Annotated in this window: 40 protein-coding genes and 1 pseudogene; 27 read left to right on the top strand and 14 right to left on the bottom strand. The window is 69.9% G+C overall.

Annotated features, from left to right (window positions below):
* Together LQ327_RS33395 and LQ327_RS33390 are read right to left on the bottom strand one after the other, a co-directional pair.
* Positions 1-1,232, bottom strand: a 1,232-nt coding sequence (locus LQ327_RS33395) for a YdhT family protein (protein ID WP_230741079.1), incomplete at its 3' end; no start/stop codon positions are given.
* 817 nt (positions 1,233-2,049) lie between these two features.
* Complete coding sequence (locus tag LQ327_RS33390) at positions 2,050-2,748, bottom strand: FadR/GntR family transcriptional regulator (RefSeq protein ID WP_230741077.1); 699 nt, start codon at positions 2,746-2,748, stop codon at positions 2,050-2,052.
* 126 nt (positions 2,749-2,874) lie between these two features.
* On the opposite strand from LQ327_RS33390, the gene LQ327_RS33385 reads away from it, so the two are divergent.
* The 6 genes from LQ327_RS33385 (at position 2,875) to LQ327_RS33360 (ending at position 9,876) form a co-directional block, all read left to right on the top strand.
* On the top strand, positions 2,875-4,671 hold the full coding sequence (locus LQ327_RS33385) for an FAD-dependent monooxygenase (RefSeq protein WP_230741075.1): 1,797 nt from the start codon (positions 2,875-2,877) through the stop codon (positions 4,669-4,671).
* 12 nt (positions 4,672-4,683) lie between these two features.
* Positions 4,684-5,523 carry a fumarylacetoacetate hydrolase family protein gene (locus tag LQ327_RS33380; RefSeq protein ID WP_230741073.1) on the top strand — a complete coding sequence of 280 codons (840 nt, stop codon included), beginning with the start codon at positions 4,684-4,686 and terminating at the stop codon, positions 5,521-5,523.
* Between the two features lie 13 nt (positions 5,524-5,536).
* Entirely contained in the window at positions 5,537-6,508 is a 972-nt protein-coding gene (locus LQ327_RS33375) for a VOC family protein (RefSeq protein WP_230741071.1), read from the top strand.
* A complete protein-coding gene (locus LQ327_RS33370; RefSeq protein WP_230741069.1) occupies positions 6,501-8,468 on the top strand; it encodes an acetoacetate--CoA ligase in 1,968 nt (655 codons plus the stop codon). Before LQ327_RS33375 ends, LQ327_RS33370 begins: the two co-directional genes overlap by 8 nt.
* A gap of 79 nt (positions 8,469-8,547) precedes the next feature.
* Positions 8,548-9,510, top strand: coding sequence for an amidohydrolase family protein (locus LQ327_RS33365; RefSeq protein WP_230741067.1), 963 nt, complete (start codon positions 8,548-8,550; stop codon positions 9,508-9,510).
* A gap of 126 nt (positions 9,511-9,636) precedes the next feature.
* A complete protein-coding gene (locus LQ327_RS33360; protein WP_230741065.1) occupies positions 9,637-9,876 on the top strand; it encodes a MoaD/ThiS family protein in 240 nt (79 codons plus the stop codon).
* Positions 9,877-10,230: 354 nt separating this feature from the next.
* Here LQ327_RS33360 and LQ327_RS33355 read toward each other — a convergent pair whose 3' ends face one another.
* Complete coding sequence (locus LQ327_RS33355) at positions 10,231-10,422, bottom strand: hypothetical protein (RefSeq protein ID WP_230741063.1); 192 nt, start codon at positions 10,420-10,422, stop codon at positions 10,231-10,233.
* A gap of 394 nt (positions 10,423-10,816) precedes the next feature.
* On the opposite strand from LQ327_RS33355, the gene LQ327_RS33350 reads away from it, so the two are divergent.
* From LQ327_RS33350 to LQ327_RS33340, 3 genes are all read left to right on the top strand, one after another.
* A complete protein-coding gene (locus tag LQ327_RS33350; RefSeq protein ID WP_230741061.1) occupies positions 10,817-11,080 on the top strand; it encodes a hypothetical protein in 264 nt (87 codons plus the stop codon).
* 146 nt (positions 11,081-11,226) lie between these two features.
* Positions 11,227-11,526 carry a hypothetical protein gene (locus LQ327_RS33345; protein ID WP_230741059.1) on the top strand — a complete coding sequence of 100 codons (300 nt, stop codon included), beginning with the start codon at positions 11,227-11,229 and terminating at the stop codon, positions 11,524-11,526.
* 40 nt (positions 11,527-11,566) lie between these two features.
* The gene (locus tag LQ327_RS33340) at positions 11,567-12,217 is read left to right on the top strand and encodes a hypothetical protein (RefSeq protein WP_230741057.1); all 651 of its coding nucleotides are present in this window, start codon (positions 11,567-11,569) and stop codon (positions 12,215-12,217) included.
* Positions 12,218-15,816: 3,599 nt separating this feature from the next.
* Here the strand turns inward: LQ327_RS33340 and LQ327_RS33335 are convergent.
* From LQ327_RS33335 to LQ327_RS33325, 3 genes are all read right to left on the bottom strand, one after another.
* Positions 15,817-16,068 (bottom strand): DUF6166 domain-containing protein, encoded by a 252-nt coding sequence (locus LQ327_RS33335; protein ID WP_230741054.1) that lies wholly within the window; start codon positions 16,066-16,068, stop codon positions 15,817-15,819.
* A 540-nt stretch (positions 16,069-16,608) separates the two neighbouring features.
* Positions 16,609-16,911: a nuclear transport factor 2-like protein gene (locus tag LQ327_RS33330; protein WP_230741052.1), complete on the bottom strand. Its 303-nt coding sequence runs from the start codon at positions 16,909-16,911 to the stop codon at positions 16,609-16,611.
* Positions 16,912-16,972: 61 nt separating this feature from the next.
* Positions 16,973-17,647, bottom strand: a complete 675-nt coding sequence (locus tag LQ327_RS33325; protein ID WP_230741050.1) for an MmpS family transport accessory protein — start codon at positions 17,645-17,647, stop codon at positions 16,973-16,975.
* A 693-nt stretch (positions 17,648-18,340) separates the two neighbouring features.
* On the opposite strand from LQ327_RS33325, the gene LQ327_RS33320 reads away from it, so the two are divergent.
* Positions 18,341-18,637, top strand: a complete 297-nt coding sequence (locus tag LQ327_RS33320; protein WP_230741048.1) for a hypothetical protein — start codon at positions 18,341-18,343, stop codon at positions 18,635-18,637.
* Positions 18,638-18,973: 336 nt separating this feature from the next.
* Here LQ327_RS33320 and LQ327_RS33315 read toward each other — a convergent pair whose 3' ends face one another.
* The 4 genes from LQ327_RS33315 to LQ327_RS33300 all read right to left on the bottom strand — a co-directional run bounded on the left by LQ327_RS33315 (position 18,974) and on the right by LQ327_RS33300 (position 23,067).
* Complete coding sequence (locus tag LQ327_RS33315; protein WP_230741046.1) at positions 18,974-19,150, bottom strand: hypothetical protein; 177 nt, start codon at positions 19,148-19,150, stop codon at positions 18,974-18,976.
* A gap of 60 nt (positions 19,151-19,210) precedes the next feature.
* Positions 19,211-20,095: a spirocyclase AveC family protein gene (locus LQ327_RS33310; RefSeq protein WP_230741044.1), complete on the bottom strand. Its 885-nt coding sequence runs from the start codon at positions 20,093-20,095 to the stop codon at positions 19,211-19,213.
* A 253-nt stretch (positions 20,096-20,348) separates the two neighbouring features.
* Positions 20,349-21,260, bottom strand: a complete 912-nt coding sequence (locus tag LQ327_RS33305; protein WP_230741042.1) for a hypothetical protein — start codon at positions 21,258-21,260, stop codon at positions 20,349-20,351.
* A gap of 139 nt (positions 21,261-21,399) precedes the next feature.
* The gene (locus tag LQ327_RS33300) at positions 21,400-23,067 is read right to left on the bottom strand and encodes a phytoene desaturase family protein (RefSeq protein WP_230741040.1); all 1,668 of its coding nucleotides are present in this window, start codon (positions 23,065-23,067) and stop codon (positions 21,400-21,402) included.
* A 260-nt stretch (positions 23,068-23,327) separates the two neighbouring features.
* On the opposite strand from LQ327_RS33300, the gene LQ327_RS33295 reads away from it, so the two are divergent.
* Complete coding sequence (locus LQ327_RS33295) at positions 23,328-24,380, top strand: DUF7064 domain-containing protein (RefSeq protein WP_230741038.1); 1,053 nt, start codon at positions 23,328-23,330, stop codon at positions 24,378-24,380.
* Between the two features lie 43 nt (positions 24,381-24,423).
* On the top strand, positions 24,424-25,536 hold the full coding sequence (locus LQ327_RS33290) for a phosphotransferase family protein (protein ID WP_230741036.1): 1,113 nt from the start codon (positions 24,424-24,426) through the stop codon (positions 25,534-25,536).
* A gap of 62 nt (positions 25,537-25,598) precedes the next feature.
* Here the strand turns inward: LQ327_RS33290 and LQ327_RS33285 are convergent, their stop codons facing one another.
* Complete coding sequence (locus LQ327_RS33285; RefSeq protein ID WP_230741034.1) at positions 25,599-26,291, bottom strand: TetR/AcrR family transcriptional regulator; 693 nt, start codon at positions 26,289-26,291, stop codon at positions 25,599-25,601.
* 1,066 nt (positions 26,292-27,357) lie between these two features.
* On the opposite strand from LQ327_RS33285, the gene LQ327_RS33280 reads away from it, so the two are divergent.
* The 14 genes from LQ327_RS33280 to LQ327_RS33215 all read left to right on the top strand — a co-directional run bounded on the left by LQ327_RS33280 (position 27,358) and on the right by LQ327_RS33215 (position 42,761).
* Positions 27,358-28,224, top strand: coding sequence for an ABC transporter permease (locus tag LQ327_RS33280; protein WP_230741032.1), 867 nt, complete (start codon positions 27,358-27,360; stop codon positions 28,222-28,224).
* A 31-nt stretch (positions 28,225-28,255) separates the two neighbouring features.
* Positions 28,256-29,134: an ABC transporter permease gene (locus tag LQ327_RS33275; RefSeq protein ID WP_230741030.1), complete on the top strand. Its 879-nt coding sequence runs from the start codon at positions 28,256-28,258 to the stop codon at positions 29,132-29,134.
* Between the two features lie 30 nt (positions 29,135-29,164).
* Positions 29,165-29,986: an ABC transporter ATP-binding protein gene (locus tag LQ327_RS33270; RefSeq protein WP_230741028.1), complete on the top strand. Its 822-nt coding sequence runs from the start codon at positions 29,165-29,167 to the stop codon at positions 29,984-29,986.
* Positions 29,986-31,236 carry an MlaD family protein gene (locus tag LQ327_RS33265; RefSeq protein ID WP_230741026.1) on the top strand — a complete coding sequence of 417 codons (1,251 nt, stop codon included), beginning with the start codon at positions 29,986-29,988 and terminating at the stop codon, positions 31,234-31,236. The genes LQ327_RS33270 and LQ327_RS33265 overlap by 1 nt, the downstream gene beginning before the upstream one ends.
* On the top strand, positions 31,233-32,600 hold the full coding sequence (gene flgN, locus LQ327_RS33260) for a flagellar export chaperone FlgN (protein WP_230741024.1): 1,368 nt from the start codon (positions 31,233-31,235) through the stop codon (positions 32,598-32,600). Before LQ327_RS33265 ends, flgN begins: the two co-directional genes overlap by 4 nt.
* 23 nt (positions 32,601-32,623) lie before the next feature.
* Entirely contained in the window at positions 32,624-33,883 is a 1,260-nt protein-coding gene (locus LQ327_RS33255) for an MlaD family protein (protein WP_230741022.1), read from the top strand.
* A complete protein-coding gene (locus LQ327_RS33250) occupies positions 33,880-35,394 on the top strand; it encodes an MlaD family protein (protein ID WP_230741019.1) in 1,515 nt (504 codons plus the stop codon). Before LQ327_RS33255 ends, LQ327_RS33250 begins: the two co-directional genes overlap by 4 nt.
* Positions 35,391-36,650, top strand: coding sequence for an MlaD family protein (locus LQ327_RS33245; protein ID WP_230741016.1), 1,260 nt, complete (start codon positions 35,391-35,393; stop codon positions 36,648-36,650). Before LQ327_RS33250 ends, LQ327_RS33245 begins: the two co-directional genes overlap by 4 nt.
* On the top strand, positions 36,647-37,945 hold the full coding sequence (locus tag LQ327_RS33240; RefSeq protein WP_230741014.1) for an MlaD family protein: 1,299 nt from the start codon (positions 36,647-36,649) through the stop codon (positions 37,943-37,945). The genes LQ327_RS33245 and LQ327_RS33240 overlap by 4 nt, the downstream gene beginning before the upstream one ends.
* A 48-nt stretch (positions 37,946-37,993) precedes the next feature.
* Positions 37,994-38,143, top strand: coding sequence for a hypothetical protein (locus LQ327_RS33235; protein WP_230741012.1), 150 nt, complete (start codon positions 37,994-37,996; stop codon positions 38,141-38,143).
* Positions 38,122-40,356, top strand: coding sequence for an RND transporter family protein (locus tag LQ327_RS33230; RefSeq protein WP_230741010.1), 2,235 nt, complete (start codon positions 38,122-38,124; stop codon positions 40,354-40,356). The genes LQ327_RS33235 and LQ327_RS33230 overlap by 22 nt, the downstream gene beginning before the upstream one ends.
* A complete protein-coding gene (locus tag LQ327_RS33225; protein ID WP_230741007.1) occupies positions 40,353-41,447 on the top strand; it encodes a peptidylprolyl isomerase in 1,095 nt (364 codons plus the stop codon). The genes LQ327_RS33230 and LQ327_RS33225 overlap by 4 nt, the downstream gene beginning before the upstream one ends.
* 47 nt (positions 41,448-41,494) lie before the next feature.
* A complete protein-coding gene (locus tag LQ327_RS33220) occupies positions 41,495-41,944 on the top strand; it encodes a universal stress protein (protein WP_230741005.1) in 450 nt (149 codons plus the stop codon).
* A 79-nt stretch (positions 41,945-42,023) separates the two neighbouring features.
* A complete protein-coding gene (locus tag LQ327_RS33215; protein ID WP_230741003.1) occupies positions 42,024-42,761 on the top strand; it encodes a hypothetical protein in 738 nt (245 codons plus the stop codon).
* Between the two features lie 32 nt (positions 42,762-42,793).
* On the opposite strand, the gene LQ327_RS33210 is transcribed toward LQ327_RS33215, so the two are convergent.
* Positions 42,794-44,020, bottom strand: coding sequence for a TetR/AcrR family transcriptional regulator (locus LQ327_RS33210; RefSeq protein WP_269071463.1), 1,227 nt, complete (start codon positions 44,018-44,020; stop codon positions 42,794-42,796).
* A gap of 443 nt (positions 44,021-44,463) precedes the next feature.
* Between LQ327_RS33210 and LQ327_RS33205 the strand changes: the two genes are divergently transcribed.
* Positions 44,464-44,937 (top strand): bifunctional nuclease domain-containing protein, encoded by a 474-nt coding sequence (locus tag LQ327_RS33205; RefSeq protein ID WP_308286420.1) that lies wholly within the window; start codon positions 44,464-44,466, stop codon positions 44,935-44,937.
* A 245-nt stretch (positions 44,938-45,182) separates the two neighbouring features.
* Here the strand turns inward: LQ327_RS33205 and LQ327_RS33200 are convergent, their stop codons facing one another.
* Both LQ327_RS33200 and LQ327_RS35380 read right to left on the bottom strand, forming a co-directional pair.
* Positions 45,183-45,704: a transposase gene (locus LQ327_RS33200; protein ID WP_230740997.1), complete on the bottom strand. Its 522-nt coding sequence runs from the start codon at positions 45,702-45,704 to the stop codon at positions 45,183-45,185.
* A gap of 241 nt (positions 45,705-45,945) precedes the next feature.
* A pseudogene (locus LQ327_RS35380) lies at positions 45,946-46,284 on the bottom strand (IS110 family transposase); the annotation flags it as partial.
* Between the last annotated feature and the right edge of the window lie 317 nt (positions 46,285-46,601).

Below are 46,601 nucleotides of genomic sequence, written 5' to 3'. Positions count from 1 at the left end.
CCGCCGCCGATGCCGGTGTTGGGGTCGTGGTCGAACAGGCCGTGGCCGGTGGTGGGGGTGGGCAGGCCGCCGCCGATGCCGGTGTTGGGGTCGTGGTCGAACAGGCCGTGGCCGGTGGTGGGGGTGGATAGGCCGCCGCCGATGCCGGTGTTGGGGTCGTGGTCGAACAGGCCGTGGCCGGTGGTGGGGGTGGATAGGCCGCCGCCGATGCCGGTGTTGTCGCTCAGGACGGCGGCGTGGGCCAGGTTCTGGGGGGCGGCGAGGTCGGTACTCGGGTTCTCGGGGGTGCTGGCGGTCTGGTTTCCCTTGCCCGGGTCGGTGTGGGTGGTGTCGCGGGTGCCGCGCACGATGCTCACGTTGTTGGTGCCATCCACGGTGGTGTCGTCGCCGGTCCCGGTCACTTCGGTGCGGTTCGAGAGCCCGGTGACCTCGGTGGAGGCAGATTGGCCGGTCACGGTGGTGGTGTTGGCGCTGCCGCCGATCACGCTCATGTTGCCCTCTCCGCCGATCGTGGTGGTGTCGTGCGACCCGATGATCTGGATGTGGTTTGCGTTCCCGGTGGTGTTGGTGGTGTTGCCGTCACCCTCTACGGTGAATTGGTTGTTGGCGCCGGAGACGGTGGCGGTGTTGTTGGCGCCGTTGACATCGATCCGGCCGGCTTGCCCGATCACGGCGAAGTTGGTGTTGCTCCCGGAGATGGTGGCGGTGTTGCCGGTGCCCCCGACGTCGCCGGCGGCGTTGGTCCCGGTCACCGTGAGGTGATTGTTGGAGCCGTGGGTGCTGAAGAAGTTGCGGTCACCCTCGACGGTGGTGGTGTTGCCCAGGCCGTTGTCGATGGCGTCGTTGCCGGTGCCGTCGAGCGTGGTCTGGTCGCTTCCGCCGCTGACGAAGACCCTGTTGCTGCTACCGGTTGTCGTGGTCTGGTCGCCGCTGCCGCTGACGTCGACGGTGCTGTCCGAGCCGTCGACATAGGTGGTGTCGTGGGTGCCTTTGACGTCGATGTTCGCGTGGTCGGAGAATGCTTCAACGGTGTCGTTGCTCCCGGTGACGGTGATCTGGTCCTGCCCGAAATCGTCGACCACCACGTTGTTGCCGGCCACGGTGATGGGTGTCCCGGGCGGGAAGGCGCTGACGAGCCCTCCATCCTGGTTGAGGACCCGGACGTAACCGTCGGCTTCCTGGACGACGTGCAGATTGTCGCCCTGGATGGTTTTGGGCGGGGCGGTGGTCATCGGATGCTCCTCTGCTGGCGATTCCACTAATTTGATCTTCTGGAGGGTGGCGGATTGCGATGTGGTGGTCGGAGTGTGGTGATATTCCGGGGGCTGCGATATACCGGACCAGGGTTGGTCCGGGCTGTCGCGGTGCTGCTGTGATGAGTGTGAGAAATAGCGGCGTTGTGGTGCGCTGGTGTTGGCCCTACACCAACGGAGAGAGCCCACCGATTTCAGGTAGGGCGAACCCCACGTGACGACGTCACCATTGGATTGGGCAGGCGCGCCCGAGCCCCGTGGGGCAGAGCGGGCCACCCGAGCCACCGCCCGCCCCGGCCCGCTGGTGGTGCTGCCTGGATGAGTCATCGGTTGTCGACCGCGGCAAGGCGGGTAGATACCTGAGACGCCCTGGTTGGCGACCCCATCGACGCTCCGACCGTGCCGCGGTTGGGATGAACCGACGGATGGGCTGCACCCTCGTGCCGGAGATCGGTGAGCTGAACCGAGAGCGTGGATCTCGTTGGTGATCTTCGCGTGGTGCGGGTCGTGGTGCGAACCGACGTCATCCGGTGCGCATGGAAGCTGTCGGTGAGGTGCGCCGCGTGGCCATAGTTGCGGGTAGAGGTCGAGGTCGGCCGGTACCGGAATCCTCTTGATCCGCTGGTTGTGGGTTCGAGTCCGACGGGGCCCACCCAACGCTGACCCGTAGTGATGCCGGGCACGGTCTACGTGCGAACCTCGAAGTGTTGCCCGGAAAACGGCGTCGTGGTGCGAGTTGTTGCCATAGCTAACCGAAATGCCCGGGCGCGGGCGGGCGGCCATGGGGCGCTGGGCGTCAGTCGTGCTTGACGCTGTGCTGGCGGGTCAGGTCGTCGACGCGGTCTTCGTCACGGTCGGCGATGGCGTCGACGAGTTCGGCGTGGATGCGGTAGCGCTCGGCCATGACCTCGGCGATCGGCTGGTCGCCAGTGGGTAGGACGGCGACGGTGCGGTCCTTGATCATCTCGATGAGGCCCATGTAGATCGGCCGTAGGACGGTGCTCGGGTTGACCTCGGCGAACAGTTCGTGGAGTCGCCAGTTGGCCTGCATGAAGGCGTCGGCGTCGAGGGTGTCGACCGCGGCGGCCATGGCGGCGATCTGCTCGCGGTAGCGGGCGATGTCGGCGGGGGAGGAGTGCCAGGCCGCGTCGGCGATGAGCAGCGGATCCAGGGCGTCGCGGATGCGGACGGCGTCAGCCACCGACGAGGCATCAGTGTTGATCGCCAGTACAGAGTTGCCGAGCCGGACCATCGGGGACTGCTCGGCAGCGAACAGGCCGCCGCCAGGACCGGGCCGGACCGCGACCAGCCCCCGGGCCTGGACGACCCGCAGGGCCTCGTTGAAGGTGCCGACCGAGACCCCACACAGCTCACGCAGCTCGCTCTTGGTGCCCAGCCGACCGCCGGGGTCGATCTCGCGGACCAGCTCGGCGATGCGCGCGGCGGCGCGTTCGGTCCGCGAAGTCGCTCCGTCGCGCATCAGGTCGCTGGCCATGCCCACCCCTCCATAAAACGTCATGATGATTATGCCGCATGCCTTGACAGGCGGCCAGCGGGCTTCCGATACTCGTTCACCATATTCATCATGGTTGTTTAGCTCGGGTCCGTCGAGGAGGACGTGATGCGTGAGACCCACACCCCTGTGTTGATCGTCGGTGGTGGCGGGGGCGGCCTGACCGCCTCGATGCTGCTCTCGCATCTCGGGGTCCCGTCGCTGTTGATCTCTCGCCATGCCGGGACGTCGGTCCTGCCCAAGGCGCACGTGCTCAACCAGCGCACAATGGAGATCTTCACCGAGCTCGGGGTGGCCCCGGAGATTCTGGCTCGGAGCACCCCGCCGGAGAACATGAAGGCCACGGGCTGGTACGCCGGGGTCGGCGGCCCGCACGACGGGTACGGGCGCCGGCTCGGGGGCCTGGAGGTGTGGGGCGGGGGTTACACCGACCCGGACTTCATCGCCGCCAGCCCGTGCCGGACGGCGAACCTGCCCCAGATCCGGCTCGAGCCGCTGCTCAAGGCGCACGCCGAGTCGTATTCCGCGGCCACGATCCGGTTCCACCACGAACTCGTCGACCTGGCCCAGGACGCCGACGGCGTGACGGCAACCGTGCTCGACCGCGACAGCGGCGAGCAGTACACCGTGCGCAGCCAGTACGTGATCGGGGCCGACGGGGGCCGCACGGTCGGCGAACTGATCGGGGTGGGCATGAGCGGGCCCACCAACCTCATGCGCATGGTCTCGACCCACCTCTCGGCCGACCTGTCCGCGCACCTGTCCGATCCCGACGTGCTGATCCGCTGGCTGGTCAACCCCGACTTCGGCGGTTCGTGGGCCTCGGGGGTGCTGGTGGCCATGGGCCCGGAGCACTGGGGCACCGAGTCCGAGGAATGGGTGTTCCACCTGCAGTTCGACGTCGACGACCCGGACGCCGACGATCCGGCCAAGGTTCTCGAGCGCATCCGCGCCGCCCTGGGCATCCCGGACTTCGACCCGACGCTGCACCACGTCAGCCCCTGGATCATGGAGGGTGTGCTGGCGGATGCGTTCCGCCGCGGCCGTGTCTTCCTGCTCGGCGACGCCGCGCACCGCCACCCCCCGACGGGCGGACTGGGTCTCAACAGCGCGGTCCACGACGCCTACAACCTCGCCTGGAAGCTCGCCGCCGTCCTGGGCGGGCAGGCCGGCGAGGGCCTGCTCGACACCTACGAGGCCGAGCGGCGCCCCGTGGACGGCGCCAACGTCGACGCTGCGGTCAACGCCGCGATGAACCACTTCTCGATCGACGCGGCCCTCGAGCTCTCCCCGGACAAGACTCCCGAGCAGAACTGGGACGAGGTCCGGCCGCTCTGGGAGGACCTGCCCGACTCCCAGCGCAAGCGCCACGCCCTCAACTGCGCGATCGGGTCGCAGACCATCGAGTTCCGCCACCACAACGTGGAGTTCGGCTACACCTACGACTCCACCGCCGTCGTCGACGACGGCTCCGAGCCCTACGTCCCGCTCGACCCGGTGCGGCTCTACGAACCGAGCACCAAGCCCGGACACCCACTCCCGCACGCCTGGGTCGAACGCGGCGGTGACCGACTCCCGCTCGGCACGCTGGTGGAAGGCGGTCACTTCGTGCTGCTGGCCGGGGAGGACGGCCAGGCCTGGGTCGAGGCCGCCGGCAAGCTCGCCGCCGAGACCGGGCTTGCGTTGCGCGCCGGCCGGATCGGGATGCTCGACGCCGAGCACCCCGACATCGACTTCGTCGACGTGCGCTGCGCCTGGCTGAAGAACCGCGGCATCTCTGCCGACGGTGCGGTCCTGGTGCGCCCGGACCGCTACATCGGGTTCCGCTCCACCGGGTCCGTCGACGACCCGCTCGGCGCCCTGACCGCGGCCCTGGCCCAGATCCTCTCCACCGAGACCGCCTGAGGAGCCGACAGCATGCGCATCGCCAATCTCAGAGACCGACTCGTCCTCGTCGTCGACGACAGAGCCCTCGACGTCGAATCGGCCAGCGGCGGGCTCTTCTCGTCCGACCCGCAGGCGATCTACCCCCGGTGGCAGGAGTTCGGAGAGTGGGCGGCCTCGGCAGACATCAGCCGCGCCCAGGACTTCGACCTGGCCGACCTGCGAGCTCCCGTCCCGGCGCCCGCTCAGATCTTCGGTATCGGCCTGAACTACCGCGACCACGCCGCCGAGGCGGGTCTCGACCTGCCCACCTCACCGCCGGTCTTCACCAAATTCGTGTCCTCGTTGACCGGCCCCTCCGGCGACATCGCGCTGCCCGGCCTGACGGTCGACTGGGAGGTGGAGCTGGTCGCCGTGATCGGACGCCCGGCCCGCAACGTCCCCACCTCACAGGGCTGGGAGCACATCGCCGGTCTCACCGCCGGGCAGGACCTCTCCGAACGCACCGTGCAGCTGGAGGGCCCGGCCCCCCAGTTCAGCCTCGGGAAGTCCTTCCCCGGCTTCGGACCCACCGGTCCGTGGATCGTGACCCCTGAGGAGTTCTCGAACCGCGACGACATCGCGCTGAGCTGCGGCGTCAACGGGGAGTCGATGCAGAAGGGTCGCACGTCCGATCTCATCTTCTCGGTCCCCGAGCTGGTCGCGCGGCTCTCCGCCGTGCTGCTGCTGCTGCCCGGCGACCTCATCTTCACCGGAACCCCGGCCGGGGTCGGGGGCGCCCGGAACCCGAAACGGTTCCTGACCGATGGTGACGAACTGACGACCACCATCGAGGGCATCGGCACCATGCGTCACCGGCTCGTAGCGGCCTGAGAGGACCAGCGAGATGGGCCTGCACCGCCTCACCGACATCGTCATCGGCGTCCCGAACGTCGCCGAGACCGCCAGCTACTACACCGAGTTCGGACTCCAGCCCAGCGACGTCGCCTCGGTCTACGGCGAGACCGTCCCCTCCCCGGGCCCGGACGCCGCCCACCGCTTCGCCACCGCCGACGGCGGCCGGCAACTCGAGGTGCGCCACAGCTCCCGACGGCGCCTGATGTCGTTGGGCGTGGGAGTCGATGACCCGAACGACCTGGACCGCATCGCCGCGTCACTGGGCCGCCTCGAGATCGAGGCGCGCCGGGAGGGCGACACCCTGCGCGCGGTCGATCCGGCCACCGCACTGCACGTGGTCGTCTCGGTCGCGCCCCGCATCCAGCAGGCCACGACCCCGACCCCGCCCTACAACGCCCCCGGCGATGCCCGGCGGGCCGGGGTGCGAGCCCCGGGGATCCTGCGGCCCGACCCGGTCCGCCCCCGCAAGCTCGGACACGTCGTATTCGGATCGGTCGACCAGAACGCTACCCAACGGTTCTTCACCCAGGGACTGGGCTTCAAGGTCAGCGACGAAGCCCCCGGGCTGGCCTCGTTCCTGCGGTGTTCCACCGACCACCACAACGTCCTGGTCCAGCAGGCCCCGGTCGGCTTCCTGCACCACACATCCTGGGAGGTCGACGACGTCGACGAGGTCGGGCGCGGCGCCACGGCGATGCTGGAGAACCACCCCGAACGACACACCTGGGGGCTGGGCCGCCACTACATCGGCTCGAACTTCTTCTGGTACCTGCGCGACCCGGCCGGGAACTTCTCCGAGTACTACTCCGACATCGACTGCATCCCCGACGACCAGATCTGGGAGCCCGGCGTCGTGGCCGGCGAGAAGAGTCTCTACTCCTGGGGGCCGCCACCGCCGCCGTCGTTCCTCCAGCCCGACGACCTGGCCGAGCTCATGACCGGCGCCCACGACGATGGCTGAACCCGAACCTCCGGCCACCAGCCCGGCAACGGTGCTGCGCGTCCCGGCCGACGACGTCCTCGACGCCACCGGGATCGGCCACTACGTGCGGTGGCTGGCCACCAAACGCGGACTGACCTTCGATGACTACCAGCAGCTGTGGACATGGTCGGTGAGCGACCTCGAAGGCTTCTGGTCCTCGATCTGGGACTACTTCGGTGTCCGCGGCAACTACGACACCGTCCTGGGCGCCCGGGACATGCCCGGCGCGCAGTGGTTCCCGGGCGCACACCTGAACTACGCCGAACACATGCTGGGCGGTCCGGACGACACCGACCAGGTCGCGGTGATCGCCCACTCCCAGACCCGCGACCCGGTCACCTTGACCTTCGGTGAGCTCGCCGAGCAGGTCGCCCGGGCCCGCGCCGGGCTGCAACGCTGCGGCGTGACCCGCGGCGACCGCGTCGTGGCTTACCTGCCCAACATCCCCGAGACCCTGGTCGCGTTCCTCGCCTGCGCCTCGCTCGGCGCGACCTGGGCCTCGTGTGCGCCCGAGTTCGGCGCCCGCAGCGTGATCGACCGCTTCGCCCAGATCGAACCCACCGTCCTGATCACCATCGGCGGCTACCGCTACGGCGACAAGAACATCGACAAGACCTCCGACGTCGCCGCCATCCGCGCCGGCCTACCCACCGTCGAACACGTCGTGGGAGTGCCCTATGGACCCCACCGCGTGGCCGACGCCCTCGACTGGGACGAACTCACCGCGCAGACCGCGCCGCTGACCTTCGACGCCGTCCCGTTCGATCACCCGCTCTACGTGCTGTTCTCCTCCGGCACCACCGGGCTGCCCAAAGCGATCGTGCACGGGCACGGCGGCATCCTGCTCGAGCACCTCAAGAGCCACGCCCTGGGCATGGACACCCAGCCCGGTGACCGCTTCCTCTGGTTCACCACCACCGCGTGGATGATGTGGAACGTCCTCGTCTCGGGCCTGCTGCACGCAGCGACCATCGTGCTCGTCGACGGCAACCCCACCTACCCCGACCTGCTCGAGCAGTGGCGCATCGCCGCCGCCACCCGAGCGACACTGCTCGGCACCAGCCCCGGCTATCTCATGGCCTGCCGCAGCGCCGGCGTCGAACCCGCCCGAGACCTCGACCTGTCCTCGCTGCTCACCCTGGGCGTCACCGGTGCCCCACTGCCCGGGACCGGCTTCGACTGGGTCGCGCATCAGCTCGGACCGGACCTGCTGATCAACCCGATGAGCGGCGGCACCGACATCTGCTCCGGCTTCATCGGCGGCTCTCCGTGGCTGCCGGTCTACCGCGGCGAACTGGCCGGACCCTGCCTCGGCGTGGACGCCGCCGCCTTCGACCCCGATGGCCGGGAAGTCATCGGCAGCCTCGGCGAACTGGTGATCCGCGAGCCGATGCCCTCGATGCCCGTGCGGTTCTGGAACGACCCCGACGACCGGCGCTACCGGTCGACCTACTTCGAGACCTATCCCGGCATCTGGTGCCACGGCGACTGGGTCACCGTCTCTCCGCACCGCAGCTTCGTCATTAGCGGACGCTCCGATGCCACCCTCAACCGCGGCGGAGTACGGCTCGGCACCGCCGAGTTCTACACCGTGGTCGAAGAGCTCCCCGAGATCGACGACAGCCTCGTCGTCCACCTCGAGGACCGCGACGGCGGCCCGGGCCGGCTCATGCTGTTCCTCGTACTCGGCGACCGAGCCGACCTCGGCGACGCCCTACGCGCCCGAATTCGCCGGGCACTCCGCGAACAGCTCTCTCCCCGGCACGTCCCCGACACGATCGACGCTGTCCCCGCCGTGCCCCGCACCCTCACCGGCAAGAAGCTCGAGACGCCCATCAAGAAGATCCTTCGCGGCCACCCGGTGAGCGAAGTAATCAGCCCGGACTCGGTCAACGACTACGCCGCGATCCGCGCTTTCGCCGATCGCGCCGAACCGTGACCGCCACCGCTGGCACCGCTGGCGGCGCCGTCGCCGCACCGGCGCTCGGAGCGACATCGACCAGAGCGAGGAGAACAGCATGAACGCGCCCGACGCGGCCACCGGTCGCATCGATGTCCACCAGCACCTGCTCCCTGGCAACTACCTCTCCGCCCTCCGGCGACACGGCATCGCCGAAGCCGGCGGGCGGGCATTGCCGGACTGGAGCCCCGAGGCTGCAATCGCGATGATGGACGAGCACCGCATCGCAACCGGCGTTCTCTCGCTCTCCACCCCCGGCACCCACCTGGGCGACCCCGTCGAAGCCCGCGAGCTCACCGTCCGGCTCAACGACGCCCACGCCGAACTGGTCAAGGACCGACCCGAGCGGTTCGGGATGTTCGCCTCGGTGCCGCTGCCCGACGTCGACGCCGCCCTCGAAGCCATCGCCCACGCCGACGACGACCTGCACGCCGACGGCGTGGTGCTCCTGGCCAACCACCAGGGCACCTACCTCGGCGAACCGGCGTTCGACCCGGTCATGGCCGAACTCGCCCGCCGCAACCTCGTGGTCTTCATCCACCCCGCCGACCTGCCCGCCGCGCCCGTCGACGGCATTCCGCCCTTCGCCGCGGACTTCCTGCTCGACACCTCGCGCGCCGCATTTCTCCTGGTCCGCAACGGCGTCGTCGCCCGCCACCCGAACCTCCGGATGATCCTCTCCCACGCCGGCGGATTCGTGCCCTACGCCGCCCACCGCATGGCCACCGGCATGGCCCTCGAAGCCGGCCGCGACATCACCGACGTCCTCGAGGACTTCCGCACCTTCTACTACGACACCGCCCTGTCCGGCAGCCCTTCCGCCCTGCCCTCGCTGCTCGCCTTCGCCCGCCCCGACCACATCCTCTACGGCAGCGACTGGCCCTTCGCCCCGGCCAGCGCGGTCACCTACTTCACCGACGGACTCGACAAATACCTCACCAGCGGTGCAGCCGACCCCTCGGCCAGCTCGGCAATCGACCGCACCAACGCAGCGACGCTCTTCCCACGCCTCGCCCGGTGAGCACCGGCGAGACGCGATGTCCCGCCGTCGTTCGCCGGAAACCGCTGCCGGAGCCCGGGGCTGCCGTCGTGCGGGGTGTGGTGCGAAACGCAGAACACCGGTGCACTGTGGTGCGGTCACGCGACGGTGCGGTACTTCGGTGGCGCGAAGGCCGCGGCCGGCACCCCGTCTGAGCGGGTCGCGCTGGCTCCCGGGACATCCGTCGACGACCTCGTTGCCACCCTCACCGCGACCCATGGTGACGCGCTGGCACGTGTCCTCGCGGCGTCGAGCTTCCTGCTCGACAAAGTCGCGGTGCACGAGCGCTCTGTAGCCGTCGATGACGGGGCGGTCCTCGACGTGCTGCCGCCGTCCGCCGGCGGATGAGCGGTGCGATCACCCCGGGGCGGCAAGCGGCCGAGACGTGAACCCCGGGTCGTGGCGATCTCCAGTTGATCTCGATCCACGATCTGATCCACGAACTGCTTCCCACCATCGCCCGTCATGCCCAAACGATCACCTGTGATGCCCACCGTTGCCCATCAAACCCGGCATGCATGCGGTAGGCACGTAACTACGGATCAGAAGCCGCAACCGAGTCGATGCGCGCCGACCTGCGGGCGGCGCGGCGAGCCACGCCGCCCGTGCTTGACATGGACATCGAGCTGATGGTCCCGAACGGGCTGGTCGACCCGGAGCTGACCGGCTGACGGCTCAGGCGCCACGCGGGAACGTCCAGTGCTACGCGCGGTGGCTGGTCTCCGCGTCGTCATCGACGAACGGTCCGGTCCCGCAGACCTCGCACACCGGCCCGCGCTCGGTGTGGCAGAACACGGCGGGCGTGCTCTGCAGGCGACTGGGCAGCTCCTGCGCGGCCATCTGGCTGGGGTTGCTCCTGATGCGGCGGTGCAGCTCGGCGATGTTCTCGTTCAAGGTGAGTCCGGTGTCTCGCGCGGCGGGCCGGCCACTCCGGCCTGCTCGATATGAGCAAGAAACATCGTGTGCCGGGCCCGCTGACGCTTCGTTGGCGTCAGGTCACCGGCGTCGGGCTTGTCCCGCGAGACGCCGCGATGGGCCAAGGCCGCCACGACTCATATTTGGTCCCGTTTGGCGTCGCTACAGACTGCTCCCGCCCGGCTGATCATGCCGCTGCGGAGCGGTAGTGCCCAGAGGCGCCAGCCGCGATCGCTTGGCAGGACGCTGCCCATGCCGATCTCCGGCCTGTGGGTCACGATTCGGGATCTTCGAGAAACGTTCGGGTAGGGCGCACGATCACCTCAGGACGGCCCGGAAACCGGGGGCACGCGGGGCGTGGCGGGGGAGCGACGTGCGGTGGTGGCAGACCCGGCGCGGGCTGGGGGTGTTCGTCGCGGTGGGCGCTGCGATCGGGGTGGCGCTGGCTGCGGCGGTGGTGTCGTTCCTGGCTGCCCGGGCGGGCCGGGTGCCCTCCACCGGCCCTTCGTCGGCCGTCGCGACCTACACGCTGGCGATGCTGGGGTTGATGGTCGCCGCAGCGGTCTGGGCGAGTGTGGGGGTGGTGGTGCTGGTGCGCCGTCGGGGCGAGCGGGCCGCCAGCCGGCTGCACCGGTGAGCGGGTCGCCGCCGCCCCGGCCGGTCGCGGGCTGGGTCGTGGCCAGGGAGGGGTCGGGGCCGGGGTGGGCGCTCGGGGGTGTGGACCGGTGCGATCACCAGGCTCGGGTGCGGGGAAACCCGCACGCGCGGACCGCGATCGGCCAGTTGGATGACAGCATCTTCTGCACCCGGCCCTACGGTCATTCCGGCCCGCACGCCTCCCCGCCGCGCGGCACCTGGCGGCGGCGCGCCGGCTGGTGGAGCTGGCTCGACGACGGATTCCACCCCGAGACCGACCTGCGCGACCCGGGCCAGGTGTGGGGGTGGTGGCGCTGGCCGGCGCCGGCGCCGGGGGACCCGACCCGCTCACAGCGCTGGTGGGCCCGCGCCCAGCGGCTGGGCGCCGCGATCGTCCCGCTTGCGGTGCTGGCGTGGCTGATCCTCGGCGCTGCGGGGCGGACATGACCGTCCACGTCCCGCACGCCTGACCAGGAAGGGAGCCTCGGTGACCGAACCCGACGCCGTCGGCGGGCTCTCCGCAGCGGAGGCTCGGCGGCTGCGCTGGTCGTGGCGGTGGCTACTGGTCGAGCTCGCGACGATCGTGGTGCTGCTGGTGGTGTCAGTTGTTCCTGCCGCACACAGCGGCCCGGTGCAGTGGGTCGCGATGGGTGCCACGGGAGTCGTCGTCGCCGGCGGGCTGATCCTCGGTTTCGGGGTCTTCTTCTACAGCTCCCCGATCTGGCCCGGTTTCGAGATCTCGTCGGTCCGGAGCCGGCGGTCGCCGGAGACACTGTGGTCGGAGATGCCCCATGCCCAACGGCGGGCCCTGAGCAGGGCGTTGCGGCGGGGCCGCCCCGATCAAGTCCCGCCGGGGCAGCGCCTGGTGGCCGGCTGGTATGCCGCGCGGTCGGTGCGCGTCGGCGTACCCCAGGCCACCGGGCAGACCGGGTTGGGTGTGCTGTGGATGTCGATGGGCCTGCTGTATCCCCCCGGGACCGGGCAGTGGTGGCTGCACACCGCCGCGGGTCTGCTGTTCGCCTCGGTCGGCGGGCTGGTGGTTGTGGTGGCGCCAGGATTCTGGCGCTCGCTGGCCCAGCTCGAGGTCATGCCGGCCGTCGCCGACGATGACGCCGATAAGGGCCCCGACGCGCAGTAGCGATTCAGCGGCGGCGCCGGTTCAGCATCGGGCGGCCCCACTGCCGCAGCGTCGAGGCCGTGATCGCGGCGCACACCAGCAGCACGCCGAACAACACCGCGGCCACGACGACCGCCGGGACAAAGCCGGTCGGACCCCCGACGCTCGCACGGTCTTTGCGGGCTGGGACCCCTCGGGACGTCCAACCAGCTCCACCCGAGCACCATCGACGGCACGACCACCGCCAGCAGCATCAACCACCCGGGCGTCGCGGCGTGCCGAGTCAACCCGAGGCCGGCGACGTGGACGCCCAGCAGCGGCCGCCCGTTGCTCCAGCAACGCTCGTGTTCCACGCCCGCCAGTCTCACCTTGAGCTCTGTTCACCCTGCGGGCCGCGCATCGAACCGTCCCTGGACGGCCGAGTCGACAGAACCTCACCGGGTCGGTGAGCTGCCCCGGCGTGGTGCGATGTCGGCGTCGCCCGCGGCAGCATTGAGTCGTGGCGACACGCAACGAGACGTGCATGCGTCGATGGTGTCAGCCGATGCACCCGCCCCGTGGCCTCGCCCGGCCTGTGCTCGATCCGGTGTCCGCGGAGCTGGGCACCCTGGAGGACGCTGGCGTCGTGCTCCGGCGCGGGACGTCACTGCGCGTCGTCCCCGCGCGGAAGGCCTCGATGTCGGCGCGGAGCGGCTGCAGAACGGCGAGCGCGCGGAGTACCTCCCGCCGAAATTCAGAGGCCGGCGTGGTGCCGTCGCCGGTGACGACGTCGGCGCACGTCCTGAGGATCTCCTCTGCGATGGCGGGGCTGGTCGGGTCGCGCTCGGCGGATGCTGCCTACGATGAACCCGAGGTCCGGCCGGTCGTGCGCGTCGTCGATGACGAGAAGTAGCGCGCTCGTTCGCCGCGGTGCGCTCGACGCCCCCTTCTAGTGTCCGGGCTGGCTGGAACTGCGCGATCGCCCGGAGGGTTTCGGCGAGCTGCCGGCGCCGGCGATACCGGCTCTCTTGACGTCCGCCTCCAGACCTGTCCACAGCGTGTCGATGACGGCGGTCTGTGTGACGGAGGCGCTCCGTGCTCTCTTCGAGCTCTACTTGGTCCGCCGATTCACCCCTCTCTGCATCGGTTGAAGCCCTCCCGGCCTCGCCGTGGCTCGTCGAACTGGTACCCGGAGTCGTTCGGGTGGGTCTGGCATGGGAACAGGGCCTGCTCCAGGACGGTGTCGCCGAGCAGATCAAAATACGTACGGCTGTAGTACTAGAGGTAGACGCCGAGGGCCTGACCGCCGACTCGGCTCCCCCAGCCGGCGAAGGCGTAGAGGGAGTCGATTACGAATGACTTCCCAGACGATTACCTGCCTAGCCTGAACGGGTAGGAGAACCCTCGAGGGCGTAGACAATATTGCGGTCAGTAGTCGTCAGGGCGACGCTTAGGGACTTGGAAGGTAGATACAGATCAAGACGGACAGTGCAGTACAGACGCGCGGGGGGCCGTCTTGTTTCGTGATCATGCAGCGCAAGGCCGAGAGCCCGCACGCCGTTCATCAACCTCTCGATCACCCGCCGAGGCCACCTCGGGCGACAGCTCCAGCTCTCGATTGCGCGGGAACGAATGATGGGGAACCGCAAGAATAGACGTTCGTCGACACCACGAAAACCGAGCAATCGCCAGCCCGACCGAAAGCCAACACGCACAACGTGGATCATAATTGGCCTACCCATACTAGCTGCACTAATCGGAGCCGTTGCAACGTTGGGGGCCGCCGGAATCAGTTTGCTAAAGGCGGAGCCTGTACCGGCCCCTACGTCCGCGGCGAAGGAAATGTCGAGCTCAATAGAATCGGTCGGTTTCTCCACCGCCCCTGACGGCGAGGAGGTGGCCACCGTTGATGGTCGGGTCGACAGCTTTAATCCTTCGGAGCACGTATTTCTGGTCGCTTACCCAGCGAACGGTGGTAATGCACAGTCGAGTTTTCCCGCAGTCCCGGTTCAAGTCGAGCCTGACGGAACCTTCCATCAATCTCTCACGTTCCGAGACGATGGTACGCCGAGGAATATATCAGTTGTGCACACAACCACGGCTACTGTTCCAGGGCCCATGGATTGCAATCCGCCGGATTGCAGCGTATCGACTGGTGCCGGTTCCCCGCTCTCAGTGCCCGTACCTCACGGCCCTATCATCGGCCCCCAGTTGCACGCGGGACCGACGTACGGAGTGCTCAACGGAATAGATTGGTCGGCAACTCCGACCGGCCAGCAAGTGGCTATGGTCAGCGGCCAGGTAACTGGTTTGGGCTCTGAGAACCCCATCGAGCGTTACTTCTTGATGGCCTATTCCGCTAGAGCCAACGGACCGCGACCCAACTCGATGACGCTGACTCCCATTCGGGTTGGGTCAGACGGTCGATTCAGTGCCGCGCTCGTATTCCCTGAGAATAGTTATGAGAAGGTTGGGGTTGGCCTCGACGGGGCATCGAGCGAGGGTCCGGAACTCTTGCTGGGCACGAACAAGGCGCCATTAGAGGCGCCGTTGCCGAGCCAGCAGGCCGGTAGCCAACTCGGGGGATCTGGCAGCGGTTCGGAAGTAACTGCGACGACCATCCCGTCCAGCACCGTTCCGACTACCACAGGCGCATCGAGCACCAGCTCATCGAGCACCAGCACATCTAGCACCAGCACGCCTAGCACCGCCGCTCATAGCAGGGGTACCCCCAGCGCGGTCATGGGTCCCAGCTCGGGCAGCGGTCCCAGTAGGGGTACCGGCACCGGCACCGGCAGTAGCGGCGGCTAGCTTCGAGTGTCCCGCCGGGGCGCGACAGATGGCGAAGGTGACGAAGGAGGCGGCACGGAAGGCTGTCGCCCGCGCCTTCCACCACGTCCCGACCGCTGGCGGACGGAACCTACCTGAAGACCCACGGCCTCATGAAGCGTCCGAAGAACCTGCAATGCAAGATCGTCCGGCATGCACGCTCTCGGGCCGGTTCTCCTGACCCGCATCCCCTTGCGGGTGACTCTCGTTACACGGGTCACACATGCTCGTGGGGAGGGGGCCGATGAGGGCAAAGGTAGCGGCAGCGGTCGGCGGTCTGGCGGTCGCGGGCGCCGGGTTCGGAGTGGGGATTCCGCTAGCGAACGCAAACCAGCCAACTGGCGGAGAGTGCAACAATTACGGCAACCAGTCGGTCGTCGTGGCGCCGTTCTGCGGAGCGACGATCGTGCCGTCCGGCGGGGGCTCAGCTCCCACGACGACGAAGACGACGCTGACCGACACCACCAAGCCGAGTCTGTCGCCGGTGACCTCTCTGAACCCGGTCCGGCCGGGGACGACGACCAGGACGACTCCTGCTCACGTAGAGATTTGCCCGCCCTACTGCGGGCCGGGGGGCTTCCCAACCGGGGGGCCTCTTCCCGAATAGATCGTTCTGTAGCCCGAGATGCCCAGCTTTCGGTCACGGCTGCGCAACACGCCCTGACCTTTGGGCGGCAAGTCGGGCACCGTGGGCGGCGCCTGCCCTATTGCCAGTGTGCCGGGTCGGTGAGGCCACCGCCGGTCGGAGGCAGCTTGCGGACCGCCTCGGCCAGCGGCAACCGGTGATGACCGATGTACCAGCCCCGCACCCACTACAGCGCGGTGGGCCAGCTCATCCGCCACTGCTGATCTTGTGGCGGCAGGTGCGCGATCACATCCTCGCAGAAGTCGAGGGCGAGTTGCTTGAGGTCCCCCTTATCGCGGATGCACACGGTGAACAGGAGGGCGTCGGAGAGCACCGCGTCCCCTGTGGTCTGCGGGCCCATGCCGCCCGGATAGCCCCAGGTGAACCCTTGCTCGACGAGCCCGTCCTCGTCCCGAGGGCGCTCGAGTTCGCGAAGCACCCGTGGCGAGCCCCACCGCCTCGGGCGCTCGACAGCCGGGCTGTTCCGTTCCGAGGTGGTGATTGCGTGGGTCGCAACCACACAATCGTCGGGACGGCCCGCCTCATTACGACCGTCGTCGAGCGGTCTTGTGATATGGGTGCGACGAGCCTCACGGAGCCGCCGTCCGCCCGGTTCATCGTGCGTCTGACTACCGGTGCGCGAGGTTCGCCCCCGACCGTGAGGCGGGGGCGGTCACCGTCGCCTGATACGGCCGCGCCTTCTCCCCTACCCGCAGGCGACGAGGTGACCGCAGGTCACGCCCTCTGCTCGGCGGGGGTTGTCATGCCGGCTGTGTCGCGGGCTTGACGGCCCGTCCTGAGCACGCAGATGCTCGGGCCGCTGGTCATGGGCAGAGAGCTGTCCGCCTTGGGGCAGCGTGTCGGGTGGGTCGTGGACGGCGCGGCTCAGCCCCAGAAAGCGTCCAGCACGGCGATGTCGTCCCGGTTTCGTCCAGCTCGACCGCCCGGCCGCCGACGACGGTGAACACGATCGTGGACATCAGATCCAGGGACCGTCCTTCCCGCTGGCCGGTGGCTCGGTGGCCGGCCACCACCGGCCCGCCGCCCTCGTCCCGTCCCGGACGTCCTGAAGATCGACTCTGAAGGTTCGGGCGGGGCGCTCCATGGTCTGGGCGTCGAGGGCGAACACCGCGTCCCGGCCCTTGTGGTCCCCGGAGAGTGGGTTGGTGCCGGGCACGCGGTGCACCACCGCCGCGGACATCACCTCGGCCAGCGCGGGTGTATCCCCGGCCATGGAGGCCGCCGACTTGGCAATGCTGGGCGGCTGGTACTTCCAGGCCATGACAGCGCCCCCGTCCTGCACGGTGGGACGGGGGCGCTGGACTTGGTGGGCCGGCGGCGGGTCAGGAGCCGCTGCAGGTGACGACGGCGTAAGGGCCTTCGGAGCTGTTGGAGGCGATGACGGCGCCGGTCTCGTCATCGGTGATGGAGCACGAGATGGTGCCGGACCCGGAGTTCTGGGCGGTCAGGGAGGCGACCGAGAACGAGCCGCCGCTCTTGTCGACGGTCTTGGTCCAGGGGACCTTCGCCGAGGACTCCTGGGCGATCTGCAAGTTGGCCTTGGTGTAGGTGATCATCGCCCGGCTCGGTCCGGTGATCTTGTAGGTGTAGGTGGACGGCCCGGTGGTGGTGGATCCGCTCGAGCTGCCGGTGCTGCTGCTGTCGCTGGAGGGCGCCTGGTAGGTGGGGGCGCTGTAGCTGGGAGGGCTGTATTGCGGGGCGGCCGGCGCGGTGTAGGCCGGGGCACTCGGGGCGGTGTAGGCGGGCGTGGTGGCCGCTGAGGTGGTGGTTTGCGCGCCGTGCACAGTCAGCGCGATGAGCGCGATCACGACCGCGATGCCCATGACGATGAACGGCCAGCGGGTGGGTCGCTTCGGCGGCTGCTGGCCCTGGCCCTGTGGGGGCTGCGGGGTCCACGGCGGGACGTTGCCGGCGCCCTGCTGCCGGGGGACGTAGACGCCGCGGGTGGCGTCGGTGTCGCGGTCGGGGGCGTCGGGTGCTTGCGGGGTGACGGACATGCCGCTCCGTTCGAGAACAGTCGAGGATCTTGCGTGGTTCGCATCCCGACCATCGGCCGTCTGGCGGAGCTTGTTACTGCATGTTTCTTGATTTATTACGGGTGGGCCGGTGGGGTGAACGGAGCTGCGAACCACGCCCCCGGCCGACCCACCCAGCGTCACACTAGCCTCGCCGCGGAGGGTTCCGGAGGATCCCCTCCGGACCTCGTTCGCACATCGTCACCGCTCACCAGGTCGGCACGACGATGAAGCGGAAAGGGCGCGATGACCAGCGACGGCGTCCCCACCGTCACGGTCGCCCAGCCGAGCGAAGCCCACGATCTCGTCCGAGCTGAACGGCCCGCGCGTGGCGGCGCCCATGGCGGGCTGGGAGCCAGCATGAGGGTTCCCGTGGTGGGCGAGGGCTCGAAGTGATCGTCGATCCCCCCGCGGGGTGTGATTCGTGGACGAGCGAGCCGGTGCCGTCGAGGTAGAGGGTGCATCGATCGCTGCCCGATGGTTCGGCCCAGGATGAAGCGGTTGTCTCGGGCCGTGGAACGGGTCGTGGAACGAAGCACCGTGCACCGGTGGAACTCGGTGAGCACCATGTGGCCGACGACGTGCACCGATGGACGCAGTGAGCGTGCCGCTCACGGAGACGAACATTCTCGTAATGCGCAGCTCGTCGCCGTTCGGGTGGCATGATCCGTTTCGATGGCCAACGCCGACGGCAGCCAGCTCGACTGCACCACGCTCGCGCCCATCGAGCAGGGCATGGGCGCGCACTCCGCCCCGCTCGGGCTCAGCTTCACCACCAGCCCGCTCCCCGACGGCTGGGGCACCGGCGCACTCATCGGCGCCCACGGCTCGTGGGACCGCACCCCGGTCACGCCGAGCTCGTCCGCGTCCACGACCGGCTGCTGCTCGAGCACCAGCCGGCCAGTGACGAGCAGGCCTCGGCGTGCTCGGGCTGCGGTGCGCGGTGGCCGTGCGGCGTCGTCGCCGGGGTGATCGCCTCCGGCTGAGCCATACCCCCAAGTGGGCCACGTAGTACCTGACCTGCCCGGATGTCCACCACCACCTCGTGGGAGTCGCCTTGGCGGGTAAGTCGGCGGGGAGCGGGGTGAAGCGGGCGGCGGAAGCCGACCGAGCCGGCCGTCAAGCCTAGGGCATTGACGGCGGCAGCCGCCCCGGTCGTCGAGCCGGAGCCCGAGCCACAGCGCTGCCCGCGGCCGACGAGGCCGCGGGTGGAGCCGGTCGGTGACAGGCCCGGTACCGGTAGCCGATGTGCCGCAGCGTTTGAGTGCGCACGCGCCCTCCTTGGCCAATGCCTGATCCCAGTTCGGTCTAGCGGGGCATTCCGATGGTGCGGATGAATGTCGAGAACTCGAGCGTCACGCTGTACACCGCGTACCCGATGACGCTGGTCACGCGGCGGACCGTGTCCGGCCAGCAGATCTCAAGGACGAGGACCACGACGATGAGCGCGAGGGCGACGAGTTGCGCGGTAACGGTTCTCGACATGGTTGGGATATTTCCGTGGCGCCGGTGTATCGGCGGTGGTCATCGGTGATTCAGTCGAACTCAGTGGCTCGGCGGTCCGGGTGTCATGTAGGAGGGGATGTGGATCAGGGAGTCGGGATTGTTGGACATCCAGCTCCAGGGCAGGAAATAGGCCAGCGCGGCCCAGACGGCGCAGAATCCGATTACGCCGAGCAGGGTGATCGGGGTCTGCAGCGAGGGCCGCCACCGCTCGACGCCGCGTTCGACGAAGGAGAGCCCGCTGGGGTGGTCCAGCGCCGACATCCGCAGCGCGGTGAACCCGGTGGCATAGACGGCGACGAACAGGCTCTCGTAGATCGGGAACTGGTAGGGGGTGCCGGCGAAGAGCGTCAGCGCGGACCACGTGCGGGGGAACGCGTACACCCCGGCGCGGATGAACACCTGCTCGAGCAGACAGTCGGCGATGAAGATCGAGCCGCTGGCGACCGCGAACGCCCGCACGTCGGGGACGCCGGGATACCTTCGGCGTAGCGCCAGGATGATGCGGCCCTCGATGGAGGCCAGCCCGATCCCGAGATAGAGGTACTGGGGTATGAACCACGCCAGGCCCTCGCCGTAGTGGGTGGGTCCCTGGGCCAGCGGGAACGATCCCAACCAGGACCCGAGGTTCCAGGCGTGGGCGTTCCAGGCGAACGTGTAGTGGAAGTAGTTGATCAGCGGGTCGATCGCCGCGGCCAGCAGCGACCCGATGACGATCTTGCCGTCCAGGCCGAGCCGCCGGTGCGCGAGGTAGGGCCGGACCAGGAAGACCCAGACGGTGGCGATCAGGACGAGCACGCTGGCAACTTCGATGACCCGCAGGAGCATCAGCTGGACACCGTCGAAGGTGTCCGAGTCGAGGATCGGTGCTGGCCCGAACTCGGTGCCCGAGGCCACCCACCGGGCCAGCGCCTGCACGACGAACACGATCCAGAGCCCACCGGCTATTGCCCATAGCGGGAGGAATCCTCCGCGCCCCACGCCGAGATCATCCGGTGTCTCCGGATTCTCGGCTAGCAGGGGCGTCGGTGCCAGCTTGTCGGCCAGTGCCATGTGTCCTGCCTTCCCGCGCCGGGCGCAGCGACTGCGCCCAGGTGCCGCATGCGTGCGGTGCGTGCGCCGATCTGGCGCGTGGGTCTCTCCCGGTTGTCCGGACGGCTGGTGGTCGGTGGTGCTTGGTTCAGATCTGGGCGCTGGCCGGGGACGGGACGCCGGTCGGGGCGGATGGCTCGGCCTCTGGGGTGGTGGCGTCGTGCTCTGGGGAGCCGAGCACGGCGGCCTTGATGATGGCGAGCTTGGACTGCTCGCCGACCTCGTTCTCCGGGCGTGCGACTGCGAACGAGAGGAGCCAGACGCTGAACAGTGCCAGCCCGAGGGTGAGCAGCCAGGTGGCGTGGGTGGTGACGAGGTTGGCGTCGAGGTTCAGCGAAGTCCACATCGGCCAGGCGACCGCGCCGTTGGCGATGCCATCGGACATGGGGATCACGGGGATGACCGCGAGCACCTTCCAGCCGGGCAGATGCGGCTTGATCCAGTAGATGATGGCGCCGGCGGTCATCGGCATCAGGGGGTTGACGCAGACCCACCACAGCGGCAGGCCCCAGAAGTTCAACGGCTGTGGCCCGTAGTACTGGTAGGCCCCGAGCAGCACTCCGGGACTTTCCAGGAAGACGTTGATGCAGACGTCCATGCCGTAGATCAGGAACAGCGATCTCGCGGTGACCCCCCGCGAGTACATCTGGTAGGCGAGGTAGGCCAGCCCACCGACATACCAGATGTAGACAAAGTTGATGAACAGCGGGAAGTCGCGGCCCATCGAGGAGAACGTCGTGAGCGTGGCGCCCTCGCGGATGTAGGCGAGGCCGAGGGTATCCACGATCGGCTCGAACAGGCACGCGATGCCACCACCGATCAAGCAGGCCAGCAGCAGCGGCCCCCGGCCCGTCACGAGGTGGCGCACGGCCATTACGACACCGACGACCACCGGGATGCCGAGGAAGACCGTGAAGATCATCTCCGGCCAGAACGGCATCGGGGTGTGCGGGTGCGGCGGGATCGGTGGGGCGCTCGGAAAGCCGGTGATCAGTGGCATGTGTGCTCCTCTGACCCCACACCCGAGTCCGTCGGGTTGGGTCGCCGAGATGACGGCCAAGCGTGCGCGGTGGCCGGTTAGCGGGTCGGTGCTCGGTCAGTGACCGCACGCATTCCCCGGGGATGCGGGGGCGTCGTCCTCAACGTCCGGTAGTGAGGCCACATCGTCCGGTGGTCAGGCGTCCGTTCTCGGTGGCGCCGCCGGATTTCTCATCACGAAGCAGGGTCTCGGCCGAGAGCTTCCCGGGCAGACCGCACACCCCGCCGGTGGGATGGGTCCCGGCGCCGCTGAGGTAGAGGCCCTCGACGGGAGTGCGGTAGGCGCCGAGCCCCTCGGCGGGGCGCATCGGTCCGAACCGGGAGATCAGCGGGTCGACGTGGTAGACGTTGCCGGCGGGGGCGTTGAAACGCTCCTCGATGTCCGGGCCGCAGAGCACCTTCCGGTCGATCTCGAGTTCCTCGAGACCCTCGTAGTACTGGTTGCAGTCCTTGACGACGGCGTCGCCGACGCGCTGACGGACTTCTTCCCAGGGCACCCTGGGCTCGACCGGGACCACCCCGGACCACAGCCACAGGTTGTCCCGGCCCTCCGGTGCCTGGGTGGGGTCAACCGCGGTGGGCACGATGCTGCAGTTGTTCGGGATGGTGTCGGGCCAGTCGTCCCGCGTCACCGCGTCCCAGGCGGCGTCCTGCTCGGCGAGGGTGTGCCAGCCGACCAGGTGCTTGCGCAGATCGAGGTCGTTGCCGCGCCACTGTTCGTGGCGTTTCATCCGCAGCTGCCCCTTGCAGGCCACGTTGAGCTTGAGGCTGGTGGCGTGGGTCTTGCGGATGGGGATGTCGCGCGCCCGGGTGGCCAGCGGCTCCGGAAGGGTGCCCTCAGGGAGGAGCCGATTCAGCGTGATCACAGGATTGCAGCTGGTGAGCACGCCGCGGGTGGCGCGGATCGTCTCGCCGCCCGCCAGGCGCACCCCGACGGCCCGATTGCCCTGGAGCAGAATCTCCTCGACCGCCGCAGCGGTGCGGACCTGCCCACCATGTGACTCGAGGCAGCGGTGCAGCGCGGCGGGAAGGGCGCCGGTACCCCCCACAGGCATGGCGTTCGGGATGCGCTGGACGACCCCGAGGTAGATCAGCGCCCAGGCCGTGGTGTCGAAGCGCATCTGGTAGAAGGCGGCCATCGCCGAGAGGGCGCCCTTGGGCAGCTCGGTCTCGAAGGTCTCGGAGAGGAATTCCGACTGCGACGCACCCAGCATGTGGCGCAGCGACCACAGCTTCCGCGGGTGGCGTGCGGCCCCGAGCGCGCCTTTGAGCATGTCGAAGGAGAACGGGCGCGTCGGGTGCGAGCGCATGTAGGACACGACGGCCTTCATGGCGGGCTCGAGCGCGTTCGACAGGTCCAGCCACGCTTGAGCGTCCTGGCGGGAGAAGCGTCGTAGCTCGTCGGCCGAACGGGCCGCGTCCTTCCACACCGCGAACGAGCTCCCGTCCGGGGCGAGCTGGACGTGGGCCGGGTCGCACGGGATCTGGCGCAGCCCGTGGCGCTCGAGTTCGAGGTCCTCGGCGATGCCGGACGTGCGGAAGATGCCGGTCAGCTGGATCGCGCCCTCGTTGAACAGGTGGCCGGGCGCGCTCGGGAGGATCTCGTTGGTCGAGGTCATGCCGCCGACGGTCGGCGAGGCCTCCACGACCTGGACCCGCAGTCCGGCCCGGGCGAGGTAGCACGCGGCGGTCAGGCCGTTGTGGCCCGCGCCGACCACGACGACGTCGGTCTCCTGGCCAACGGGAGCCGCATCGCTCTGTGTCTGCATGACGTGGCACACTAACTGAATCCCGGTTTGACACTCAAGACTGAAAGCATCCTCAGATTTCTATTGAAGTGATCTTCAAGGTAGGTCTACCGTGCCGCGCACCGGAGGGCCGTAGGGAGTCCTCCAGGCCGTCGGTCCGGTGGCCGTCCTAACAGCGCCGACTCGCGACGGCACCCGCGCCTCCCGCCTCGTGGGCCGGCGCCCGCATTCCCGGTGCTTGCCCATCGGTCCGTACCTCGACGAGAGCCAGGAGAGTGGCCGTGGCCATCGGCGTTCACGCACCTGAGACCGACCTGATGCTTCCTCGCCCAGAGCCCGGGGAGCAGTGGGATCCGCACACGATCCACACCTACTACTTCGGGTTCTCGATCCCGGAGGCCGGGATCGGCGCGTTCCTCTACCTGCGTCTGCAGCCTGCGTTCCCGCTCTCGCAGGGCGGGGTGTGCCTCTTCCGCGGCACCGACAACGTGGAGGCCACCGACATCGCGTTCCTCGACTACGAGATCACCATGCCGTGGCCGACGGTCGACGGCCGCACGATCACCACCGACAACGGGCTGCGCATCGAATTCCTCGAGCCCGGCCACCGGGCGCGGATCACCTACACGAGCAAGGAAGGCACGACCTCGGTCGATGTGACTGCCGAGGCGGTGACCCCGCTGCTGGCCCGCGGCCACGTCATGCCCGGAGAGGAGAACCACCACGACGTGAGCCGCGCGGCCGGCGGCAGCGAGCAGTTCATGCATATGACGGGCGGGCTGGTCCTCGACGGCGAGCGGCACGTGGTGGACTGCTATGCCCCCCGCGACCGGTCGTGGAACCAGGTGCGGGTGGAGAAGCGTGGCGCGGTGCCGGTGCCGCCGGTGGGCTGGTCGCCGATGTACTTCGGCCCCGATCTGGTGTTCAACCAGATCAGCTTCGAGGCGCCCGACACCGAGCCGCCATGGCTGGGTCTCTACGACGTCGGCGACCGGCCCTCGCACCACTACGCATGGGTTCAGGTCGGGGACGAGACCCGCACGGTGACCTGGGTCCGGCGATCGGTGCTCGAGCGCCATCCCCGCACCCACCTCCCGCTGCGCCAGGTCGTCGAGGCCCGCGACGAGCGCGGCGACGAGTACCGCTTCGAGGGCGAGGCCGTCGCGGCCGCCTCCCTGCCGGCGTGGCCGAACGTCTCCTTCCACGACAGCGTCTACCGCTGGCGCGACCAGCAGGGACGCACCACGCACGCCACGTACCAGGAGATCTGGTTCGACGAGTTCCAGAAGGAAATGCGGCGTCGCCACGCCCCCGCTACCGCCGCGGCGCTCTGACTACGCACCGTCACCGTCTACTACTCTTCGAGGGAAAACGCAGATGGCTCTCGCCAACAAGATCGACGCGGCCCAGGCGGCCGAGACCCTGACCCGCTGGCTGGCCGGCAAGACGCCCGGGGCGACCGAAGTCAAGGTCACCGACGTGACGGTGCCCAGCGCCAGTGGGCTGAGCACCGAGACGGTGCTGTTCACAGCGCATTGGTCGCGGGAGGGATTCGCCGAGACCCAGGGCATGGTGGCCCGCGTGGCGCCCGACGGGCCGGGGGTCTTCCCGAGCTACGACCTGGCCAAGGAGGCGAGCGTGATGGCCGCGCTGGCCGAGAACACCGACGTCCCCGCGCCGCGCATCCTGTTCACCGAGGACGATCCGGCCGTGCTCGGCGCGCCGTTCCTGGTCATGGAGCATGTGACCGGACAGATTCCCTCCGACGACCCGCCGTTCACCACCGGCGGCTGGGTCCTGGAGCTCTCACCGGCACAGCGCCGCGACATGTGGCTGCGCAGCATCGACGTCCTGGCGGCGATCCACGCCGTCGACCACACCGGGCTCGGGCTGGACTTTCTCGAGTCTGCCGAACATGGTGGCGGGCTGGACGCCCAGCTCGAGCGCTGGTCGCAGCTGTTCGACTGGGCCCGAGAGGGCCAGCCGAACCCGACCATCGAAGACGCGTTCCGCTGGCTGCGCGAGAACCAGCCCACCGACCCCGGCCCCAACGTGCTCAACTGGGGCGACGCCCGCGTCGGGAACATCATCTACTCCCAGGACCAGCAGCCTGCCGCCGTTCTGGACTGGGAGATGGTCTCCCTGGTCAACCGGGAGGTCGAACTCGGCTGGTGGCTGTTCCTGATGCGCCATCACACCGAGGGGATCGGGGCGCCGCTGCCCGAGGGTATCCCTGGACCCGAGGAGACCATCGCCCGCTACCAGCAGACCAGCGGGCACCAGCTCGCCGACCTGCACTGGTACGAGGTCTTCGCCGGCGCCCGGCTGGCCTCGATCATGGTACGCGCGGCCCGCATGATGATCGACGGCGGTCTCCTGCCGCCGGAATCCACCATGGCCCTGAACAACCCGGCGAGCCAGCTGCTCGCGAGCCTGCTCGGGCTGCCCTCCCCGACCGGGGAGACCACCAGCTTCATCGGGAACCGCTAATCGGCCCGGGGTCGGCCGGCCTCCGCCTGCCGCGGGGGTCGGCCGACCCCGGCGGGCCGGGCTCACTGCGCCGCGAAGTGATCGATGGGGTCCTGGGCCTCGAGTCCCACCGTGACGTTCCGGTCGCCGACGCGATGGTCGTGCTCGAGCCGGCTCACCATCCGGACGACGATCGCGGCCGCCTCCTCGAACTCGATCCCGAAGGAGACCAGCGCGTGGCGGGCGAAGGCCTCGTCGGTCCCGGATCCATGACGTCCGTCGAGGAGCTCGCGGATGAGCCCGAAGGCACCTCCGATACTCGCGGAAAGCGCGACGTCCATGCTGGCCAACCGGAATCGGCCCATCTCCACGCCGCGTTCGAGCGTCGCCCGGGCATAGGGCTGCACGGCTACCCCGAACAGGGTCTCCGAATTGCTCAGATTCACGACCAGGCTGGCGAAAGTCGGATCATCAGAGGCCAGCCGGATGAACCGCAGAAATGCGGCGGCCGCGACCTCGGCGGGATCCTCGTGATCCCATTCGGCCGGGATCGTCGCTGCCGCGAGCTCCGCCAGACTCTCTGCGACGACGGCCTCGACGAGGTCCTCCTTGGAAGGGAAGTAATTGTAGAACGAGCCGAGCCCGACGTCGGCCCGCTCGGTGAGCTCCTGAATTCGGATTCCCCCGACACCGCGGACGGTGATCAGGTCACGGCCGGCGTCGATCAGCCGACGGCGTGTCAGTCTCTTCTTTCGTTCGGTGCGGCTCTCGGTCATCGGGCACCTCCCCAGCCGACCGGCGCCACCACCCCGGTCGCCACCGCCCCGACCCCACAGGACACGGGATGCCGCAGGTCACCGGCCAGACCGGGCCCCGCGACGTTGAGCCGGTCGGGCCGGTTCACATCGGATGACATCCCGCCCGTCCGCGGGCTATCCAGCGCCATGACCCCATTCTACGGCGACGGCAGCCTCGGCGGGCGCACACTCCGAGAAAATGCACGTGATATGCCCCGCGCTTACGGGCGCCGACGAGCCCGGCGACGTGATGCCCGGGTCCGCCCAGGGGAAAGGGGCGGCCTGGTGGCGAAACCGAAGGAGGCGACCGACTGGAACGACCCTGCGGATCCAGATATTTGCGTCGTGATCTGCCCGACGCGATCTACCGGTGACTCGCGCGCCGCAGCGCCGTCCGGACCCGCGGTCCACGCTGTCGGGGCCGCAAGAACAGAAGGGCGTGCAATACCGGCAGGGACGTGTGCCTGTCCGCGCCCGTCGATCGAGAACTCCCGGGCCATCTCGCGGCAAGCCGCGCCCGGAACTCGCACCGTTCGGCCCCTGCGCATTCCTCACCGATCGGTACCGACCGGCCCCCGCGGTAACACTGAGCGACACGCGACGTCGCTCGACTGGGCATCGACTCCGGCTGCCGACTACGCCGTCGGACGCCGACCAGGCGGTGTCCGCCCGCCCGGCTCGCCGACACAGCTCCCGGATGGCGGACCCGGTGACCCGGGCCGCGGCTCGGCGCGGCCTCCCGCACCTCGGAGAACATCAACAGAGGCTGGAGCTGGCGGAACGCTGACGACCCGTGGTGGTTCCCGCGGCGGCTGCCCGCCGTTCGGTGGCGCCCGTCATGGGGGGTGCTGTGGCCCGCATCATGGCGTCTGGCAGTCTTTTAATCCTGCTTCAATAGAAGTGGGCACCCGTGGTGACGGGTCGTGACCAGGCTCGATGGGTCTGCCGCCACCCGAACGGACCAGTACCTAGACCGCCGTGCAGGCGTTCCTTTAAGAGAGGCCGGGGCAAGCACTTGCTCCGCCCGCGAAAGATGGGTGTGATCGTGACGAGCGAGCAGGTCCAGCGGCCGCGGACGGCGGCGCAGCGCCGGAATCCGTACGGCGGCACGACATCGGCCGTGGTCGCCCGAATGCCGGGCCCGACCCGGAACTTCCTGGTCGAAGTGGGCGGAATGCTCGCCCTGCTGGGCCGGGTTCTCGTGGTGACCGCCAAACACCCGGCCGAGATCCTCCGCCCGACGCTGGACTATTCGTACGTCACGCTCAGGCGCTGTTGGTTCCCGGTGACGGTCGCGCTCGGCGGATTCATTGTCTTCCTCTCGGTCGCGGCCCTGGTCTTCTTCGACCAGCTCGGCGCCGTCGGCATCTACCCGCCGGTGATCATGCGTGTCTGCATCGAGAGCTTCACGGTGTGGGCGGTGGCGCTGGTGCTCGCCGGGATCGTCGGGGCGTCGCTGACTTCCGAGCTCGGCGCGCGCCGGGTCCGCGACGAGCTCGACGCGCTGTATGTCATCGGCGTCGACCCGGTCCGAGAGCTCGTGGCGCCCCGGGTGCTCACCGCGATCGCGCTGACGACCCTGATGTCGTTCCCGGCGGTGGCGCTGAGCTTGCTCACCACCCAGCTGGCCGGCGCCTATTACGCCAGCGAGAGCTCGGCCGAGTTCTACCACTACGTCTTCGACAACCTGGCCCCGATGGAGATGTTCCTGGCGGCCCTGAACTGTCTCATCGCGGGCGTCATCATCGGGACGGTCTGTGCGTACAAGGGAATGAACGCCGGCGGCGGCTCGGAGGGTCTGGGGAAAGCCGTCAACCAGGCCGTGGTGGTCTCGTTCGTCGCGCTGTGGATGACCCAGACCCTCTACACCGGGATCACCCAGGGAATCTTCGACCTCGGCCGCTTCCGGTGACCGCGCCGATCCAAAGACCTCGGAGTACACGATGAGCAACGAAGCGACCGAGGCCTTCGCGCGGCCACGCCGACCGCATGCCGACAAGCGCCCGGCCAGCATCGGGCCCACGGAGCTGGACTGGGCCCCGGGCTGGGCGAATCGCACCATCTCGGGCGTGGGGGACTTCCTGGACTTCGCGCTGCGTGCGGTGGCGCTGATCCCGCACGCCCTGCGCTCCTACCCCTCCGAGGTGTTTCGCTACGCCGGGGTCCTCATCCGGGGCAGCTCCCTGGTGGTGCTGTTCATGCTGTTCAACCTGGGGCTGGAAGCCGGACTGCTCGCCGATACCCAGTTCCGTCCGCTCGGAATCACCAGCCTCAATGGCGCCGCGGTATCGGTGGCGATCTTCCGCGGGTGCGTGCAGGTGCTGCTGGGCTGGGTGATCGCCGCCAAGATCGGATGCGGGCTGGTCACCGAGATCGGCGCGATGCGGATCAACGAAGAGGTCGACGCGCTCGAGGTGATGGGGATGAACCCGATCTCCTACCTGGTGAGCACCCGCATCATGGCCGTGGTCATCGTCTCACCCGGACTGATCATCATGGGCTACTGGATGTCGTTCTGGGGACCCTGGCTGGTCGACGTCCCGTTCCTGGGAAGCACCTCGGACGGGGCGTTCTGGAACTACCTGTTCGCGCTGCAGAACCTCACCGACTTCATCATCGTCACGATCTGGGCGGTGTCCTCGATCGCGCTTCCGACTCTGATCGGCGCCTACTTCGGCTACACCGCCAAGGGTGGACCGGTTGGCGTCGGCGAGAACACCGCGAAATCGATGCTGATCTCGATGGCCACGGTCTCGGTGATCGCGACCATCATCATTCAGCTCGCCTACGGCGTCGACGCGAACTCGCCGATCGGCAACTGACCGTCCTTCTTAGTGATCTCAGGAGCTAGGGTGTCTATCAATTCTGACTACTCCCAGCAGGGCGCAGGCCGCGGTGGCGTCGGTGTCGAGGAGACCTCGAACGCCGTCGAGATCGTCGAGGTGACCAAGGCCTTCGGCGGCGGCCCGCCGGTACTCGACGGCGTGAGCGTAGGCCTCCGCGAAGGCGCCATCACCACGATGATGGGCCCGTCCGGGACCGGCAAGAGCGTGCTGCTCAAGCACGTGGTCGGCCTGCTCGAACCGGACGACGGCGAGATCCGCATCTTCGGGGACGACCTCTGGGAGATGACCGAGGAGCAGCGGTTCGAGCTGCGGAAACGCTTCGGGCTGCTGTTCCAGGACGGCGCGCTGTTCGGGTCGATGAACATCTACGACAACGTCGCGTTCCCGCTGCGCAAGCACACCCGGATGTCCGAGTCCGAGATCCGTGAAGTCGTGATGGGCTATATCCAGGAAGTCGGTCTCGAGCACGCCCTCGACCGCGCCCCGAACGAGATCTCCGGCGGCATGAAGAAGCGCGCCGGCTTCGCCCGCGCGCTGGTCATGAAGCCCGAGATCGTGATGTTCGACGAGCCCGACTCCGGTCTCGACCCGGTCCGGACCCGGCTGCTGTGCGAGCTGATCCTCAAGACCCACCAGGAGCACGGCGGCACCTACCTGGTGATCACCCACAACATCGACGCCGCCCAGACGGTCAGCGACTACATCGGCGTGCTCTACCAGGGCAAGCTCGCCGACTACGGGACCACCGACGACGTGTTCAACTCCGACGTGCCGATGGTCGGCCAGCTGCTGCGCGCGGAGCCCGACGGCCCGCTGGGGATGGAGTGATGACCACGGGCCGCCGCCGCTGGCTGGTCATCGGGGCGGCCGTGGTCATCGCGGCGCTGCTGGTGGGCGGGCTCGCGGTGGTGGCGAACCTGCGCACTTATCGCCTGCAGATCCTGATGCCCACCGCCACCGGGGTCATCGCCGGCGACAAGGTCCTCATGCGGGGCCAGAACGTCGGCAAGATCGATTCGGTGGAAGTGCACGACAACCGCGACGCGCTGATCACCGTCGACCTGGACTCCTCGGTCGCGCCGCTGCACCAGGGCACCGACGCCGAGATCGTCTGGGAGGCGGTGCTGCTCGAGCGGGCGGTCCAGATCGACCCGGGGCCGGCCCAGGCCCCGGAGCTCGAGTCCGGGGCGCGCATCCTCTCCCACCACGAGAGCGTCGAGCTCGACGACGTCCTCTCCGCGCTGGACCCGTCGACGATGAAGAACGTCGACGGCATGATCCAACAGCTCCAGACCACGCTGGCCGGCCGGGAGAAGGAAACCTCAGCCACGCTGCAGACCGCCGGGCCGGCCGTCGACGCCCTCGGCCAGGTGCTCCAAGGCGTCGGCAGCGACGGACCCGCGCTGCGCCAGCTCGTCACCCAGCTCCACCAGGTCACCTCCACCCTCGACCAGCGCCACGATCAGCTCTCCGGGGTCGTCCACGACCTCGACCCGCTGACCTCGACGCTGGCCGCGCAACAGCAACAGATCGGCCAGTCGGTGCAGCAGCTGCCCGCCACCCTGACCCAGGCCAAGAGCACCCTGGACAAGGTCCCGGACGCGACCGACGCGACCGTGCCGCTGCTCAAGACCCTGCAGCCGGCGACCCACCAGCTCCCGGCCGCCGCGGCCGCGCTGAACCCGGTGCTGACCAACCTGAAGCCGGTCATCCACCAGCTCGGGCCGGTGCTGCATGACGCCAAGCCGCTGCTCGACGAGACCCCCGGCCTGCTGGACACCACCCACGCGGTGCTCCCGCCGGCCACCCAGGCGGTAGGCAGCCTGCGCACCCCGGTGGCGTTCTTGCGCCCCTACATCCCCGAAGCCACCGGGTGGCTGGCCAACTGGACCGGGGTGTTCGGCAACACCACCGCCGACGGCGGCCACTACGGCCGGGCGCTGATCACCGAGGGCTCGACCTCGGTTAACGACAACCCCGGAGTCACGCCCCCGGGCGTGACCTTGAACCCCGCCCCCGCGCCGGGCTCGGTCGTCGGCCAACCGTGGGCCGACGCGAACGGAGATGCCCAGCGATGAAACCCAAGCTTCTTCGCCGCCTCGGCGTCGCGGTGCTGGCCGTAGCGGTCGTCGTCGGCGTCGTGGTCGCGGTGAACCGCAGCCAGGACACGCCCCCGGAGGTCATGGCGACCTTCGCCGACGCCAGCGGCGTGACCCTGGGCTACACCGTCCGCGCCGGCGGCGTCGAGGTCGGCAAGGTCTCCTCGGTGGCGGTGCAGAACGGCAGCGCCCGCCTCGGCCTGTCCGTCGACGACTCGGTACTGCCGCTGCACCAGGACGCCCACGCCACCATCCGCCCCGCCAACCTGCTCGGCGAGTCCTACATCGACCTCGACCCCGGCACCCCGACCGCCCCGGTGCTCGACCCCGCCGACCTCGACGCCAGCCACACCTCCAGCGCAGTGACCCTGCAGCAGGTCCTCAACACCCTCGACGACCCGACGGCGACCGCGCTCGCGGCCATGGTCACCAGCCTCGGCGAGGGCGTGCAGGGCGCCGGCCCGCAGGCCGCCGACGCCATCGCCGCGCTGAAGCCGGCGATGCAGCAGACCGGCGAGCTCACCGCGCTGCTCAACCAGCAGAACGGGGCGCTCAATCAGCTCGTCGACCGGACCCAGCCGGTGACCAACGCGCTGGCGGCCGGTCAGGGCAGCCAACTCGACCACCTCGCCGACTCCACCCAGCAGACCCTCGCCACCGTCGCCGCGAACCGGCAGGCGCTCGACCAGACCCTCACCGAGCTGCCCTCGACGGTCGTCGCCGCCCGCCAGACGCTCTCGCAGCTGGCCGGGACCGCCGACGCGGCCACCCCGACCCTGGCGTCGATCCGCCCGGTCACCGACAACCTGACCACCATCACCCAGGAGCTGCACACCCTCGCCGACTCCGCCGACCCGGCCCTGGGCGCGCTGCCCCCGGTGCTCGACAAAGCCAACGGCCTGCTCGACCAGGCCGCGCCGGTGGTCGGACAGCTGCGGGCGGCCGGGCCCGACCTGCGCGACACCGCCGCCGGGCTCAAGCCGCTCGGCGGGCAGCTGCTGGACAAGAACCAGCACCTCTCGGACCTGATGGAATTCGTCCGCAAGTGGTCGCTGTCGACCAACGGCTCCGACGGCATCAGCCACTACTTCCGGGGCCTGGTCCACGCCTCCCCGGCCGCGCTGCAGCAGATGCTGGCCGGCTCGCCCGCCGGTGGACTGCTCGGCCAGGTCGCCCCGCAGACCGGCCAGGCGCTGCCCCAGATCCCCGGCACCGGGCAAGGACCCGCCGCCGGGCAGACCCCGGCCGCCGGGCAGGCGCCCCCGACCCAGCCGGGTAACGCCACCGGCCTGACCTCCCAGCAGGAGTCCTCCATGGTCGGCCAACTTCTCGGGGGGCACTAGAGATGGCACCCAGAGTGCACCGCGTGCACGCCAAGCACGCCCTGATCGGCATCATCGCCATCGCGGTGACCGCGGTCGCCGTCGTCCTGGGGGTCCGCCCGCTACTCGGTGGCGCCCTGACCGGACTGCCCTACACCTACGCCACCGCGGCCTTCAACGACATCGGCACGCTCAGGCCGATGCTGCAGGTCCGTGAGAACAGCGTGGTGGTCGGCAAGGTCGCCGACGTCAAATACGAGAACCACCACGCGGTGGTCACGCTGCGCCTCGACGGCCACCACCCGATCTACCGCAACGCGTCGGTCCAGGTGCTCGACGAGTCCGCGCTGGCCCAGAAATTCGTCAACCTCGACCCCGGTTCTCCCGAGGCCGGCCCGCTCGGCACCGCCGTCATCGACGAGACCCACACCCCCACCGCCGACGCCAGCAACCTCGACCAGCTGCTCAACGTCTTCGACCCGCAGACCCGGGTGAACCTGCAGAGTGCGGTCCGCGAGCTCGGCACCGGGCTGGCCGGGCACGGTGGCGACATCAACACCGCGGTGCGCGCCGCCCCGGGCATGCTCGGCGACCTCGGGCAGGTCTCCGGGGCGCTGAGCACCCCGGACGCCCGGGTGCCGGCGCTGCTGGCCAGCGCCAACCAGCTCACGGGCCACTTCGGGGGCCACGACCAGCAGCTCAGCGACCTGGTCCGCGACGCCGACTCGACACTGCGCGCGGTCCAGACCCAGGGCGGCCAGCCGCTCTCGGACACCCTCGCCGACCTGCCGCCGACGCTGCGCGATGCCCGCACCGCGCTGCAGGCGCTCAACGGTCCGCTCGCCGACGTCCACTCCGCGGTCTCCACCCTCCAGCCCGGCGCCGCCGCGCTCGGACGGGCCACCCCGGACGTGCGGGGGGTGCTCCGGGAGGCGGTGCCGCCGCTGGACGAGGTGCCGGACGTGGCCGACAAGGCCAAGCCGGCCGTCGGCGACCTCACCGACACGATGAGCACGCTGCAGCCGTTGGCCCCGCAGCTGCGCGAGACCGTCGGCCACACCAAGGACCTCATGGCCGGGCTCTCGCCCTACTCCTACGACGTGGGCCGGTTCTTCGGTCAGCAGGACCTGCTCTCCGGGGAGTTCGCCCCGGACAAGCACTACTTCTCCGCCGAGCTGCCCTTCCCCGGCCTCTACGCCGCCAGCGCGCCCGACCCGCTGGCCGGCAAGGCGTTCTACCCGACGCCCAACCATGCGGCCGCGACCCGGCCCGAGGGCCAGCACCCCGACGGAGGCGACAAGTGAACCGGCTGAGGCGCAAGTTCCACGGTCGGCGCCCCACCGCCTGGGCCCTGGGAGCCGCGCTGCTTGGCGGGCTGGTGCTGGTCCTCGCGCTGACCGCCTTCAAACCGCAGCTCCAAAGCCTGCTCTCACCGGGAAAGACCATCACCGCTGAGTTCGCCGACAACTACCGCGACCGGCTGGTGCCCTACAAGAGCACGGTCAAGCTGGCCGGGCTCGAGGTCGGCCGGGTCAGTGAGATCACCGAGTCCGACCACGGCACCGCCCTGGTGTCGATGAAGGTCGACGACGACATGGACAAGCTCGGGCCCGCCCCGAGCGCGGCCATCGCCCCGCTGACCATCCTGGGCGGCGGCTACGCGGTCGAGCTCTACCCCGGCGGCGGTCCCGGCTCCTTCGACCCCGACAACACCATCCCGCTGAGCCACACCCGCGAACCGGTCGATCTCGACCCCATCCTCGACTCCCTGCCCCACTCGGTGCGATCCAGCCTGCAGGGCACCGTCGGGAGCCTGAACGACACGCTCTCCCAGGGTGGCAGCGACTCGCTGCGCCGAATCGTCAGCGACGCGCCGGGCGCCCTGGCCCCCACCGGCGACGTGCTAGCGGCCGCGCAGGGCACCCGGCCCCAGCAGGATCTGCCGCAGCTGGTGACCAACCTGGAGTCGACCGCCGAGGTCGTCGGTGACCGCAGCAGGCAGGTCGGGCAGATCGTCGACGACGCCCACACCACCACCACCGTGCTGGCCCGTCAGAGCCAGGCGCTGGGCGACACGGTGGCGAAACTGCCCACCACCCTGACCGACACCCGCACCGGCCTGGACCACCTCGGCGGCACTCTCGACCAGCTCACCGACACCGCCAAGGCCTTCCAGCCCGCCGCCGAAGACCTCAACCCGCTGCTGACGCAGCTCACCCCGGTGCTGCGACGGGCCGACCCGCTGCTGCGCAACCTGCGACCGGTCCTGGCCGACGCCGCCCCGGCGGTCCACGAGCTGGTCCCGACCGCCTCGCAGGCCACCAGCGTGCTCGACGACGTCCGCGGTCCGGTGCTCGACCGGGTCAACGGCCCGGTCATGTCCATGCTGCTCAACAACTACCGCGGCACCGGCCCGTTCCAGGGCAGCGGCGACGGGGTGCAGGCCGATCACAAGTTCTACCAGGAGCTGGGCTACATGGTGACCGGTCTCGGACGGGCCTCGCAGGTCCAGGACGCCCAGGGCGCCTCACTGAATTTCCAGGTCGGCGCGGGCTCCGGTTCCCCGAACGCCGGCGGGCTCTCCTTCGAACAGCTGGCCCGGATGCTGACCCTGCCCGGCGCCCCGGCCGGCGCCGGCCCGGGCGCCCCGGCGACCGGGAACCCGCTGAGCCCGGGCGGACTCACCGGTCCGCTGACCGGTCAGCAACAGCAACAGACCCAGGCCTCACCCGGTGCCGCGCAGGACAACCCACCGGCCTACGGCCCGCCGCTCGGGCCCGGCACCACCGTCGGGAAGCAGGGGGTCGGCCGATGAAGAGCCCACGCCGGATCTCGGAGCAGATCCGCAACGTCCCCGGCCTCGGCAGCAACATCCTGGCCGTGGTCCTGGTGACCATCGTCGGGATCGTCGCCACCGCCTTCCTGCTGCCGCACTACGACATCTCGGTCCCCTGGAAGCCGGAGTACCACTTCGCCGCGGTGGTCGAGAAAGCGCCTGGGATGAAGGACGACAGCAAGCACAAGGTGACCATCGCCGGCATCCAGGTCGGCACCGTCAAACAGATCGACACCCAGCGCGACGGCACGGCGCGCATCGAGATGGCGATCGACCCCACCTTCAAGATCTACAAGAACGCCCACCTCGAGGTGCGGACGTTCTCGCCGATCAACGACGTCTACGTCGCTGTCGAGCCGGGTGACCCGGCCTCCGGGGAGCTCGGCGACGACGGGACGATCCCGGAGGCCCAGACCTCCCGGTTCATCCAGCCCGCCGAGGTGCTGAACAAGCTCGACGGCCGCACCCAGCAGGCGGTGACCTCCCTGGTCACCCAGGCCGACGTCGCGCTGCGCGACGCCCCGCGCAACCTGCCGGCCGGGCTGGACCAGACCGACCAGACTCTCAACAGCCTCAAGCCGGTGGCGCAGTCGCTGCAGACCCGCCGGGACACGCTGCAGAAGCTGATCACCAACCTGTCCCAGATCAGCACCGCCGTCGGGCACAACGACCAGCGGCTGGCCTCGATGATCACGTCGCTGCAGCAGACGCTGGCGGTCCTGTCGTCCCGCGACGACCAGCTCAACCAGACCCTGGGTCAGCTGCCGGGGCTGCGCGGCGACCTCGACCACTCCATGACCAGCGTGACCACCCTGACCGGGCAGCTCAACCCGACCCTGAATGCGCTGCACGCCGCCTCCGACGCGCTGCCGCCCGCGCTGGAGAAGCTGACCGACACCGTCGGGCAGGCCGGCGACGTCGTCGACGCGGCCGGTCCGGTGGTCAGCAAGGCCCGCCCGGTGGTCTCCGACCTGCGGGCTGTGGTCCCCGACGCGCACTCCACGCTGAACGACCTCAAGCCGGTCACCGGGCTACTGCCCGACGCGACCTCGCGGCTGGTGCCCTGGCTGCCCAACCTGCAGGCGTTCGTCTACCAGACCTCCTCGGCGTTCAGCGTCTCCGACGCCAACGGCGGTCTCGGCCGCGCCCAGATCACCTTCGACCTGACCAACCCGGCCGGCGGGCTCAAGCCGATGCCTGACGCCAAGCCCAACGGTGGGAGGACCGGGCAATGACCAAGCAGTTCACTCTCCGGGTCGTCGTGCTGGCGCTGTTCTTCCTGGGCTGCGTCGCCTTCGCGGTGTTCTTCTGGTTCCGCGCCGGCGCCGACATTCCGGGCGTCACCGTGGGCCACTACACCGTCGACATGAGCACCAAGGACGTCCAGGGCCTCGTCGCCAACAGCGAGGTCCGCATCGCCGGGGTCACCGTGGGGCGGGTCACCGCGCTGGATGCCGACGGTCCCGACGACCAGGCGCACGTCGAGATGACCCTCGACGGTGGCGCGGTGCCGTTGCACCAGGGCATGACCGCGCGCATCGGGATGAAGTCGCTGATCGGGGCCACGTTCGTCGACATCGTCGACGGCCACGGCGCCCCGCTGTCCAGCGGCTACCAGCTGCCCGCCGGGCAGGTCCTGCCCGCGGTCTCCATCGAGAACGTGGTGCGCGGGCTCGACCCGAAGACCCGCCAGGCGCTCTCCGGCACCGTCCGCTCCCTCGGCGCGGCCACCGCCGGGCGCGGACCGGACGTCAGCCAGCTCGCCGAGGGCCTGGGTCGGCTCGGCGCCGGAGGCCACACCGCCCTGGACGCGATCGCCGCCCAGTCCGACGACCTGACCAAGCTCACCGGTGAGACCACCGACCTGCTCAACGCCCTCGACACCAGCAACGGGCAGATCGTCGACGTCGTCGACAACGCCCGCGCCATCGTCGGCGCCACCGCCGGGCAGCGCCCGGCCCTTGAGCAGACCATGCAACAGCTGCCCGGGGTCCTCAGCAGCGCCCAGAGCGCCACCGGCAAGCTCACCGAGCTCGCCGGCCCGCTGACCCCGGTCGCCGCCGACCTCAAGGCGGCCGCCCCGGACCTGAACCAGGCCCTGGTCCAGCTGCCGGACACCAGCCGGGATCTGCGCGGTCTGCTGCCGGACCTGAAGGGAATCCTGGATCGGGCGCCGGCCACCCTGGATCGCGTGCCCGACCTCGCCGACGACGTCGACGCCCTGGTCCCGCCGACGCACGAGCTGCTCCGCGACGCGAACCCCGCTCTCGCCTACGCGGCGCCCTACGGCCGCGATACCGGCGCCATGCTCGCGAGCTTCGCTTCGTCGATGCAGACCAACTCGGAGAACGGCGTCAACGCGGTCCGGCTCGCCCCCGTGATCAACACCCAGTCGGTGCGCAACGTGCCCGTTAAGACCGCCGGCCTTGATCCCACCAACTGGAACAACCCCTTCGCGGTGCCCGGCAAGGCCGGCCAGCAGGCTCCGTTCTCCGGGCCCTACCCCCGTCTGGAGCGGGCGCCCGGATGAGGCGCCCGACGTTGCGGCTGCCCCGCCGGCGCAGCCAGCCGCCCCACAGTGAGCGTCCAGACGGCGAGCGATCACCGGCGCGGCGTGCCCGGGGGCGGGGACGTCTGCGGCGGCTCCTGCCGCCACGCCCGCCCGCGGGCTGGTGGCGGGGTCGCCGGGGAGCGGCTCTGGGCCTGGTGGTGCTCGTGGTGGCGCTGACCGTGGTGGGCCTGGCGCGGCTGAAGGTCGACACCGGCATCGCGTCGTTCCTGCCGGCCGAGGACCCGGCGCTGCAGGCCATGGACGACCGGGCGAACTCGTTCGGTGGCGACCCGGTCGTGGTCCTGCTGCGCTCACCCCAGCCGCGGCAGTTCTTCGACGACGAGGACCAGCTCGGCCGGCTGATCGGGCTGGAGGGGCGCCTGACCCACCTGCCCGGCGTCGCCGAGGTCTACGGCCCGGGGACCGCGATCAACCAGGTCGCGATCAGCGCGCAGAACCTGCTCGCCCAGATCAGCGGGCAGCGGGACGCCCTGCAGGGGACCGCGGAGCAGGAGGCCAGGGCCAAGGGCGCCGATCCCGCCGCGGTGACGGCGGCCGGCCAACAGGCCACGGTCGGCTTCGACCAGCGCTACGCCGCGCTGCTCGTCCAGGCGCTCCCCGCGGGCCTGCCGACCTCGCGCAACCCGCAGTTCGTGAACAGCGTGCTCTTCGACGGGGGAGGACAGCCCCGCACCCAGTGGGCCGCCGTGGTCCCGCGTCCCGACACCGCCGCGATCCTGGTGCGGCCGAAGGCCGATCTCGACCAGGGCGGGACGCAGCAGCTGGTGTCCGCGATCAACGGCGCCGTCGGGAAGGCCGGTCTGTCCACCGCGGAGACCACGGTCTCCGGTGTCCCCGCGGTGACCGCCGAGCTCAGCCACCGGGTCCAGCAGGAGTTCCCGCTCCTCGGAGCCGTCGCGCTGGCGGTGGTCGGCGCTCTCTACGGGCTGGTGGGATGGATCGCCCGACGACGGGCCCGGCTGCGGCCGTTCGCCGCGGCCCTCGCCGGCACCGCGCTCACCCTCGCGGTGTTCGGCTGGATCGGCCGGCCGGTCTCGCTCGGCGTCGTCGCGTTCCTGCCCATCCTCATGGGCATCGGCAGCGACTACCCGCTCTACCTGACCCAGCCCACCCGACGACGCCGGGTGCTGGTCGCCGCCGCCGCGGGCGCCGCCGGGTTCGCCGCGCTCGCGCTCTCCCCGCTGCCGTTCATGCGCGAGCTCGGCCTCGCGCTGGCCGGCGGGATCGTCGCCACCGGGCTGGTGGCGCTGGCCGTGCGGCAGTGGCTCGGCGTCGAGGAGCCCTCGCCCACCCGGCTGCGGTGGGGGACGGCATCGCACGCCCCGGGCTGGGCGATCCGGGCGCCGGCGCTGCTGGTCGCGGTGCTCATCGCGACGGCCGGGTGGATCGCCCTGCCCCAGCTTCCGGTGGAGGCGAACCCGGAGAACCTCGCCCAGGGCCTGCCGGCGCTCACCGAGGCCCAGCACGTCGAGGACGTCCTCGGCGCGGCGGGCGAGGTCAGCGTCGTGCTGCACGGCCCCGACGTCCTCACCCCCGCCGCGCTGGCCTGGGACCGCAGCGTCGACGATCTCGTCGACCGGGACTACGCGGACCGGCTGCACCCGATCACGACGACGAGCAGCCTGCTGCAGTTCCTCGGCCCCTCGCCGACCGCCGACCAGATCAAGTCGGGCGCGGGGCTCCTGCCCCCCTACCTGGCCTCGGCGGTCATCCGACCCGACCACCAGGTCTCCCAGCAGATCCTCGGGATCGAACTGCAGGACGTCTCCGCCCAACGGACCCTGCTCGACGGGGTGCGCGCCGCCCTGCCGCCGCCGCCGCCCGGCTACTCCGCCGACGTCGTCGGACTCCCGGTCGCGGTCTCGCACGGCTACGAGGGCATCTCCCAGGGCCGGTTGCTCATCAACCTGGTCGCGGTCGCCGCCGCGGCGCTGGTGCTCCTCCTGGGCCTGCGTGAGCGGGCCGACGCGGGGCGGGCCGTGCTGACCATGCTGCTCGGCACCGGGTGGACGATGGCGGTGACGTGGCTGATCAGCGGGGCGCTCAACCCGCTCACGGTCGCCATCGGCGCCCTCTCGGCAGCGACGGCCACCGAGTTCTCGGTCGTCCTCGCCGACGCCTACCGACGACGGCGACCGTGGCTGCTGCGCAGCGCGGCCCTCGCGGCCTCGGCGGCCGTGCTCGGCTACTGCACGCTCGTGCTCTCCGATCTCGCCGTGCTCCGCCAGTTCGGGATGCTCCTGGCGATCGGCGTGGCGCTCTCGTTCGCCGCCGCGGCGCTCGTCGTCGGGGTGATCCTCCCGCCGGCGCGACCGGCGGTCCCGACCGACGAGGTGTCGAGTCCGACGAAGAAGGACGTGATGGTGTGAGTCGACCCGGAAACGCCGCCTCGGACGCGGTGCGTTCGGCGAGCGCCCTCGTGCGCTCGGTCCGGCCCCGTCGCTGGCCGCTGCTCATGCCGCGGCAGCGAGTCACGAGCCTGGTGACCATCGTGCTCGCGGCGCTGGTCGTGATCGGGTCGGGCAGCTTCCTCGTCGTGCACCGGCTCACGGCCGTCCCCGACGGCGACGTCCTCGAGGTCGGCGGGGTGCCGGTGAGCCAGGCCGACTACCAGTCGCGCACCGACGTGCTCAGCGCGCTCTACGGCGTCGTCGCCCCGACCGATCCGGCGGGGAAGGACCGCTACCAGCGGGACGTCGCCCAGGCCGTCGCCACGAGCCTGGTCATCGACCAGCAGGCGACCGCCCGGGGCGTGGTGGTCACCGACAAGGACGTCCAGGACGCCCTCAACACCATGATCCAGACCCAGTTCCCCCAGGGGCAGCAGTCGTTCGACCAGGCGCTGAGCCGGCTGCACATCTCCCAGCTCAACGTCACCGACGAGATCCACCGCCAGCTCGCCGCGAGCCGGTTGTTCGACAAGATCACCGCGTCGGTCCCGCCGGTGACCGACGCCGACGTCGCCCAGGCCTTCGGACAGCGCCAGGCCCAGATGGTGACGCCCGAGGCGCGCCACCTGCGCAACATCGTCGTCGCCGACCAGCAACAGGCCCAGCAGCTGGCCGACCAGGCCCGGGGAGGCGCGGACTTCGCCGCGCTCGCGGCCTCCTCGCTGGACAAGTCCACGGCGGCCCAGGGCGGGGACCTCGGCACCCTCGCCGCCTCCCAGCTCGAGAAGCCCTACGCCGACGCGGCGTTCGCCGCACCGGCCGGGTCGGTCTTCGGGCCGGTCCAGACCAGCACCGGGTGGAACGTCGGGCAGGTCGTCGGTGTCCAGCCCGCCACGCCGCTGTCGCTAGAGCAGGTCAAGGAGCCGCTGCGTCAGCAGGTCGACCGCGAGCGCCGGATCGCGATCTGGCGGCCGTGGCTGACCGGCCAGGTCAAGCAGGCCGACGTGCGCTACGCGGACGCCTATCAGCCGGCGAACCCCGACGAGCTCCCGGCGCAGAGCACGCCCTGAGCGCACCCGTCCACACCGTGGCCAGCGACGACCCGAGAGGATCCTTCATGAGCCCCCCACGCCTGATCGCGGTCGGTACCGACGGTTCCGCGTCGTCCCACATCGCGGTGGAACGCGCCGGGCAGCTCGCCCTCGACCAACACGCCGGTCTGCTGATCGTCTGCGCCTACCGCGACCAGGAACCGGAGACCATCAACGACGCCGAGGCCGCGCTCGGCGCCGATGCCTATCTCATGCGCGGGGCAGCACCCGCCGAGGAGATCGCCGCCCGGGCCCGCAGCCGCGTCGACGAGCTCGGCGTCGAGCACATCGAGCTCGTCGTCGAGGAGGGCGACCCGGCCGAGGTGCTCGCCGGGGTCGCCCAGCGCCGAGGGGTCAGCCTCGTCGCGGTCGGCAACCGGGGCATCAACACCCTCGCCGGTCGACTCCTTGGTTCCGTGCCGGCCAAGGCGTCGCACCAGGTCCCGGTCGACCTGCTCATCGTCCACACCACATGACCCGGCTCCACTCGGCCGATCGCTGCGTGGCCGCTCTATAAGTCAGGGCTCGTGCCACACGTCAACCAAGGAGGACCGGATGTTCGTCGCGATCATGGTGATCGCCGCGCTGGCGTCGTCGGCAGCCGCGTGGATCAGCGGAGAGGTCGTCTTCGCGTGGGTGGCGCTCGCACTCGCCGCCGCGGTGCTCGTCCTGATCGGGGCGCGACGGCTGCGCGCTCGACAGGCGGCGGCACGACACGGTGACGATGCGACACGCGAAACCGGCACCACTGCCGCTGGCCCCGCCGAACCGGACGCTGTCGACCCGGCCGGGCAGGCCGACCACCCCGCGGAGACCATCGCGCCTGTCAGCCCCGACCCGGACTCCACCGCCATCGCCGCCGAGTCGCAGACCGATCAGGGGAGGAACTCGAACGAGCAGGCTTCCGCGCCCGAGCCGGGTGCCCCGCCTGCGGGCGCCGAGCCTGAGGTCGAGTCCGAGTCGACCACGGCGCCCCGCCACGATCCGGTGCCGGTCCGGTCCCGAACCGCCGACCCCGGCGACCCAGAAGCAGCGACCGCCGCGGGCACCGCCGACAAGGTGAGCGACGACCGCGCCTCGGTCGGGCCCCACGGCTCAGCGGCGACCGGGGTACCCGGCCCCGTCGACGACCAAACAGACGTCGTGTCCGTGCAGCCGGGCCGCCGCCGCTACCACCGGCCCGGATGCGAGGTCATCGCCGACCGGGCCACCGACGACATCGCCCTCGAGGACGCGCGCGACGAAGGCTTCTCGCCCTGCACACGCTGCCACCCCGTCGCCACAGCCACCTGACTGTCGAACACCCCAGCCTGCGGGACCCGGACTCATTGAGGAAGCAGGTCGGTCGAGGCAGTGCCCCGGAGCACCACACGGGTGATCTCCTCGGCAAGAACGCGCCTCGTATTGCCGGCGGGCGAATCGTCGAGAACCGCCGAACCCAAGGCCACCGCGAGCACATCGGCCGCAACCGATCGGCGAATCTTCTCGGTCGAGTCCGCTGGACAAGCGCACTCACTCACCGCGCGAAGCAGAAGATCCGTGCAGATATCGAGGGCCCGGCCGGTCCGTTCGGCAGACGCGCCGAATTCATCGACGGTGAACAGCACCAGGATCGTGCGGCGTCGATCGACCAAGAACTGGTGCAGAGCGTCGAGGAATAAAGCGACTCGATCGTCGGAGTCTCGCTCGATCGGACGATGATTCACCCACCGTTCAGTGAACGCCTCGACATCGGCGAGGAACGGTTTGACAACGGCCTCGTCGAACAGTTCCGTCTTGTCGCGGAAATACCGGAAAATCGTGGACTCCGCGGTCGAGGCCCGGGCCGCGATCGCGCGCGTGGTCGTCTTCTTGTACCCGGCCTCGGCGAACGCCTCCCCGGCGTGCACGCAGATCACCCGCCGCAGCTCCCGACCGCGATGATCGACTCGGCTCGACCGGAAGCCCTCGGCGGCACCGGGCCCATCGGCGTTGGCCTCCGGAAGCGAGCCGTCGCCCGTGGCCTGACCTGCACGGATCGTGTCCGGCCGGAAGGCCACCATCGCCACGACGAAGTTCAGCACAGCCCTCGCTCGCCCCGGCCCGGCAATGAGGTCGGTACGTCGCGCGGCGCTCCGTAGCGCAGGTCCCTGCTCCCGGAGCTGTCCATCGACACGGTCGAGCAGGGGCCCGAGTTCCGGCGCATAGGCCTGGGCCTCGATCAGGGCCACCAGATCACTGCGTCGGTCGGCCAGCGCAGTCCGAAGAATCACAATGAGACTCGTCAGCTCCCCCGCAGGGTCCTGGCTGGTGATCGGTCGATCGCCCGCCCACTCGGCGAAGGTTTCCTCAACGGTGGTCACGATCGGCTGCAGCACTGCCTCGTCGAACAGATTTGCCTTGCTCTGGAAGTGTCGGAAGAGCAACGTCTCGTTGACACCGGCAGCATCGGCGACGTTCTGAGTGCTGGTCCGCGGGTAGCCGTGCACCCTGAACTCGGTACGCGCCGCAACGAGGAGTAGCCGGCGCACCTCATTTGGGGTACGCCGAGTTTGTTGCCCACGTGCACGCATAAGCTCCCCTGGGCCGGACCGCAGTTCCCGGCATTCTAGGCAGTACCTTCCTCTGGCAGGCGCCCGGGTCCCGGCCCCAGGCATCGCCCAAATGGATCCGAAACGGGGACGCCGATTCGCTGGGCATACCCGAGCGACCGTGGCGACCAGGACCTCGCCGATCTCTCCGCTGCTTCGACCAGACCCGCCTCCGAACGCACCGACACCTTCAACCAGAGCCGGATTCCAGGCTCGATCGTAGAGTCTCGCACAGTGAACTGAGCCTCATAAATGAGTAACCATTCAAGTGCGGGCAGGGCCTTGCCGTTGTGCGCCTCGCGCCGCCGCGCGTCGGTGCCGGAACCGCCACCGAGTTGTCCGCTCCGGGTGGCCGATCTTCGCCCGCGGTCGCTCGGGAGCCTTAGGCGCACGACCTGCCCTGGGCGTGGCAGCCCCACGGGCGAGTGACTCGGCGCCGCACGGCTCGCGATCTCCGGGCCTCGCGACGACATCGACGCGTGCCCAGAAGCGCCGGTGGGGAGCACCCGCGGCGGCCGTTGACGCACCAGCTGCTCGTGGACGTGGTCGTGGGGCTGGGAGGGCGGATCACCCAGGTCATGATCTGCGATATCGCCGAGGGGGTGTTCCGGGCCGAGGTGGTGCGTGATGGTGGCGCCCGGGTCGACGCGCGGCCCAGCGATGCGGTGCCGGTGGCGGTGGCCGCCGGGGTACCGATCTACGCCTCGGCTACGGTGCTCGAGCAGGCCGCAGTGCCGATCCGGGAGATCGCCGGGGGCGTCTACGACGACGCCGAGTCGTCCAAACCCGCAGCGAGCCCGGACGAGATCGAGGAGCAGGCCAGCGAACTACGGTCATGGCTGAGTTCCGCCTCCGCCGAGGATTTCGAGGGCGGGCCCGAAGACAACGAGCCCCGCTAGGCCAACCAGCACCGGTAGCAAGTGTCTCGTCGGGGATCGTGTAGTTGGCGGTCGCTCGCCGGGCCGCGGTGGAGCTCATGGTGCCGACGTCGCGGCCGATAGTCCCCGGTTATGGCCGCCTTTCAGCTCAACGGGTCGGGGCTGCCGCGTCCCTCGGTTGGCTTGACGCTCTCGGCCTCTCACTGCTGATGGAACAGGCCGGCGGCCTGCAAGCCCTCCTCGGGCTTGATCAAGAAGGCTCCTCTCTAGTCAAGCTGATCTTGGTTGGGCGGGGATAGAGTGTCGGTCGCGGGCCCGGGAAGTGACTTGTCCGAAGAGCCGGTGGTAGGGGTTGAGCCGGCCGCGCTGGACTCTCGAGTCGCCCCCTGGTGTCCTCCCGGGCCCGCGCCATCGCCGAGCTCGGCGTCGTGGAGCAGCTGGCGGTAGACGACGTCGCAGAGGCGGCGTTTCAGACACCGCGTGGCTTCCTTGTGGCCTTTGCCGGCGGCGCGTTTGGCCTGGTAGTAGTCCCGTCCCGGGCTCTCACGGCGGATCTGGCTGATGGCCATGACGTGCAGGCAGCAGTTGAGCTGGCGGTCCCCAGCTCGCGAGAGGCGATGCCGCACGGCGTCGCCGGAGGACACCTCGATCGGGGCGGTGCCGGTGTAGGAGGCGAACGCCGCGGCGGAGCGGAACCGGCGCACGTCCCCGACCCGGGCCAGGATTTTCGCGGCGGTGAGGTCTCCGATGCCGTGCAGCTGGGTCAGGGTGCTCGCGCTGGCGGCCACGGTGCGGCTGATCTCGGCGGTGGCGGTGGCGATCCGCCGGTCCAGGTGCCGGGTCTCGGTGACCAGCTCGGCGGCCAGGCGCCGCAGCGTGCGCGGGCCCGTCGCGCGAGGACGGACTCCGCGCAGCAGCCGCGCGGCGGGTGTCGGCGTCGAGCTGACGGGGTGCGCCGCCGGCGACCAGCTTGGTGAGCAGGGTGTGGAGCCGGTTGATCGTCTGGGTGCGGGTCCGCACGATGTCGTCGCGGTGCTCGACCAGGGCGCGCAGCGCGGTGATCGTTTCGTCGACGGCGACACTGCGCAGACCTACCGCGGTCAACGCGGCGACACCGACCGAGACCGCGTCGTCGCTGTCGCTCTTGCGGCCATGCCCGGTGGAGAGCATCCGCACCCGCGCGGCCAGCTTCGCGGGTACATCCACCGCGTCGACGCCGTCCGCGGACAACCGGGCGGCCAGCGGCGCGCCCAACCCGGTGGCGCCCTCGATCGCCCACACCACCTCCGGCCAGCGGGCCGCGAAGCGACGCAGCTCCCGGTAGCCGCGCCCGCCGACCGGCACCCGCAGGGTGTCCAACGCCGTCACACCCGGACCGACCGCCGCCGCCGTCCACGACGCCTTGTGCGGGTCGACCGCGATCACCACTGAGTCTTGCTGCTGTGCCGGCTTGCTCGACACCTGACCTCCTCGACGATGCCTACGGGGTTGTTCGACGAGGAGGGCAGACCAACTTAGGGCAGTGCAGACCTCTCTCAAGCCACTCCCGTCGGCGGCGCGGGACTGTCCGATGATCGGTGTAATTGGCGTTGATGGGTCAGTAGGTGCTTGACGGGACGATACGGCCGGGGAACGTGATGGCGAAGGCGTTGAGGGCGGGTTTCCAGCGCAACGTCCAACGGGTT

Source organism: Actinomycetospora endophytica, from assembly GCF_021026375.1.
Lineage (GTDB): Bacteria > Actinomycetota > Actinomycetes > Mycobacteriales > Pseudonocardiaceae > Actinomycetospora > Actinomycetospora endophytica.
This window is presented reverse-complemented; position numbering and strand designations above follow the sequence as displayed.

What these genes read in the sequence shown, in the direction of transcription:
- LQ327_RS33390 (WP_230741077.1), bottom strand. Translation starts at nt 2,748, where the DNA reads ATGGCCAGCGACCTGATGCGCGACGGAGCGACTTCGCGGACCGAACGC.
- LQ327_RS33385 (WP_230741075.1), top strand. Translation starts at nt 2,875, where the DNA reads ATGCGTGAGACCCACACCCCTGTGTTGATCGTCGGTGGTGGCGGGGGC.
- LQ327_RS33380 (WP_230741073.1), top strand. Translation starts at nt 4,684, where the DNA reads ATGCGCATCGCCAATCTCAGAGACCGACTCGTCCTCGTCGTCGACGAC.
- LQ327_RS33375 (WP_230741071.1), top strand. Translation starts at nt 5,537, where the DNA reads ATGGGCCTGCACCGCCTCACCGACATCGTCATCGGCGTCCCGAACGTC.
- LQ327_RS33370 (WP_230741069.1), top strand. Translation starts at nt 6,501, where the DNA reads ATGGCTGAACCCGAACCTCCGGCCACCAGCCCGGCAACGGTGCTGCGC.
- LQ327_RS33365 (WP_230741067.1), top strand. Translation starts at nt 8,548, where the DNA reads ATGAACGCGCCCGACGCGGCCACCGGTCGCATCGATGTCCACCAGCAC.
- LQ327_RS33330 (WP_230741052.1), bottom strand. Translation starts at nt 16,911, where the DNA reads ATGGCCTGGAAGTACCAGCCGCCCAGCATTGCCAAGTCGGCGGCCTCC.
- LQ327_RS33325 (WP_230741050.1), bottom strand. Translation starts at nt 17,647, where the DNA reads ATGTCCGTCACCCCGCAAGCACCCGACGCCCCCGACCGCGACACCGAC.
- LQ327_RS33320 (WP_230741048.1), top strand. Translation starts at nt 18,341, where the DNA reads ATGGCCAACGCCGACGGCAGCCAGCTCGACTGCACCACGCTCGCGCCC.
- LQ327_RS33315 (WP_230741046.1), bottom strand. Translation starts at nt 19,150, where the DNA reads ATGTCGAGAACCGTTACCGCGCAACTCGTCGCCCTCGCGCTCATCGTC.
- LQ327_RS33305 (WP_230741042.1), bottom strand. Translation starts at nt 21,260, where the DNA reads ATGCCACTGATCACCGGCTTTCCGAGCGCCCCACCGATCCCGCCGCAC.
- LQ327_RS33300 (WP_230741040.1), bottom strand. Translation starts at nt 23,067, where the DNA reads ATGCAGACACAGAGCGATGCGGCTCCCGTTGGCCAGGAGACCGACGTC.
- LQ327_RS33290 (WP_230741036.1), top strand. Translation starts at nt 24,424, where the DNA reads ATGGCTCTCGCCAACAAGATCGACGCGGCCCAGGCGGCCGAGACCCTG.
- LQ327_RS33285 (WP_230741034.1), bottom strand. Translation starts at nt 26,291, where the DNA reads ATGACCGAGAGCCGCACCGAACGAAAGAAGAGACTGACACGCCGTCGG.
- LQ327_RS33275 (WP_230741030.1), top strand. Translation starts at nt 28,256, where the DNA reads ATGAGCAACGAAGCGACCGAGGCCTTCGCGCGGCCACGCCGACCGCAT.
- LQ327_RS33265 (WP_230741026.1), top strand. Translation starts at nt 29,986, where the DNA reads ATGACCACGGGCCGCCGCCGCTGGCTGGTCATCGGGGCGGCCGTGGTC.
- flgN (WP_230741024.1), top strand. Translation starts at nt 31,233, where the DNA reads ATGAAACCCAAGCTTCTTCGCCGCCTCGGCGTCGCGGTGCTGGCCGTA.
- LQ327_RS33245 (WP_230741016.1), top strand. Translation starts at nt 35,391, where the DNA reads ATGAAGAGCCCACGCCGGATCTCGGAGCAGATCCGCAACGTCCCCGGC.
- LQ327_RS33240 (WP_230741014.1), top strand. Translation starts at nt 36,647, where the DNA reads ATGACCAAGCAGTTCACTCTCCGGGTCGTCGTGCTGGCGCTGTTCTTC.
- LQ327_RS33220 (WP_230741005.1), top strand. Translation starts at nt 41,495, where the DNA reads ATGAGCCCCCCACGCCTGATCGCGGTCGGTACCGACGGTTCCGCGTCG.
- LQ327_RS33215 (WP_230741003.1), top strand. Translation starts at nt 42,024, where the DNA reads ATGTTCGTCGCGATCATGGTGATCGCCGCGCTGGCGTCGTCGGCAGCC.
- LQ327_RS33210 (WP_269071463.1), bottom strand. Translation starts at nt 44,020, where the DNA reads ATGCGTGCACGTGGGCAACAAACTCGGCGTACCCCAAATGAGGTGCGC.